Annotated in this window: 49 protein-coding genes and 1 riboswitch (2 of these 50 only partly in view); of the genes, 27 read left to right on the top strand and 22 right to left on the bottom strand. The window is 67.1% G+C overall.

Features of this window, described 5'->3' with window-relative positions:
• The 4 genes in view from cobJ to cobG are tightly spaced (at most 4 nt apart) and all read right to left on the bottom strand, a layout consistent with a single transcriptional unit that may run on beyond the window.
• A protein-coding gene (cobJ, locus tag AAG092_RS18535; protein ID WP_373389618.1) for a precorrin-3B C(17)-methyltransferase crosses the window boundary here: on the bottom strand, positions 1–574 show its 5' portion. Its footprint begins 1,073 nt before the window's first position; 574 of the gene's 1,647 nt are visible here — the first part of the coding sequence; it begins with the start codon at positions 572–574; its stop codon lies beyond the left edge, outside the window.
• 4 nt (positions 575–578) lie between these two features.
• Positions 579–1,322 carry a precorrin-2 C(20)-methyltransferase gene (locus tag AAG092_RS18530; RefSeq protein WP_373387846.1) on the bottom strand — a complete coding sequence of 248 codons (744 nt, stop codon included), beginning with the start codon at positions 1,320–1,322 and terminating at the stop codon, positions 579–581.
• Positions 1,322–1,948: a precorrin-8X methylmutase gene (locus tag AAG092_RS18525; protein WP_373387845.1), complete on the bottom strand. Its 627-nt coding sequence runs from the start codon at positions 1,946–1,948 to the stop codon at positions 1,322–1,324. Before AAG092_RS18525 ends, AAG092_RS18530 begins: the two co-directional genes overlap by 1 nt.
• Entirely contained in the window at positions 1,945–3,243 is a 1,299-nt protein-coding gene (cobG, locus tag AAG092_RS18520) for a precorrin-3B synthase (RefSeq protein ID WP_373387844.1), read from the bottom strand. Before cobG ends, AAG092_RS18525 begins: the two co-directional genes overlap by 4 nt.
• A gap of 95 nt (positions 3,244–3,338) precedes the next feature.
• A riboswitch (cobalamin riboswitch) is annotated at positions 3,339–3,546 on the bottom strand.
• Between the two features lie 53 nt (positions 3,547–3,599).
• Here cobG and cbiE point away from each other — a divergent pair.
• The 3 genes from cbiE to AAG092_RS18505 are packed head-to-tail and all read left to right on the top strand — an operon-like array spanning position 3,600 to position 6,243.
• Positions 3,600–4,802, top strand: a complete 1,203-nt coding sequence (gene cbiE / locus AAG092_RS18515; protein ID WP_373387843.1) for a precorrin-6y C5,15-methyltransferase (decarboxylating) subunit CbiE — start codon at positions 3,600–3,602, stop codon at positions 4,800–4,802.
• The gene (locus AAG092_RS18510; protein WP_373387842.1) at positions 4,799–5,533 is read left to right on the top strand and encodes a cobalt-precorrin-6A reductase; all 735 of its coding nucleotides are present in this window, start codon (positions 4,799–4,801) and stop codon (positions 5,531–5,533) included. Before cbiE ends, AAG092_RS18510 begins: the two co-directional genes overlap by 4 nt.
• Positions 5,530–6,243, top strand: a complete 714-nt coding sequence (locus tag AAG092_RS18505) for a ferredoxin (RefSeq protein ID WP_373387840.1) — start codon at positions 5,530–5,532, stop codon at positions 6,241–6,243. The genes AAG092_RS18510 and AAG092_RS18505 overlap by 4 nt, the downstream gene beginning before the upstream one ends.
• A gap of 125 nt (positions 6,244–6,368) precedes the next feature.
• Here the strand turns inward: AAG092_RS18505 and ttcA are convergent, their stop codons facing one another.
• Positions 6,369–7,196, bottom strand: coding sequence for a tRNA 2-thiocytidine(32) synthetase TtcA (gene ttcA / locus AAG092_RS18500; protein WP_021699158.1), 828 nt, complete (start codon positions 7,194–7,196; stop codon positions 6,369–6,371).
• Positions 7,197–7,282: 86 nt separating this feature from the next.
• Between ttcA and AAG092_RS18495 the strand changes: the two genes are divergently transcribed.
• The 3 genes from AAG092_RS18495 to AAG092_RS18485 all read left to right on the top strand — a co-directional run bounded on the left by AAG092_RS18495 (position 7,283) and on the right by AAG092_RS18485 (position 9,223).
• Complete coding sequence (locus tag AAG092_RS18495) at positions 7,283–7,876, top strand: DNA-J related domain-containing protein (RefSeq protein WP_110682204.1); 594 nt, start codon at positions 7,283–7,285, stop codon at positions 7,874–7,876.
• A gap of 167 nt (positions 7,877–8,043) precedes the next feature.
• Entirely contained in the window at positions 8,044–8,643 is a 600-nt protein-coding gene (locus AAG092_RS18490; protein WP_110682205.1) for a Yip1 family protein, read from the top strand.
• On the top strand, positions 8,615–9,223 hold the full coding sequence (locus AAG092_RS18485) for a SprT family zinc-dependent metalloprotease (RefSeq protein WP_373387837.1): 609 nt from the start codon (positions 8,615–8,617) through the stop codon (positions 9,221–9,223). The genes AAG092_RS18490 and AAG092_RS18485 overlap by 29 nt, the downstream gene beginning before the upstream one ends.
• Positions 9,224–9,239: 16 nt before the next feature.
• Here the strand turns inward: AAG092_RS18485 and metE are convergent, their stop codons facing one another.
• Positions 9,240–11,546 carry a 5-methyltetrahydropteroyltriglutamate--homocysteine S-methyltransferase gene (gene metE / locus AAG092_RS18480; protein ID WP_373387835.1) on the bottom strand — a complete coding sequence of 769 codons (2,307 nt, stop codon included), beginning with the start codon at positions 11,544–11,546 and terminating at the stop codon, positions 9,240–9,242.
• 110 nt (positions 11,547–11,656) lie between these two features.
• Here metE and metR point away from each other — a divergent pair, with 110 nt between their 5' ends.
• From metR to AAG092_RS18465, 3 genes are all read left to right on the top strand, one after another.
• Complete coding sequence (metR, locus tag AAG092_RS18475) at positions 11,657–12,577, top strand: transcriptional regulator MetR (protein WP_110682208.1); 921 nt, start codon at positions 11,657–11,659, stop codon at positions 12,575–12,577.
• A gap of 60 nt (positions 12,578–12,637) precedes the next feature.
• A complete protein-coding gene (locus AAG092_RS18470; RefSeq protein ID WP_373387832.1) occupies positions 12,638–12,946 on the top strand; it encodes a hypothetical protein in 309 nt (102 codons plus the stop codon).
• An 85-nt stretch (positions 12,947–13,031) separates the two neighbouring features.
• On the top strand, positions 13,032–16,148 hold the full coding sequence (locus AAG092_RS18465; RefSeq protein ID WP_373387830.1) for a transglycosylase domain-containing protein: 3,117 nt from the start codon (positions 13,032–13,034) through the stop codon (positions 16,146–16,148).
• A 3-nt stretch (positions 16,149–16,151) separates the two neighbouring features.
• On the opposite strand, the gene AAG092_RS18460 is transcribed toward AAG092_RS18465, so the two are convergent.
• The gene (locus AAG092_RS18460) at positions 16,152–16,640 is read right to left on the bottom strand and encodes a hypothetical protein (protein WP_373387828.1); all 489 of its coding nucleotides are present in this window, start codon (positions 16,638–16,640) and stop codon (positions 16,152–16,154) included.
• Between the two features lie 65 nt (positions 16,641–16,705).
• Entirely contained in the window at positions 16,706–17,035 is a 330-nt protein-coding gene (grxD, locus tag AAG092_RS18455; protein ID WP_110682212.1) for a Grx4 family monothiol glutaredoxin, read from the bottom strand.
• Positions 17,036–17,160: 125 nt separating this feature from the next.
• On the opposite strand from grxD, the gene AAG092_RS18450 reads away from it, so the two are divergent.
• Positions 17,161–17,898, top strand: a complete 738-nt coding sequence (locus tag AAG092_RS18450) for a substrate-binding periplasmic protein (protein WP_373387826.1) — start codon at positions 17,161–17,163, stop codon at positions 17,896–17,898.
• Here the strand turns inward: AAG092_RS18450 and AAG092_RS18445 are convergent.
• Entirely contained in the window at positions 17,895–20,003 is a 2,109-nt protein-coding gene (locus AAG092_RS18445) for a molybdopterin oxidoreductase family protein (protein WP_373387824.1), read from the bottom strand. The genes AAG092_RS18450 and AAG092_RS18445 overlap by 4 nt on opposite strands.
• 168 nt (positions 20,004–20,171) lie before the next feature.
• Positions 20,172–20,603: a hypothetical protein gene (locus AAG092_RS18440; RefSeq protein ID WP_110682215.1), complete on the bottom strand. Its 432-nt coding sequence runs from the start codon at positions 20,601–20,603 to the stop codon at positions 20,172–20,174.
• A gap of 297 nt (positions 20,604–20,900) precedes the next feature.
• Here AAG092_RS18440 and argF point away from each other — a divergent pair, with 297 nt between their 5' ends.
• Entirely contained in the window at positions 20,901–21,821 is a 921-nt protein-coding gene (gene argF / locus AAG092_RS18435) for an ornithine carbamoyltransferase (RefSeq protein ID WP_373387822.1), read from the top strand.
• On the top strand, positions 21,818–22,921 hold the full coding sequence (locus AAG092_RS18430) for an ABC transporter ATP-binding protein (protein WP_110682217.1): 1,104 nt from the start codon (positions 21,818–21,820) through the stop codon (positions 22,919–22,921). Before argF ends, AAG092_RS18430 begins: the two co-directional genes overlap by 4 nt.
• A gap of 15 nt (positions 22,922–22,936) precedes the next feature.
• Here the strand turns inward: AAG092_RS18430 and AAG092_RS18425 are convergent, their stop codons facing one another.
• Positions 22,937–23,716: a PhzF family phenazine biosynthesis protein gene (locus AAG092_RS18425; RefSeq protein WP_373387819.1), complete on the bottom strand. Its 780-nt coding sequence runs from the start codon at positions 23,714–23,716 to the stop codon at positions 22,937–22,939.
• Positions 23,717–24,061: 345 nt separating this feature from the next.
• Between AAG092_RS18425 and AAG092_RS18420 the strand changes: the two genes are divergently transcribed.
• Complete coding sequence (locus AAG092_RS18420; protein WP_373387817.1) at positions 24,062–25,315, top strand: alginate export family protein; 1,254 nt, start codon at positions 24,062–24,064, stop codon at positions 25,313–25,315.
• 49 nt (positions 25,316–25,364) lie between these two features.
• A complete protein-coding gene (locus tag AAG092_RS18415; protein ID WP_373387815.1) occupies positions 25,365–26,144 on the top strand; it encodes a type IV pili methyl-accepting chemotaxis transducer N-terminal domain-containing protein in 780 nt (259 codons plus the stop codon).
• 4 nt (positions 26,145–26,148) lie between these two features.
• Here AAG092_RS18415 and glpK read toward each other — a convergent pair whose 3' ends face one another.
• Both glpK and ybaK read right to left on the bottom strand, forming a co-directional pair.
• Positions 26,149–27,636: a glycerol kinase GlpK gene (glpK, locus tag AAG092_RS18410; protein ID WP_373387813.1), complete on the bottom strand. Its 1,488-nt coding sequence runs from the start codon at positions 27,634–27,636 to the stop codon at positions 26,149–26,151.
• Between the two features lie 45 nt (positions 27,637–27,681).
• Positions 27,682–28,152, bottom strand: a complete 471-nt coding sequence (gene ybaK, locus AAG092_RS18405; RefSeq protein WP_373387811.1) for a Cys-tRNA(Pro) deacylase — start codon at positions 28,150–28,152, stop codon at positions 27,682–27,684.
• Positions 28,153–28,285: 133 nt separating this feature from the next.
• Here ybaK and AAG092_RS18400 point away from each other — a divergent pair, with 133 nt between their 5' ends.
• Positions 28,286–29,044 carry a DeoR/GlpR family DNA-binding transcription regulator gene (locus AAG092_RS18400; RefSeq protein WP_110682223.1) on the top strand — a complete coding sequence of 253 codons (759 nt, stop codon included), beginning with the start codon at positions 28,286–28,288 and terminating at the stop codon, positions 29,042–29,044.
• Between the two features lie 288 nt (positions 29,045–29,332).
• Positions 29,333–30,862 carry a glycerol-3-phosphate dehydrogenase gene (glpD, locus tag AAG092_RS18395; protein ID WP_373387809.1) on the top strand — a complete coding sequence of 510 codons (1,530 nt, stop codon included), beginning with the start codon at positions 29,333–29,335 and terminating at the stop codon, positions 30,860–30,862.
• Between the two features lie 11 nt (positions 30,863–30,873).
• On the opposite strand, the gene AAG092_RS18390 is transcribed toward glpD, so the two are convergent.
• The 3 genes from AAG092_RS18390 to AAG092_RS18380 all read right to left on the bottom strand — a co-directional run bounded on the left by AAG092_RS18390 (position 30,874) and on the right by AAG092_RS18380 (position 34,351).
• Complete coding sequence (locus tag AAG092_RS18390) at positions 30,874–31,896, bottom strand: alpha/beta fold hydrolase (RefSeq protein ID WP_373387807.1); 1,023 nt, start codon at positions 31,894–31,896, stop codon at positions 30,874–30,876.
• A 116-nt stretch (positions 31,897–32,012) separates the two neighbouring features.
• Complete coding sequence (locus AAG092_RS18385) at positions 32,013–33,632, bottom strand: ATP-binding protein (protein ID WP_373387805.1); 1,620 nt, start codon at positions 33,630–33,632, stop codon at positions 32,013–32,015.
• Positions 33,629–34,351, bottom strand: coding sequence for a response regulator (locus AAG092_RS18380; protein WP_373387803.1), 723 nt, complete (start codon positions 34,349–34,351; stop codon positions 33,629–33,631). The genes AAG092_RS18385 and AAG092_RS18380 overlap by 4 nt, the downstream gene beginning before the upstream one ends.
• 749 nt (positions 34,352–35,100) lie before the next feature.
• On the opposite strand from AAG092_RS18380, the gene AAG092_RS18375 reads away from it, so the two are divergent.
• The 5 genes from AAG092_RS18375 (at position 35,101) to AAG092_RS18355 (ending at position 45,212) form a co-directional block, all read left to right on the top strand.
• Complete coding sequence (locus AAG092_RS18375; RefSeq protein ID WP_110682228.1) at positions 35,101–37,983, top strand: ribonucleoside-diphosphate reductase subunit alpha; 2,883 nt, start codon at positions 35,101–35,103, stop codon at positions 37,981–37,983.
• 447 nt (positions 37,984–38,430) lie between these two features.
• A complete protein-coding gene (locus AAG092_RS18370; RefSeq protein ID WP_043216196.1) occupies positions 38,431–39,675 on the top strand; it encodes a ribonucleotide-diphosphate reductase subunit beta in 1,245 nt (414 codons plus the stop codon).
• A 131-nt stretch (positions 39,676–39,806) separates the two neighbouring features.
• A complete protein-coding gene (locus AAG092_RS18365) occupies positions 39,807–40,832 on the top strand; it encodes a hypothetical protein (RefSeq protein ID WP_373387801.1) in 1,026 nt (341 codons plus the stop codon).
• Positions 40,833–41,347: 515 nt separating this feature from the next.
• Positions 41,348–41,881: a transposase gene (locus AAG092_RS18360; protein WP_373387799.1), complete on the top strand. Its 534-nt coding sequence runs from the start codon at positions 41,348–41,350 to the stop codon at positions 41,879–41,881.
• A 760-nt stretch (positions 41,882–42,641) separates the two neighbouring features.
• Positions 42,642–45,212 carry an EAL domain-containing protein gene (locus AAG092_RS18355; RefSeq protein WP_373387797.1) on the top strand — a complete coding sequence of 857 codons (2,571 nt, stop codon included), beginning with the start codon at positions 42,642–42,644 and terminating at the stop codon, positions 45,210–45,212.
• Between the two features lie 75 nt (positions 45,213–45,287).
• Here AAG092_RS18355 and AAG092_RS18350 read toward each other — a convergent pair whose 3' ends face one another.
• Entirely contained in the window at positions 45,288–47,492 is a 2,205-nt protein-coding gene (locus AAG092_RS18350; protein WP_373387795.1) for an OsmC domain/YcaO domain-containing protein, read from the bottom strand.
• A gap of 239 nt (positions 47,493–47,731) precedes the next feature.
• On the opposite strand from AAG092_RS18350, the gene AAG092_RS18345 reads away from it, so the two are divergent.
• From AAG092_RS18345 to eco, 3 genes are all read left to right on the top strand, one after another.
• Positions 47,732–48,424, top strand: a complete 693-nt coding sequence (locus tag AAG092_RS18345) for a GNAT family N-acetyltransferase (protein WP_373387793.1) — start codon at positions 47,732–47,734, stop codon at positions 48,422–48,424.
• 112 nt (positions 48,425–48,536) lie between these two features.
• Positions 48,537–48,839 (top strand): hypothetical protein, encoded by a 303-nt coding sequence (locus AAG092_RS18340; RefSeq protein ID WP_373387791.1) that lies wholly within the window; start codon positions 48,537–48,539, stop codon positions 48,837–48,839.
• Positions 48,840–48,940: 101 nt separating this feature from the next.
• Positions 48,941–49,417: a serine protease inhibitor ecotin gene (eco, locus tag AAG092_RS18335; protein WP_373387790.1), complete on the top strand. Its 477-nt coding sequence runs from the start codon at positions 48,941–48,943 to the stop codon at positions 49,415–49,417.
• Between the two features lie 40 nt (positions 49,418–49,457).
• On the opposite strand, the gene AAG092_RS18330 is transcribed toward eco, so the two are convergent.
• A complete protein-coding gene (locus AAG092_RS18330; protein WP_110682237.1) occupies positions 49,458–50,432 on the bottom strand; it encodes a cyclase family protein in 975 nt (324 codons plus the stop codon).
• A gap of 127 nt (positions 50,433–50,559) precedes the next feature.
• Here AAG092_RS18330 and AAG092_RS18325 point away from each other — a divergent pair, with 127 nt between their 5' ends.
• Positions 50,560–51,447 carry a LysR family transcriptional regulator gene (locus AAG092_RS18325; protein WP_373387788.1) on the top strand — a complete coding sequence of 296 codons (888 nt, stop codon included), beginning with the start codon at positions 50,560–50,562 and terminating at the stop codon, positions 51,445–51,447.
• A 90-nt stretch (positions 51,448–51,537) separates the two neighbouring features.
• Entirely contained in the window at positions 51,538–53,553 is a 2,016-nt protein-coding gene (locus tag AAG092_RS18320) for a U32 family peptidase (protein ID WP_373387787.1), read from the top strand.
• 42 nt (positions 53,554–53,595) lie between these two features.
• On the opposite strand, the gene AAG092_RS18315 is transcribed toward AAG092_RS18320, so the two are convergent.
• Entirely contained in the window at positions 53,596–53,886 is a 291-nt protein-coding gene (locus AAG092_RS18315) for a putative quinol monooxygenase (RefSeq protein ID WP_110682240.1), read from the bottom strand.
• Between the two features lie 152 nt (positions 53,887–54,038).
• On the opposite strand from AAG092_RS18315, the gene AAG092_RS18310 reads away from it, so the two are divergent.
• Positions 54,039–54,626 carry an NAD(P)H-dependent oxidoreductase gene (locus AAG092_RS18310; RefSeq protein WP_373387785.1) on the top strand — a complete coding sequence of 196 codons (588 nt, stop codon included), beginning with the start codon at positions 54,039–54,041 and terminating at the stop codon, positions 54,624–54,626.
• Here AAG092_RS18310 and AAG092_RS18305 read toward each other — a convergent pair whose 3' ends face one another.
• The 3 genes from AAG092_RS18305 to AAG092_RS18295 form a co-directional block, all read right to left on the bottom strand.
• Positions 54,627–55,472 carry a CAP domain-containing protein gene (locus AAG092_RS18305; RefSeq protein ID WP_373387784.1) on the bottom strand — a complete coding sequence of 282 codons (846 nt, stop codon included), beginning with the start codon at positions 55,470–55,472 and terminating at the stop codon, positions 54,627–54,629.
• Between the two features lie 58 nt (positions 55,473–55,530).
• Positions 55,531–55,986, bottom strand: a complete 456-nt coding sequence (locus AAG092_RS18300) for a hypothetical protein (RefSeq protein WP_373387783.1) — start codon at positions 55,984–55,986, stop codon at positions 55,531–55,533.
• Between the two features lie 144 nt (positions 55,987–56,130).
• Positions 56,131–56,586 carry the end of an NnrS family protein gene (locus AAG092_RS18295; protein ID WP_373387782.1) on the bottom strand. The gene runs 729 nt beyond the window's last position, so only the last 456 of its 1,185 coding nucleotides appear in the window; its start codon lies off the right edge, out of view; the stop codon is at positions 56,131–56,133.

The following is a 56,586-nucleotide window of genomic DNA, read 5'->3' as shown; positions in this document are numbered from 1 at the left end:
CCACATCGATGCGCAGGCAACGCTCGCCCTCGGCATGCAGCGGCAGGTTGGCCTGCGCCAGCCAAGGCGCCTCGCCCTCGACACGCAGGCGCGCGCCGCCGAGCAGGTCGCTGACCAGGCGCTTGCCCTGCTCCAGGTCGGCCAGGGCATAACCCTCTGGCGGGTCGAGCAGGCAGGTGCCGAAGCGCAGCTCGCCGCTGGTGGTGATAGCGGGCGCCACGGCCAGCCACTCGCCCAGCTCGCGGGCCAGGCGATTGACCCCGGCCAGGCCACCGAGCAGCGGCACCACGGCGCTGCCGTCCTCGGCCAGGGCCAGCACCGGCGGCTCCATGCCCTTCTCCACCAGGGCAGAAGCCAGGCTGCGGATGACGATGCCGGCGGCGCACAGGGCGATGATCGGCATGCCTGCGCGGTACAGGCCGCGCAGGTGTTCGGCGAATTCGCGGTAGCTCTCATCGACCTCGTCGACCCGCCCGGCCAGGCCGTGGATGCGCGCCTGCGGGTAGCGTTGCTGCACGCGGCGTGCGGTAGCCAGCGCCGAGGCGCCGAGGATGACGATGGCGGCGGGATTCATCGACTCAGCCACGCCACTTCTCCCCCGGCACCAGGATCATGGAAAAGTACGGCGAGGCCAGCGGGTCGACCTCATCCAGCGGCACTATCTGCTGGTTGTCCATGGTCGCGCGCTCCACGTAGTGGGCACGCTCGGCCAGGCCGAGGCGTTGCAGTACGCGGCGCACCTTGTCGAAGTTGCGGCCGAGCTTCATCACCACGGCGGCCTCGGCAGTGCGCAGGCGCTGCTCCAGTTCTTCCTCCGGCAGCACGCCGGAGAGCACGCTCAAGCTCTGGTTGCGATACACCAGCGGCGTGCCCAGCACCGAGGCGCAGCCGAGCATGGAGCACACGCCGGGCACCACCTCGGCCTCATAGCGCTCGGCCAGGCGGTCGTGCAGGTACATGTAGGAGCCGTAGAAGAACGGATCACCCTCGCAGATCACCGCCACGTCGCGGCCGGCATCCAGCTCCAGGGCGATCTGCGCGGCGCAGGTGTCGTAGAAGTCGGCGATCACATCCTCGTAGGACAACGGCGGCGCCAGCTTCTCGGTGGTCACCGGGTAGACCAGCGGCAGGCGGCGCTGCGCAGCGGTGAGATGGGCCTCGATGATGCCGAAGGCGTTGCCGCCCTGCCCCTTGTTGGCCTTGGCCTTGGCCACGAAGTAGCCAACCACCGGCGCCGACTGCAGTAGGCGCAGGGCTTTCAAGGTGATCAGCTCCGGATCGCCGGGGCCGACACCGAGGCCGAGCAGACGTCCCTTGCGCATCACTCCATCTCCGTGGCCAGGGCGTTGACGGCGGCGGCGGCCATGGCGCTGCCGCCACGACGGCCGCGCACGATGACGTAGGGCACGCCACGGCTGTCGGCAGCCAGCATGTCCTTGGATTCAGCCGCGCCAATAAAGCCCACCGGCATGCCGAGGATCAGCGCCGGCCTGGGCGCGCCGGCGTCGAGCATCTCCAGCAGGTAGAACAGCGCGGTCGGCGCATTGCCGATCACCACCACGCTGCCCTCCAGGTACTCGCGCCAGTGCTCCAGCGCCGCCGCCGAGCGGGTGTTGCCGAGATCGCGGGCCAGCTGCGGCACGTCTGCCTCATTCAGGGTGCAGATCACCGGGTTGTTGGCCGGCAGGCGTGCGCGGGTGATGCCCTCGGCCACCATGCGCGCGTCGCAGAGGATCGGCGCGCCCTTGGCCAGGGCGGCGCGGCCGGCAGCGCCGGCACCGGGCGAAAAGCGCAGGTCATGCACCACATCGACCATGCCGCAGGCGTGGATCAGCCGTACGGCGAGCTTTTCCAGGTCGGCCGGGATGGCCGCGAGATCGGCCTCGGCGCGGATGGTGGCGAAGGACTGGCGATAGATCTCCTGACCATCGCGGATGTAATCGATCATTCGGGGCTTCCTGCGGCGAGGCGCTCGCCGGCTTGGTCGATATCGAGGGATTGCGCCAGCAGGCGGCCGAACCCGGCCAGGCCCTGCTCGCGGCGATAGAGGTCATAACGGCCGCCGGGCTGAGCCAGCAGCGTGTAGGGCGCGACATGGGCGGCGGCGCAGCTGCGCGGGCAGCCGCTCAGATGCACCTGGGCCGGTCCATTGGGGCCAAGGCGCTCGGCCAGACGCTGGGCATCGGCCTTGGTGTCCGCGCCGGCCTTGGCGCAGCCGGCGCTGCCGCTACAGGCGAGCATCCGCGCCAGCGGCGCGCGGTCATCCAGCAGCAGGCCGATGTCATTCAAGGCTTGCGCCACGATGGCCTGGCGGGCAACGGGCACATCCGGCAGCAGCACGCCCTGCCAGGGCGTGAGACGCAGCTCGCCACTGCCCTCGGAGTCAGCCAGTGCAGCCAGGGCATGCAACTGCTCCGCGTGCAGGCGCCCGAGCGGCGCGCCGGCCAGCAGCATCACCCAGCCTGACTGCGCCTGCACATGTGCCCCCAACGGCGGGCTGTCGTAGCGCGGACGCAGCGGAGTGGCCCATGGCTGCTGCACTGGTAATGACAGGCGCGCCAGGAACTGCTCGACCGACAGTTCAGCCAGCAGCTGGCGCATCCGGGTATGTGTGCCGGCCGCCTGCAGGAACAGCCGCAGCACCGTCTCCACCAGCATCTCCGCCTGTACCAAGGGAATCGCACCCAGCGCCGGATCACGCGGGCAGCCCGCCAGGCCGAAGGCCAGGCGGGTTCCGTCGGGCAAGGCACTGAGCCACAGGTCGTGGGGATGGTCGAGCATGGCCAGGGACTCGCCGCCGTCCAGCTGGATGGCGAACTTGGCGGACAGGCCGTGAAACTCGGGCGTATTTTCCAGCAGCGCCAGCAGGCGTGCGGCCAGCGGACGGGTATCGAGGTGCGCGCTGCGATCGCGCCCGGCCGCCGGGCTGAGCAGCAGGTTGCGCACATCGTCGGCGGCCGGGTTACGCGGACCGAGGCCGCCGGCCAGCAGGTGCTGCACCAGCGGCGCCTGGCATTCCTCGCGCACACCGCGCAGCTGCAGGTTGCTGCGGTTGGTCAGCTCCAGCACACCACTGCCATAGAGCCGCGCGGCCTCGGCCACGGCGCGGGCCTGGGCGCTGGTCAGCAGCCCGCCGGGCAGTTTGACGCGGCAGATGCCGCCATCACGCGCGGGCACGACACGCCACAGCCCCGGGCAGGCCGAGGGACGCAACAAAGACGCGGCAGGAGCAACTGGCTGCATGCGGTCACCGACAACAAACGACGCGGCGACCGAACCGGAGGCATCACCCGGGCAGGGCGATTCCTTGGCATCGGTACACCCCGCCCGATGTTGGCACTCGCGACTGCGTCGTCGGCAGGTCTCCTGGCTGGCAGGTCGTCATCGCGGCGCGGCCTTCCCGATTGCTCAGTGGCGTATGTGCGGAGCGACTCGCTGCTTACAGTTGCGGGGGCAGCCATGGTTGGAGCCGAGGCTCACCCATGTTCCCTCTTAGGCCCATTGGCTCCCCTGGAGGGGCCGGGCACCGACGAAGGCGCTATTATGCCCGCTTTTTCCGGCGCCGGGCCAAGCCCGCGCGTCACCGCAAGGAGAGCTGCATGACGGCCTGGCTGACAGTGGTAGGCATTGGCGAAGACGGCTACGCCGGCCTGGGCAAGGCGGCGCGGCGCGCGCTGCTGGAGGCCGAATGCATTGTCGGCGCGCCGCGCCAGCTCGACCTGCTGCCGCCGTGCATCCGCGCCCCGCGCCAGACCTGGCCCAGCCCCTTCAGCCTCGAACCCGTGCTGCAGCGACGCGGCACACCGACCTGCGTACTGGCCAGCGGCGACCCCATGCTGTTCGGCATCGGCGCCAGCCTGGCGCGGCAGGTCGATGGAGGCGAGATGCGGGTGCTGCCGGCGCCCTCCTCCTATTCCCTGGCCGCTGCCCGCCTGGGCTGGCCGCTGCAGGACGTGCCCCTGCTGTCGGTGGTGGCGCGCCCGCTGCCCGCCGTCGCCCGCCATCTGCACGACGGCCAGCGTCTGCTGATCCTGTGCAATGACGGCAGCAGCCCGGGTGCCATCGCCGCCCTGCTGCGCGAACGCGGCTTCGGCGCCAGCCGCCTGAGCGTGCTGGAACACCTGGGCGGCCCGCACGAGCGGCGTATCGATGGCCTGGCAGCAAGCTGGAGCCTGGAGGAAGTGGCCGCACTCAATCTACTGGCCGTCGAGTGCAGGGCCGACACCGGCGTGCAGCCGCTACCGTTGACCATCGGCCTGCCTGACGATGCCTATCGCCACGACGGCCAGCTGACCAAGCGCGACGTGCGCGCCATTACCCTCGCCCGCCTGGCGCCGCGCCCCGGCGAGCTGCTGTGGGATGTCGGCGCCGGTTGCGGCTCGATCGGCATCGAGTGGCTGCGCAGCCACCCGCGCTGCCGCGCCATCGCCATCGAAGCCGATGCCGGCCGCCAGCAGCTGATTGCCCATAATCGCGATGCCCTCGGCGTGCCGCAGCTGCAGCTGGTGGCCGGCGAGGCACCGCAGGCCCTGGCCGGCCTGGAGGCGCCCGACGCCATCTTTATCGGTGGCGGCGTCACCGTGCCCGGCGTGCTGGAGCATTGCTGGCAGATGCTGAAACCGGGCGGCCGGCTGGTCGCCAATGCCGTGACCCTGCAGAGCGAGGCGGCTCTGGTGGCCTTCCGCGAGCGGCACGGCGGCGAGCTGACCCGCATCGCCGTGGCCCAGGCCCAGCCGTTGGGCGACTTCGACACCTGGCGCAGCGCCCTGCCGATCACCCTACTGGAAGTGCACAAGCCATGACCCGCGTACTGCTGCTCGGTGGCGTCGGCGATGCCCTGCGCCTGGCCCGGCGCCTGGGCCCCGGGCACCTTTACAGCCTGGCCGGGCTGGGCCAGGTGCCGGACGATCTGAGCTGCCGGGTGCGCGTCGGTGGTTTCGGCGGGGCCGAGGGTCTGGCCGACTTTATTCGCAGCGAAGATTTCGATCTGCTGCTGGACGTCACCCATCCCTATGCCGCGCAAATCAGCGCCAATGCCGCTGCGGCCGCGCGCCTGGCCGGCGTGCCCTGCTGGGCGCTGCGCCGCCCCGGCTGGCAGCAGCAGCCTGGCGACGACTGGCGCGAGGTGGCCGACTGGGCCGCGCTAATCCAGGCGCTGGCACCCTTCGCCAAGCCCTTCTTCACCCTCGGCCGCGAGCCGCTGGCGCACCTCGATGAAATCCCGGCGCACCAGCACTGGAACCTGCGCCTGCTCGATGCCCAGCCCGAACACCCGCGTGCGCGCTGCATCGCCGCGCGCGGCCCCTTCACCCTCGAGGACGAACGCACGCTGTTCGCCACCGAGGGCTTCGATGTGCTGGTGAGCAAGAACAGCGGCGGCCATGCCACCGAGGCCAAGCTGCAGGTCGCCCGCGAGCGCGGCCTGCCGGTGCTGCTGCTGGCACGCCCCGAATTGCCCGAGGTGGAGCGCAGCTTCGCCGATCCCGACACCCTGTGGCAGGCGCTACAGCCGCTGCTCCGAGACCCCCGATGAAGACCGAGACCTACGCCCGCGTGCTGTTCGCCGGCCCCGACCTCAACCATGGCAGCTTCGCCGAGCTGACCCGCCGCCAGTTCGGCGAACAATTCGGCGCTGCCGTGCTAGAGGATCTGTTCGATACCGGCGCTGGCTACGACGAGCTCTGGGCGCGGGTGCGCGAATGCCTGAACGCTAACGAGCTGCCACTATTGCTCGTCGATCTCGACCCGTTAGGCGGCAGCCCGCAGCTGGACTGGCTACGCGGCGAGCTGCAGGCCCTGGCCGGCGAGCGTGCCGATCAGCTGTTCGTCTGCGCCGGCAATAGCGAGGACGTAGCGGCGCTGGCTGAACTGGTCCAGCAGCCGGACAAGCATCTGGGCTGCGTGGAGGTGCCGCAGCTGCCGGCCAGTCACAGCTGGTCGTGCATCCCGCCGCACCGCTATCGCGTGCTGCTGTGCAATGGCCCGCGCTGCACCCGCCGTGGCGCCCTGCCGCTGTGGAAGCTGTTGCGCGAGGAGCTGAAGGCGTCCGGAAAACTGGAGACCGCGGATGGCGTGCATATCACCCGCACCCAGTGCCAGTTCCCCTGCGACCAGGGGCCGACCCTGAGCGTCTACCCGAGCGGCGAGTGGTACCGCATCCGCGATGCGGCCGAGGTGAGGCGCCTGGTGCAGCAGCGCTTCGTCGAGGAGCGCGCCGTGCCCGAACTGATCATGCGCGCATGATCTTGGGTAAAACGTAGGGCGGGTGAAACCGGCGTGTGGGTTACGCGGGTTTCACCCGCCCTACCCATGGGACGACCCACGCGGGGAGACAGCGCCCTCTCCCATAAATGGGAGAGGGAGCGCACTCACAGGTTCATCACATCGAGGAAGCGCGGCGTGGCGCTGTCGTCGATCTTCAGGCTCTGGAAATCGAACAGGTTGCGGTCGGCCAGCTGCGACGGCACCACGTTCTGCAGGGCGCGGAACATGATCTCGGTGCGGCCCGGGCTCTTGCGCTCCCACTCGGTGAGCATTTCCTTGACCACCTGGCGCTGCAGGTTTTCCTGCGAGCCGCACAGGTTGCACGGGATGATCGGGAATTCCTTCATCACCGAGTAGGCCTCGATGTCCTTCTCGCTGCAGTAGGCCAGCGGGCGGATCACCACGTTGCGGCCGTCGTCGGACAGCAGCTTGGGCGGCATGGCCTTGAGGGTGCCGCCGTAGAACATGTTGAGGAAGAAGGTCTCGAGGATGTCGTCGCGGTGGTGACCGAGGGCCATCTTGGTCGCACCGATCTCGTCGGCGTATGTGTACAGGGTGCCGCGGCGCAGGCGCGAGCACAGCGAGCAGGTGGTCTTGCCCTCCGGGATCTTCTCCTTCACCACCGAGTAGGTGTCCTTCTCGATGATGTGGTACGGCACGCCGATGGATTCCAGATAGGCCGGCAGCACGTGCTCGGGGAAGCCGGGCTGCTTCTGGTCCATGTTCACCGCGACGATCTCGAACTGGATCGGCGCCACCTTCTGCAGGTACAGCAGCACGTCGAGCATGGTGTAGCTGTCCTTGCCGCCGGACAGGCAGACCATCACCTTGTCGCCGTCCTCGATCATGTTGAAGTCGGCAATGGCCTCGCCGACCTGGCGGCGCAGGCGCTTCTGCAGTTTGTTCTGGTTGACCGAGAGGGTGCTGGGCATGGTGCTGGAGAATCCGGGGTTAAGGCGAAAAGCTGGCTATTTTACGCACAAAGCCGGCTCGCGGCAGCCCGTGTTAGGCTCAGCCGATGAACAACGACCTCGACCCCGCCCTCGACCTTGCCGAGCAACTGCACGAACTGCTGCGCGCCGCGCCCGCCGGCATCAGCGAGTTCCAGCTGATCCAGCAGCTCAAGGCGCGCCGCTCCACGCATATCCCGCACCTGGAACTGGCCGACAAGCTGGTGCTGTTCCGTACCCACTTCCTGCTGTTCAACGCCCTGTACCGGCTGCGCGAGCACCTCTGGGGCCGCCAGGAGGCCCACCTGCACATCAGCCCGCTGTGCGTGCAACTGCAGCCCTGGCGCCCCGGCAGCGTGGCGCTGGCCGAGCACGATCCGCTGCGCGACTACTACCTCGACCTGCAGCACCTGCGCGACACCACCGAGCGCGACGTGGAAAAGCTGCTGGCCAGCTTCTGGACGCGCATGCAGGGCGGTGACGAGAAACGCGCGGCCCTGGAGCTGTTCGAACTGGACGGCGACCGGCCGCTCGACCTCGCCAGCATCAAGCTGCGCTACCGCCAGCTGGTCAGCCAGCACCACCCGGACCGCGGCGGCAGCACCGAGCGCCTGCAGTCGATCAACCTGGCGATGGAAATACTGCAGCGCTATTACGGCTGACTCTTAGAGAGCGATTCGCTCTAAAGCCACGGCTCACGCGGGCTGCGCCCTTCTCCTATACTGCGGCATACGGTCGCAGTAAGTTCGGCCTGCACCCGGTGACGCTGAGCACGCGTACCGGGCGCTACGCTCGGGGGCGATCGACAATAAAAAGAGGAGGTGTCTGCATGATCCACCATGTTTGGGGGCTCTTCACCCATCCCGACCAAGAGTGGCAGGAAATCCGTGGCGAGGAAGAAACCATCAGCCACATGTACCTGACCCATGTCCTGATTCTCGCGGCCATACCGGCGATCTGCGCCTACTTCGGCACCACCGAGGTGGGCTGGACGGTCGGCGATGGCGACCCGGTCAAGCTCACCGCGGCCAGCGCGCTGCAGATGACCATCATGTCCTACCTGGCGATGCTCGCCGGCGTGGCCGTGATGGGCGCCTTCATCCACTGGATGGCGCGCACCTACGACTCCAACCCGACCCTGACCCAGTGCGTGGTCTTCGCCGCCTACACCGCCACGCCGCTATTCATCGGCGGGGTCGCCGCGCTCTACCCGAGCCTGTGGCTGGGCATGTTCGTCGGCACCGCGGCCATCTGCTACACGGTCTACCTGCTGTATGCCGGCATCCCCACCTTCATGGGCATCCCCGAAGACGAGGGCTTCATGTTCTCCAGCTCGGTGTTGGCCGTGGGCCTGGTGGTGCTGGTCGCGATGATCGCCTGCTCGGTGATCCTCTGGGGCTTTGGCGTGGGGCCTGTCTACACCAGCTGATTGGAAACCCGGCCTGCCGCCACAGGAAGCCGCCTTCGGGCGGCCTCGTGTTTTATGCCGCGCCCCGGCCCGGCATAATCGCGCCATGCCCGAACTTCTCCACGCCCGCGTCGAAGCCTGCTACCAGCTGGCCGAAGACTTCTTCAAGCGCCGCTTCCCCCGCCCCGAGGTCAGCTTCAAGCTGCGTGGGCAGAAGGCCGGCGTCGCCCACCTGCAGGAGAACCTGCTGCGCTTCAACCCCAAGCTCTACGCGGAAAACCGCGAGCACTTCCTCAAGCAGACGGTGGCCCACGAGGTGGCCCACCTGGTCGCGCACCAGCTGTTCGGCCCGCGCATCCAGCCGCATGGCGAGGAATGGCAGCTGATCATGCGCGGGGTCTACGAGCTGCCGCCGGAGCGCTGCCACCACTACGAGGTGGGCCGGCGCAAGAGCACCCGCTACCTCTACCTGTGTCAGTGCCCGGACGGCGAGTTCCCCTTCTCCAGCCAGCGCCACCGCCTGGTGGCCCAGGGGCGCCGCTACTTCTGCCGGCGCTGCCGGGCGACCCTGGTGTTCAGCGGCGAGCAGCGCATCGAGTAGCGCTCGGGCGCAGGCCTCAGGCCAGCTCGGCGCGCAGCTGCCTGGCCGCCGCCACCATGTTGACCAGCGCCGCCTCGGTCTCCGTCCAGCCACGGGTCTTCAGGCCGCAGTCCGGGTTGACCCACAGGCGCTCGGCCGGCACCCGTCGGGCGGCCTTCTTCATCAGGCGCACCATCTCGGCGCTGTCCGGCACCCGCGGCGAGTGGATGTCGTAGACGCCGGGGCCGATCTCGTTGGGGTACTCGAAGCGCTCGAAGGCCTCCAGCAGCTGCATGTCCGAGCGCGAGGTCTCGATGGTGATGACGTCGGCGTCCATCGCCGCGATGGCCTCGATCACGTCGTTGAATTCGCTATAGCACATGTGAGTATGGATCTGCGTCTCGTCGCGCACCCCCGAGGCGCACAGGCGGAAGGCCTCGGTGGCCCAGTCCAGGTAGTGCTGCCAACCGGCCTTGCGCAGCGGCAGGCCCTCGCGGAAGGCCGCCTCGTCGATCTGGATGACCCTGATGCCGGCCGCCTCCAGGTCCACTACCTCGTCGCGGATGGCCAGGGCCAGCTGGCGTGCCTGCTGCTCGCGCGGGATGTCGTCGCGCGCGAAGGACCACATCAGCATGGTCACCGGGCCGGTCAGCATGCCCTTCATCGGCTTGTCGGTGCAGCCCTGCGCGTAGCGAATCCAGTCCACCGTCATCGGTCGCGGGCGCGACAGGTCGCCATAGATCAGCGCCGGCTTCACGCAGCGCGAGCCGTAGCTCTGCACCCAGCCGAAGCGGGTGAAGGCGTAGCCGTCGAGCTGTTCGGCGAAGTACTCGACCATGTCGTTGCGCTCGGCCTCGCCGTGCACCAGCACGTCCAGGCCCAGCTGCTCCTGCACCGTCACTGCATGGCGTATTTCGCTGTGCATGGCCTCGGTGTACGCGGCCACCGACAGCTTGCCGGCCCTGAACGCCTGGCGCGCCAGGCGGATGGCCGGGGTCTGCGGGAAGGAGCCGATGGTGGTGGTGGGAAACAGCGGCAGCCTGAGCCGTGCACGCTGCTGCACGCTGCGCTCGGCGAAGGGCGACGGGCGCCGGCTGTGCTCGGGACGAATCGCCGCCAGGCGCTCCTGCACCGCCGGCTTGTGGATGCGCGACGAGGCGGCGCGGCTGTCCTGTGCCGCGCGACTGGCGAGCAGTGCGGCACGCACCTCGGGATCCTGCGGCTCGCGCAGGGCGCGGGCCAGTACGGCGACTTCCGCGCATTTCTGCACGGCAAAGGCCAGCCAGCTTTTCAGCTCGTCATCCAGCCGGTCCTCGCGGCGCAGATCGACCGGCACGTGCAGCAGCGAGCAGCTGGGCGCCAGCCACAGGCGTGCACCGAGGCGTTCGTGGGCTTCGCGCAGCAGCCCCAGGGCCTGGTCGAGGTCGCTGCGCCAGATGTTGCGGCCGTCGACCACGCCCAGCGACAGCACCTTGTAGGCCGGCAGGCGGTCGAGGATGGCCGGGAACTGCTCCGGGGCGCGCACCAGGTCGATGTGCAGGCCGTCCACCGGCAGTCCGGCGGCCAGACCGAGGTTGTCCTCCAGGCCGGCGAAGTAGGTGGCGATCAGCTTGCGGCACGGCTCGCGCTGCAGCAGGTTGTAGGCGCGCTCGAAGGCGTTCTTCCAGGCCTGCGGCAGGTCCAGCGCCAGGATCGGTTCGTCGATCTGCACCCAGTCGATGCCCAGCCCGGCCAGGCGCTGGAGGATCTCGCCGTAGACCGGCAGCAGGCGCTCGAGCAGCTCGAGCCGGTCGAACTCGCCACCCTTGCACTTGCCCAGCCACAGGTAGGTCAGCGGGCCGATCAGCACCGGCTTGAGGGCGTGCCCCAGGGCCAGGCCCTCCTCCACTTCCTCGAACAGCTGTTGCCAGCTCAGGCTGAACTGCTGATCGGCGGAGAATTCGGGGACCAGGTAGTGGTAGTTGCTGTCGAACCACTTGGTGAGCTCTTGGGCGTGGACACCGCCGCAGCAGCTGTTCTGGCTGCTCTTGTTCCCAGAAACCCCACGGGCCATGCCGAACAGGGTGTCGAGGGTCGGCTGGGCGCCGTGCCGCCGGAAGCGCTCGGGGATCACGCCGAACATCAGCGAGTGGGTCAGCACCTGGTCGTACCAGGCGAAGTCGCCGACCGGCAGCAGCTCGATGCCGGCGTCCTTCTGCAGCTGCCAGTGCGCGGCGCGCAGCTCGCGGCCGACGGCGCGCAGGCCGGCTTCGTCGAGCTCGCCCTGCCAATGGGCTTCCAGGGCCTTCTTCAGTTCGCGGTCGCGGCCGATGCGGGGAAAGCCGAGGTTGTGGGCCAGTGCCATCTGTCTGTCTCCTTGCAGGTCAATGGCGCACATTCTCGACAGCGACCACTCCATGAGACAAACTCAACATATTCGCGATCATCACAAATTTCATTCATTGAGATTCGCTCATGCTGGAATTGCGCCACCTCAAGACCCTGCACGCCCTGCGCGAAGCCGACAGCCTGGTGGAGGCCGCCGAGCGCCTGCACCTGACCCAGTCGGCGCTGTCCCACCAGTTCAAGGAGCTGGAGGAGCGCCTGGGCATGCAGCTGTTCGTGCGCAAGACCAAGCCGGTGCGCTTCACCAGCGCCGGCCTGCGCCTGTTGCAGCTGGCCGACAGCCTGCTGCCGCAGCTGCGCGCCGCCGAGCGCGACCTGGCGCGCCTGGCCGGGGGCACCGCGGGCCGCCTGCACATGGCCATCGAGTGCCACAGCTGCTTCCAGTGGCTGATGCCGACCATCGACCAGTTCCGCGACGCCTGGCCGGAAGTGGAACTGGACCTGGCCTCGGGCTTCTCCTTCGCCCCGCTGCCGGCGCTGGCCCGCGGCGACCTCGACCTGGTGGTGACCTCCGACCCGGTGGAGCTGCCCGGCATCACCTACGTGCCGCTGTTCACCTACGAGGCGCTGCTGGCGGTGGCCAACCAGCACCCGCTGGCGAGCCGCCCCTACATCCAGCCCGAGGACCTGGAGCGCGAGACGCTGATCACCTACCCGGTGGAGCGCGACCGCCTGGACATCTTCACCCGCTTCCTCGAACCGGCCGACATCGAGCCGGCGCAGGTGCGCACCTCCGAGCTGACCGTGATGATGATGCAGCTGGTGGCCAGCGGCCGCGGCGTCTGCGGGCTGCCCAACTGGGCGCTGCACGAGTACAGCTCGCGCGGCTACGTCACCGCCAAGCGCCTGGGCGACAAGGGCCTGTTCGCCACGCTCTACGCCGGCATCCGCGCCGACATGCTGGATGCGCCCTTCATGCGCGACTTCCTGCTCACCGCCAAGGACACCTCCTTCGCCACCCTCGAGGGGGTCAGCGCGGCACGCGGCTGAGCCGGCACCTTTTCCCGGGGCCGGCGTCGAATGCATGACACCCCCACCGGATCCCGCGCCATGAAGCTCTTCCCGCCCCTGCTGTGCACCACCTGCCTGCTGCTGAGCCTGCCCGTCCTCGCCGATCATGCGCGTGGCGGCTGGCCCCAGGGCCAGCGGGACTGGGAGGCCGAGTACCGCGACGGCCCCTGCCGGGTCAAGGAAGAGTTCGAGGACGATGGCTACGAGGTCGAGATCAAGTGCCGACACGGCCACGGCGCGCACTGGCGCGGCGAGTGGAAGGAGGAATTTCGCGTCGGCGCCTGCAAGGTCAAGCGCGAAGCCAAGTTCGACGAGTACAAGGAAGAGGTGGAGTGCGATGACGACTAGTCGACGACAAAAAGCCCGCCTCCCCCTCGGCGCCGACTAAGCTTGGATCAAGAGCACCGATCCTGAGCAGCCAGGCCAGTCGAACATGGGCTCACTGTGGCAGTCAGAAACACCCCAGACCGCGCTCCCCCTGAGCGACCCTGAGCCGCTGTTATCGTCGAAAAAGCCCCGCCGCAAACGCACCTGGAGCCGCCTGACCTGGCCACTGCTGGTGCTCCTGCTGATCGCCCTGGGCATAGTCGCCTACCGCGAACTCACCACCGCGCGTCTGCAGGCCCGCGAGTTCAGCCGCTACGCCGCCAGCCTGAGCTACCGGGTCGAGCCCGGCCCGAGCCCGGCCATCCTGTTTCCCAGCGACGGCCCCTTCGACAAGCGCCTGGGCTACGCGCACCTGCCGCTGCTGCTGGAGCGCCTGCAGCAACGGCAGTTCCTGATTACCGCCCAGGCGCGCCAGTCCGACGCCCTGCGCACCTACGCCGGCCACGGTTTCTTCCCGCCCTTCGCCGAGAAGATGCAGGCCGGCCTGGCCATCAGCGACTGCCGCGGCGATCCGCTGTACCTGTTCCGCTACCCGCAGCAGCTCTACCCGCAGTTCAGCGACATCCCGCCGCTGGTGGTCAGCAGCCTGCTGTTCATCGAGAACCGCCACCTGCTCGCTGCCGACCAGCCACTGGCCAACCCGGCGGTGGACTGGCCGCGCTTCGCCAGGGCGGCGCTGTCGCAGGTCGGCAAGAGCTTCGCCCTGCAGGAACAGTCGGCCGGTGGCAGTACCCTGGCCACCCAGCTGGAGAAGTACCGCCACTCGCCCGACGGCCTGACCCTCTCGGCCATGGAAAAGCTGCGGCAGATGGTGTCCGCCAGCGTGCGCGCCTACCAGCAGGGCCCGGAAACCTTCGCCACGCGCCAGCGCATCGTGCGCGACTACCTCAACAGCGTGCCGCTCTCCGCCGCCCCCGGCCACGGCGAGGTGCACGGCCTGGCCGACGGCCTGCGCGTGTGGTTCGGTGCCGACTTCGCGCGGGTCAACGCCCTCCTCGACCCGGCCCGCACGCCGCTGGCCAGCCGCGCCGAGCGTGGCCTGGCGCTGCGCCAGGTGCTGGCCCTGATGATCGCCCAGCGCCGCCCCTCCTACTACCTGGCCCAGGGCCGCAAGGAGCTGGAGACGCTGACCGACAGTCATATCCGCGTACTCGCCGCCGGCGGCGTGATCGACTGGGCGCTGCGCGACGCGGCGCTGGCGCAGCGCCTGCAGTTCCGCGACCTGGAGCAGTACCCGGCGATCCAGCCGGTGCAGGGCAACAAGGGCATCAGCGTGGCCCGCTCGCGGCTGTCCGGCCTGCTCAACCTGCCGTTGTACGACCTCGACCGCCTCGACCTGGCCGCCACCAGCACCCTCAACGCCGAGCTGCAGCAGCAGGCCAGCGCCTACCTGCGCCAGCTGGCCGACCCGGAGTTCGCCGGGCAGATCGGCCTGTACGGCGAACGCCTGCTGTCGCCGGAGAAGACCGCCGAGGTGCGCTACAGCTTCACCCTGTTCGAACGCAGCCCGGATGGCGCGCGGGTGCGGGTGCAGACCGACAGCACCGACCAGCCCTTCGACCTCAACGAGGGCAGCAAGCTGGAGCTGGGTTCCACCGCCAAGCTGCGGGTGCTGACCACCTACCTGGAGGTGATCGCCGAGCTGCATGCGCGCTATGCCGGGCAGAGCGTGGACGCGCTGCGCAAGGTCGAGGTGGCGGCGCAGGATCACCTGAGCCGCTGGGTGATCGACCAGCTGATCGCCAAGCCCGAGCAGAACCTGCGCGACACCCTGGAGGCGGCGCTGGAGCGCAAGTATTCGGCCAGCCCCTACGAGACCTTCTTCACCGGCGGCGGCGCGCACACCTTCAGCAACTTCAAGCGCGAGGACAACGCGCGCATCCCCACCCTGCGCGTGGCCCTGCAGGAGTCGATCAACCTGCCCTTCATCCGCCTGCTGCGCGACCTGGTGCGCTACAGCACCTACCACGGCGCCAGCAACAGCGCGGCGCTGCTGCAGGACGACAAGCATCCACTGCGCGAGGGCTACCTCAAGCGCTTCGCCGACCGCGAGGGCACCACCTTCCTACTGCGCTTCTGGCGCAAGTACCAGGGGCAGAACGCCCAGCAGCGCCTGGACACCTTCCTCGAAGGCCTGCGCCCCACCGCCGTGCGCCTGGCAGCGGTGCACCGCTACCTGATGCCGGAGGTGGACCAGGCGACCTTCGCCGCCTTCATCCGCGCCCACGCCAACGACAAGACCGAGAAACTCACCGACAAGAAGCTCCAGGCCCTGTACCTGGACTACGGCCCCGGCGCCTGGAGCCTGCCGGACCAGGGCTACATCGCCCGCGTGCACCCGCTGGAGCTGTGGCTGCTCGGCTACCTGATCGAAAATCCGCAGGCCAGCTTCAAGGACGCCGTGGCGGCCAGCGCCGAGGAGCGCCAGGAGGTCTACGGCTGGCTGTTCAAGACCCGCCACAAGAGCGCCCGCGACAGCCGCATCCGCACCCTGCTGGAGGTCGAGGCCTTCCTCGACATCCACCAGCGCTGGAAGCGCCTGGGCTACCCCTTCGAGCACCTGGTGCCGTCGCTGGCCACCGCCATCGGCAGCTCCGGCGACAGGCCGGCGGCGCTGGCCGAGCTGATGGGCATCATTCAGAACGACGGCATCCGCCAGCCCAGCGTGCGCATCGACAGCCTGCACTTCGCCGCCGGGACGCCCTATGAAACGCGACTGCAGCAGGACAGCCAGCGTGGCCAGCGGGTGCTGCCCTCGGAAGTAGCAGCGGCCCTGCGCGGTGCCCTCTCCCAGGTGGTCGAAGCCGGTACCGCGCGGCGCCTGCACGGCAGCTTCCAGTTGGCCGACGGCACGCCGCTGGTGCTCGGCGGCAAGACCGGCACCGGCGACAACCGCATCGAGAGCACCACCCGCGGCGGCCATGTGCTGAGTTCGCGGGCGATGAACCGCACCGCCACCTTCGTCTTCTACCTGGGGCCGCGCCACTTCGGCACCCTCACCGCCTTCGTACCGGGCCAGGCGGCGGAAGGTTTCCGCTTCACCTCGGCGCTACCGGTGCAGGTGCTCAAGGGCATGGCGCCGCTCCTTTCACCCTATCTGGAGCCGACTGCGCAGACCGGTTGCGGCCAGCCTCCCGGCGCGACGCAGGTACGCCTGCTGTAGCCCTCAATCGGGAAGACAGTCGGCATCCAGGGCATGCACCTCGCGCAGGGAGCAATGTTCCAGCCCCGCCTCGCGGCATTGGCGCCCGACGACCAGGCTGTCGCCCTGCAGGGCCCAGCTGGCTTCCGGTAGCTCGAGGCGGGCCAGTTCGGCGCAGCTGGCCGTGTCGAAGATCGTCAGCTCGCCACCCGAGCCGCTGAAACTCTGCACCAGCAGGCGCCGCTCGGCGCGATCCAGATACACGCCGTCACGCCGCCAGATGCCACCGTCGACCTGGCACAGGGCGGCGTCCCGGCGGATGCGCAGCGGCGGCTCGGGAAAGCTGTCCACCTCGCCATCCAGCTTGTAGTTATCGAACTCCACCCGCACCCGCTCGCCGAAGCCGACATAGAGCGCGGCCGTCTCCGGCGCGATGACCAGCGGGCGGTAGCCGCAGTCGGCCTGGGCGCTGGCGCTCAGCAGGGCCAGGCCCAGCAGCAGAAATCTGTTCATCCATGAATCCTCGGACACAAAAAAGCCGATGCACAGGCATCGGCTTTCGGGAACAACGCAGCGCCTTACTCGGCCTTGGCCTTCTCGGCGGCTTCCTTGATCAGGGTCTGCAGCTCACCCTTCTCGAACATCTCGGTCATGATGTCGCTGCCGCCGACCAGCTCACCGGCCACCCACAGCTGGGGGAAGGTCGGCCAGTTGGCGTACTTGGGCAGGTTGGCGCGGATTTCCGGGTTCTGCAGGATGTCCACGTAGGCGAACTTCTCGCCGCAGGCCATCACCACCTGCGCGGCGCGAGCGGAGAAGCCGCACTGCGGCGCGTTCGGCGAGCCTTTCATGTACAGCAGGATGGTGTTGTTGGCGATCTGCTCTTTGATGGTATCGATAATATCCACGACTCACCTCGTCTGAACTTTCCCGGACCTGTGCCGGGCACGGTGGCGCGATTGTACACGAAAGACCCAGCGCCTGGGTCGGGGATGGCTAAGCTGAGGAGAAACCGGAAGGAGGATCGGGCGCCGTGCCGAAGCGGTTGATCGAGGCGCTGACTGCGCTGTGCCTAAGCTGCTACTTGCAGGTTGCGGACGCCGCAACCTTCGAGGTGGGTTTCTACGACTACCCGCCGATGATGATCGAGGATGGCAGGCGCGGCATCTACCAGGACATCTTCGACGAGCTGGCGAGGATCACCGGCGATCGCTTCAACGTGCAGTACTACCCCTATCCGCGCATCGGCCTGCTGTTCAACGAGGGCAAGCTCGATATCGAGCCTGGTGTCTACCCCGGCTGGGTGAAGGATCAGAAGGTCCCGGGAGTCTTCTCGCTACCCTTCGGCAAGGTGGTCGACAGCCTGGTCTTCGCGCCGGGCAAGGCTTTCCCGGTAAGGCATCCCGAGGACCTGCGCGGCAAGTCGGTGGGCATGGTGCGTGGCTACGCCTACCCCGAGCTGGCTCCGCTGATCGCCTCCGGGCAGCTGGACCGGCGCAACGGCCTGAGCGAGCAACAGCTGCTGAGCATGCTGGCCAAGTCACGCTTCGACCAGATCATCGTCAACAAGGCCATTGCCCAGTATCACCAGCTCAAGATCAGCGAATACCGCCAGCTGGAAATAGGCGATGTGATCAGCTCCTACGATGTCAGCATGCGCATCCAGCCCAGGCACGCGGCCTGGGTGGACAAGCTGGACGCCGCGCTCGCGCGGCTCAAGCAGAACGGCACCATCGAGAGGATCTACGCCGCCTACGGAGTGGATCTCTAGGCAGCCTCCACGCGCACCGGCACGCCATTGAGCGCCGCGTTGCCGGACACCGCGTCGAGCTGACGCTCGTCGGTCAGGTCGTTGGCGCTGGCACCCGGCTGGGCGCTGGCAATCGCCATCTGCACGCCGGGCCGGGCATGCCCCCAGCCATGCGGCAGGCTGACCACACCGGGCATCATCTCGTCGCTGGCCAGCGCCTCCACCTCGATCACCCCGACCCGCGACTGCACGCGCACGCGCTGGCCGTCGCTCAGGCCTCTGCCGGCCATATCGTCGGGGTGCATCAGCAGCTGGTGGCGCGGCTTGCCCTTCACCAGGCGCTGGTAGTTGTGCATCCAGGAGTTGTTGCTGCGCACATGGCGCCGGCCGATCAGCAGCAGCTCGCCGGCGGCCGGTTGCGGCTCGGCGGCGAAGCGCGCGAGGTCCGCCACCAGCAACGCCGGAGCGGCCTCGATGGCCTTCGATTCGGTCTTCAGGCGCGCCGCCAGGTTCGGCTTGAGCGGGCCCAGGTCGATGCCGTGGGGCGCGTCGCGCAGCGCCGCCAGGCTCAGCTTGTGCTCGGACTTGTCGCCATAGGGGCCGAAGCGCAGGCCCATGTCGATCATCTGCTGCGGCGGCATCGTCGGCTTCAGCTCGGTGCCGTTCTTCGCGGCGAAGGCCTGGGCCAGGCCGACGAAGATCTCCCAGTCGTCCAGCGCGCCTGCAGGCTTGGCCAGCACCGGCTCGTTGAAGCGGGTGACGTTGCGCACGGCAAACATATTGAAGGTGGTGTCGTAGTGATCGTGCTCCAGCGGCGCGGTGGGCGGCAGGATCAGGTCGGCGTGGCGGGTGGTCTCGTTGATGTAGAGATCCACCGCGACCATGAAGTCCAGCCCCTCCAGGGCCTGCTCCAGCTGGCGGCCGTTGGGCGTGGACAGCACCGGGTTGCCGGCCACCGTGATCAGCGCGCGGATCTGCCCCTCGCCGGGGGTGAGCATCTCCTCGGCCAGGGCCGCCACCGGCAGCTCGCCGCCGTATTCCGGCAGGCCGGAGACGCGGCTCTGCCAGACGTTGAAGTGGCCGCCGGAAGTGCTCGCCACCAGGTCGACGGCCGGGCTGGTGCACAGCGCGCCGCCGACGCTGTCGAGATTGCCGGTGACCAGGTTGATCAGCTGGATCAGCCAGTGACACAGGCTGCCATAGGCCTGGGTGGACACCCCCATGCGCCCGTAGCACACCGCCGACTCGGCCGCGGCGAAGTCGCGGGCCAGCTGGCGAAGGTCCTGCGCCGGCACGCCGCAGCGCGCGCTCATGGCCTCGGCGGTGAACGGCGCGATGGCCTCGCGGACCTGCTCCAGGCCGTTGACCGGCAGGTGGCTGGCGCGGGTCAGGCCCTCGTCGAACAGGGTATTGAGCAGGCCGAGCAGCAGCGCGGCGTCGTTGCCCGGGCGCACGAACAGATGCTGGTCGGCCATGGCCGCCGTCTCGCTGCGCCGCGGGTCGACCACCACCAGCCTGCCGCCACGGGCCTTGAGCGCCTTGAGGCGCTTCTCCACGTCCGGCACGGTCATGATGCTGCCGTTGGAGGCCAGCGGGTTGCCACCGAGGATCAGCATGAACTGGGTATGGTCGATGTCCGGGATCGGCAGCAGCAGGCCGTGGCCGTACATCAGGTAGCTGGTCAGGTGGTGCGGCAGCTGGTCCACCGAGGTGGCGGAGAAGCGGTTGCGCGTCTTCAGCTGGCCGAGGAAGTAGTTGCTGTGGGTCATCAGCCCGTAGTTGTGCACGCTGGGGTTGCCCTGGTACACGGCCACGGCGTTCCTGCCGTGCTCGGCCTGGATCGCCGACAGACGCTCGGCGACCAGCGCGAAGGCCTCATCCCAGGCGATCGGCTGCCATTGCCCGGCGACCTTGCGCAGCGGCTGGCGCACGCGGTCCGGGTCGTTCTGGATGTCCTGCAGGGCCACGGCTTTCGGGCAGATATGGCCACGGCTGAAGCTGTCCTGGGCATCGCCCTTGATCGAGAGGATCTGGCGGCTGCCGTCTGCCTGGTCTGCGGTTTCGATGGTCAGGCCGCAGATGGCCTCGCACAGGTGACAGGCACGGTGATGGAGGGTCTTGGTCATGGCCTAGCCTCATTGTTCTGTTCGAGACGACCGGTCGGGTCGTGGAAACAAGACTATGGAGGCTGGAAGGAGGGTTGGCCAGAGGCCTTCATTTCGTGAATCGGCGGGCATCATGCCCGCCGATTCGGGCTGCAATCATGCTCGACAGGGGGCCGGGCCCCGCATCGATCAGCGGATTGCGGTGATGGTGCCCTTGTTGCCGGTCACCTTGACGTTGACCGACTTGTACACCATGTAATCCTGCACGCTGACTTCATAGCGCGGCGCGACGATCAGGTCGGCACCGGAGCTTTTCACTGCTTTGAAGGCTGCGGCGGATTTGGCGGTGGCCACCGGGTCCAGGCCCAGGGCAAAACCACCTTCGCCACCACCGTAGGTCACGCCATCGGCGTACTGGGAGTCGCCACCCAGCTTGAACATGCCGAACAGGATGTTCACCGAAGACTCGCCACTGATGGACTCGCCGACTTTCACGTCCGCTTTCAGGTTGGTTTCCACTTCACCGTTGAGCGGGGCGCTCGGCTGGCTGTAGTTCTGGCTGGCACAGCCAGTCAGCAGGGCCAGAGCGGAAAGGGCGGCGGCATAGGCTACGTGTTTCATGCAAGACTCCTTTGCATTGCTATCCATGAAGCCCCGTTGCGGGGCGGGTGCCATTCCAGGCGGGGCGCATGGTAGGAGCGGGGATTTGGCACGGGCAAGCCGATGTGTCACTTTTGTGACGGCAGCCGCAGGCCGAGGAGAAATCGTCCGCCCGGGGCTCATTTGCTCCGGTGCGTCTTTTCCTTATAAGATCGCGCCTCCCCCATCCGTCGCCCCGCGCGGCTCCAGCCGTTGAGCGGACTGCTTTTCCCCGGAAAAACCGGGCCGCGACCGTTGTCGAAATAAGGTAGTAAGAAGATGAGCGCCAGGCACTTTCTCTCGTTGATGGATTACAGCCCCCAGGAACTGGCCGGGCTGATCCGTCGAGCCATCGAGCTGAAGGATCTGCGCCAGCGCGGCGTGCTGTTCGAGCCGCTGAAGGGGCGCGTGCTGGGCATGATCTTCGAGAAGGCCTCGACCCGCACCCGCCTGTCCTTCGAGGCCGGCATGATCCAGCTCGGCGGCCAGGCCATCTTCCTCTCCCCGCGCGACACCCAGCTGGGCCGTGGCGAGCCGATCGGCGACACCGCCATCGTCATGTCCAGCATGCTCGACGCGGTGATGATCCGCACCTTCGCCCACGGCAACCTCACCGAGTTCGCCGCGCACAGCACGGTGCCGGTGATCAACGGCCTGTCCGACGACCTGCACCCCTGCCAGCTGCTGGCCGACATGCAGACCTTCACCGAGGCGCGCGGCAGCATCCAGGGCAAGACCGTGGCCTGGATCGGCGACGGCAACAACATGTGCAACAGCTACCTGGAAGCGGCCGTGCAGTTCGATTTCCAGCTGCGCATCGCCTGCCCCGAGGGCTACGAGCCCAAGGCCGAGTTCATCCAGGCCGCCGGCGACCGCGTGCGGATCGTCCGCGATCCGCGCGAGGCGGTGGCCGGCGCCCACCTGGTGAGCACCGACGTGTGGACCTCCATGGGCCAGGAAGAGGAAAGCGCCAGGCGCCTCAAGCTGTTCGCGCCCTACCAGGTCACCCGCGCCCTGCTGGATGCGGCCGACCCCGACGTGATCTTCCTGCACTGCCTGCCGGCCCACCGCGGCGAGGAAATCAGCACGGACCTGCTCGACGATCCGCGCTCGCTGGCCTGGCAGCAGGCCGAGAACCGTCTGCACGCGCAGAAGGCGCTGCTGGAAATGCTGGTCGCCCCGGGTTACCGCAACGCATGAGCCAGCTGCTGCTGTCCCTGCGCCAACTGGCCTGCGGCTACCAGGGCCATCGCATCGTGCAGGCGCTCGACCTGCACCTCAACGCCGGCGACATCGGCTGCCTGCTCGGCCCCTCCGGCTGCGGCAAGACCACCACCCTGCGCGCCATCGCCGGCTTCGAGCCGGTGCAGGAAGGCGAGATCGAGCTGGCCGGTGAGGTGATCTCGCGCGCCGGCTTCACCCTGGCACCAGAGAAGCGCCGCATCGGCATGGTGTTCCAGGACTACGCGCTGTTCCCCCACCTCAACGTGGCGGACAACGTGGCCTTCGGCATCCGCAAGCACCCCGAGCGCGAACGCATCACCGCCGAGCTGCTGGAGCTGGTCAAGCTCGGCCACCTGGGCAAGCGCTTCCCCCACGAGCTGTCCGGCGGCCAGCAGCAGCGCGTGGCCCTGGCCCGCGCACTGGCACCGGAGCCGCAGCTGCTGCTGCTCGACGAGCCCTTCTCCAACCTCGACGGCGAGCTGCGCCGGCGCCTCAGCTTCGAGGTGCGCGACATCCTCAAGGCGCGCGGCACCAGCGCCATCCTGGTCACCCACGACCAGGAGGAAGCCTTCGCCGTCAGCGATCACGTCGGCGTGTTCAAGGACGGGCGCCTGGAGCAGTGGGATACCCCCTTCAACCTGTACCACGAGCCGCTGACGCCCTTCGTCGCCAGCTTCGTCGGCCAGGGCTACTTCATCCGCGGCCAGCTGCTGAGTCCCGACACGGTGCAGACCGAACTGGGCGTGATCCGCGGTAACCGCGCCTACACCCTGGCCCCGGGCAGCGCGGTGGACGTACTGCTGCGCCCCGACGACATAGTGCCGGACGACCAGAGCCCGCTGCGTGCCCAGATCGTCGGCAAGACCTTCCTTGGCGCCGCCACCCTGTACCGCCTGCAGCTGCCGACCGGCAGCCAGCTGGAAGCGATCTTCCCCAGCCACGCCGACCACCTGCCGGGCCAGCAGGTCGGCATCCGCGTCGCCGCCGACCACCTGGTGGTGTTCGCCGCCCCCGGCAGCGTGGCCGCCCATGTCAGCCTGGGCGAGTCCGGCGTGCGCCGCTACAGTAGCAGCTGAACGGCGCGCTGCGCCTTACACGAACAGCCTGCCGCTGGCCACCAGCACCGCCTGGCCGGCGATCTGCACCCGCTCGCCCAGCACCCGGCAGTGCAGCTCGCCGCCACGCGCCGAACACTGGTAGGCGCTCAGCTCGTGCCTGCCCAGGCGCCCGGCCCAGTAGGGCGCCAGTATGCAATGGGCCGAGCCGGTGACCGGGTCCTCGTCGATGCCGATGCCCGGGGCGAAGTAGCGCGAGACGAAATCGTGGTTGCGCCCCGGCGCCGTGACTATCACGCCGAGCCCGGGCAATCCGGCCAGCGCGGCCAGGTCCGGCGTGCAGGCGCGCACCGCCTGCTCGGACTCCAGCTCCGCCAGCAGCTCCTTGCCCAGCTGCACGGCCAGTACCTTCTGTCCCAGCACCCGCTCGACCTCGGCCTGCATGTCCGCCGGCGCCAGGCCGATCGCCGGAAAATCCAGCACCAGCCGGCCAGGCTCGCGGCTGACCGCCAGCGCGCCGGACAGGCAGACGAACTCCAGGCGCTCGCCCGCCTCGCCATAGATATCGAAAAGCACATGGGCCGCGGCCAGGGTGCCGTGGCCACACAGCGGCACCTCGCAACTGGGGGTGAACCAGCGGATGCGCCAGACCGCACCCTCCTTCACCACGAAGGCGGTCTCCGCCAGGTTGTGCTCGGCGGCGATGCGCTGCATCAGCTCCTCGCTCGGCCAGGCGTCCAGGCGATAGACCATGGCCGGGTTGCCGGTGAAGGGACGGTCGGCGAAAGCATCTATCTGGTGGAATTCGAACGGCATGCAGCGGTGCTCCCGGAGAATCGCAAGGGCCGCCAGCATGCCGCGCCAGCTAGCCGCAGGCGCGATACAGTCGCCTGCTTTTGCGGCCATACAGCTGCACTGTCTCAATGCGCGGCGGTCGAGCGCGGTGCAGCCCGAAATCGCGAAAAGTTCTGAAAGAACCGCTAAATCTCGGTAAATCAGCCACTTGCCGATCCTGGCACGCCGCCTGCTATGGCCGACTCCGGTCAGCACAACGGCGTGTCTGCCACTCAACCGACAACGACGTCACAGAAGCCCTGCCCCCTCGGGAGCCCGGCGCTGTGGCGTTTTTTTTTGCGTTATTTGGCCAACAGGAAGACCGCTATGAGCATGATCAAACCCACCCTGCTGTCACTCGCCATCGCCGCTGCCAGCTGCAGCCACGCCGCCTTCGCCGCCGAGGACTTCAGCAACCTGTTCACCCAGGGCAAGCCGATCCTCGACGCCCGCTACCGCTTCGAGAACGTCGACCAGGACAACGCCCTGCGCGACGCCAACGCCCAGACCCTGCGCACCCGCGCCGGCTTCCAGAGCGGCAAGTGGTACGGCCTGTCCGGCCTGGTCGAGGTGGACAACGTCAGCCGCCTGGGCGATGCCGCCTACAACGACACCCGCAACGGCCAGGGCGAGTACGCGGTGGTCGCCGACCCGGACGGCACCGAGGTCAACCAGGCCCTGCTGCGCTACGACCACCAGTACGGCAGCGCCGTGCTCGGCCGCCAGCGCATCAACCTGGACAACCAGCGCTTCATCGGCGGCGTGGCCTGGCGGCAGAACGAGCAGACCTACGACGGCGCCCTGGCCCAGCTCAAGCCGCTCGACGGCCTGACCCTGAGCTACGCCTACATCGATCAGGTCAACACCATCTTCGGCCCGGACAACGGCCGCTACGACAGCGCCGCCAACCCGGCCAACATCGACGGCCACAGCCACCTGATCAACGCCCAGTACGTGTTCATGCCGGAGCTGACCGCCACCGCCTACAGCTACCTGCTGGACCTCGACAACCTGGCCCTGACGCCCACCAGTGCCGAGGGCACGCTGTCCAGCCAGACCAGCGGCCTGCGCCTGAACGGCGCCATCGCCGGGGTCAGCTATGTGCTCGAGTACGCGCGCCAGAGCGACTACGACAGCAACCCGCAGGACCTCGACAGCGAGTACTACCTGGCGGAACTCGGCTACACCCTCAAGGGCGTGCAGCTGAAGGCCGGCTACGAAGTGCTGGGCGGCGACAGCGACCCGGGCAACCGCGCCTTCCAGACCCCGCTGGCGACCAAGCACGCCTTCCAGGGCTGGGCCGACGTGTTCCTCACCACCCCGGCCGACGGTGTCGAGGACCTCTACTTCGGCGCCACCGCACCGCTGTTCGGCGGCACGCTGCAGGCCTGGTACCACGACTTCTCCACCGAGCAGGGCAGCGACGACTACGGCAGCGAGATCGACCTGTCCTACGCCCATCCGATTCCCGGGGTGAAGGGCCTGGTCGGCCTGGTCAAGTACGCCACCTACGACTCGGACGACGAGGCGCGCAGCGTCGATACCGACAAGGTCTGGCTGCAGCTGCAGTACACCTACTGAAACCGGCAAGCGGCGCGCGGCCTCGCCGCGCGCCCGTGGAGGCAAGCCCATGAGTCGTCTTACCCTGGTTTTCGCGCTCGCCCTCGCCCTGCTCTGCCCGGCCGCCAGCGCCGCCATCGGTGATGCCGAGGCGATGAACCTGTCCGGCATGCAGCGCATGCTCAGCCAGCGCATCGCCAAGAGCTACCTGATGATCGGCGCCGAGGTGCGCAGCGAGCTGGCCATCGCCCAGCTGGACCAGAGCGTGGCGCGCTTCGAGAGCAACTTCCTCGCCCTCGAGCAATACGCACCCAACGCGGCCATCGCCACAGCCCTGCAAGAGGTCGGGCAGACCTGGCAGCAGTACCGTGAACTGGCCCTGTCGCGCCCCAGCCGCGAACAGGCCGTGCCGCTGCTGCAGCTCAGCGACCAGCTGCTGGCGCAGAGCGAGGCGCTGGTGAAGCTGATCGAGGCGCACACCGGCAACGCCGGCGCCCGCCTGGTCAACCACAGCGGCCGCCAGCGCATGCTCAGCCAGCGCATCGCCAAGCTGTACCTGGCGCTGAGCTGGAACCTGCCGCTGCCGGGCCTGGCCGAGGAGCTGCACAAGGCCAGCGCGGAATTCGAGGCCGCCCAGCAGGAACTGCTGGCCGCCGAGCAGAACACCCCGCAGATCAGCGCGGCGCTGCGCAAGGTGGAGGCGCAGTGGCGCTTCGCCCGCGCCGGCTTCCAGCTGTCGGCCGACTCGCACTACGTGCCGACGGTGATCGCCACCACCACCGAGACCCTGCTGTGGCAGATGAACGAGCTGACCAGCGCCTACGAGCAGGTGATGCGCGGCGAGGGCTGAGGGCTCAGCCCTCGCTGCGCACCCGCTTCACCGCATCCAGCCAGCCGGCGTACAGCTTGTCGCGGTGTTCCGCGGCCATGCGCGGGGTGAAGCGCTGCTGGCGGTGCCAGTGGCTGGCGATCTCGCCCAGATCGCGGTACAGCCCGGCCTGCAGGCCGGCCAGGTAGGCCACGCCGAGGGCGGTGGTCTCGGTCACCTCCGGGCGCTCCACCGGCACGCCGAGGATGTCGGCGAGGAACTGCATGACCCAGTTGTTCACCACCATGCCGCCGTCGACCCGCAACGCGCTGGGCGCGGCGGCGCCGTCGCGATGCATGGCTTCGAGCAGGTCGCGGGTCTGGTAGCACACCGACTGCAGGCCGGCGGTGACGATCTCCTTGATTCCGGTGTCGCGGCTCAGGCCGAAGATGGCGCCGCGCGCCTTTGGGTCCCAGTAGGGGGCGCCGAGGCCGGTGAAGGCCGGCACCAGGTACACCCCGCAGGCGTCGCCGGTCTGCTCGGCCAGGGCCTCGGTATCGCGCGCATGGCCGATCAGCTTGATGCCGTCGCGCAGCCACTGCACGGCGGCGCCGGCGACGAAGATGCTGCCCTCCACCGCGTAGCTGACCTGGCCGTTCAGGCGGTAGCCAACCGTGGTGAGCAGGCGGTTCTGCGAGGCCACCGGTGTGGCGCCGGTGTTCTGGATCATGAAGCAGCCGGTGCCGTAGGTGCTCTTGACCATGCCGGGCTGGAAGCAGGCCTGGCCGATCAGCGCCGCCTGCTGGTCGCCGGCCATGCCCAGCACCGGGATGGCGGCACCGAGCAGCTCGGGAGCAGTGATGCCGAAGTCGGCGGCGCAGTCCAGCACCTCCGGCAGCAGGCTGCGCGGGATGTCGAACAGCTCGAGCAGCTCCTCGTCCCACTGCTGGCTGTGGATGTTGAACAGCAGGGTGCGCGAGGCATTGCTGGCGTCGGTGCGGTGCGCCCGGCCAGCGCTGAGGCGCCACAGCAGGAAGCAGTCGACGGTACCGAAGCGCAGCTCGCCACGCTCGGCGCGCTCGCGGGCGCCGGGCACGCTGTCGAGGATCCAGCGCAGCTTGGTGGCGGAGAAATAGGGGTCGATCAGCAGGCCGGTCTTCTGCGCCACGGCGGCCTCGTGGCCGGCGGCCTTGAGCCCGGCGCAGTAGTCGGCGGTGCGGCGGTCCTGCCAGACGATGGCCGGGTGGATCGGCGTGCCCGTGGCGGCGTCCCAGACGATGGTGGTCTCGCGCTGGTTGGTGATGCCGATGGCGCGCACCTCCTCGGCCTTCAGGCCCTTGCTGGCCAGGGCCTGGCGACACACCTCGAGGGTGCTCAGCCAGATCTCCTCGGCGTCGTGCTCGACCCAGCCGTCCTTGGGGAAGTACTGCTTGAACTCGCGCTGGGCGCTGGCCAGCGGTAGGCCCTGGGCACTGAAGACGATGGCGCGGGAGCTGGTGGTGCCCTGGTCGATGGCGAGCAGATACTGGGACATGCGCGTTTCCTTGTTGTTATGGGTGGGCCCCGCTCGGGGGCTGGATCATTCCCGGCCGATGGCGGCGAAGCTGCCGCGGGTGTGCTCGGCCAGCACCGCGGCGCTCAGCTCCACCTCCAGGCCACGCCGCCCGGCGCTGACGTGGATGGTCGGATGCTGCCTGGCACTCTCGTCGATGAAGGTGCGCAGGCGCTTCTTCTGCCCCAGCGGGCTGATGCCGCCGACCAGGTAGCCGGTGCTGCGCTGGGCCAGCTGCGGGTCGGCCATGTCGGCCTTCTTGGCCCCGGCGGCGTGGGCCAGGGCCTTGAGATCGAGGCTGCCGGCCACCGGCACTACCGCCACCAGCAGCTCGCCCTTGTCGGTGCTGGCGAGCAGGGTCTTGAACACCCGCGCCGGGTCCAGGCCGAGCTTTTCGGCGGCCTCCAGGCCATAGGAGGCGGTCTTCGGGTCGTGCTGGTAACTGTGCACCTTGTGCTCGGCCTTGGCCTTTTTCAGCAGATCGATGGCAGGAGTCATGTTCGAATATGAAAATTCTCTGACAGAATTCGCGTACCTTAACGGAAAAAACCGCCGACGGCAGCGTCCGCCTCGCCCGTCGCGCAATACCGGCAGCTCGCTATAATCCGCCGGCCGATGAAAAGGACCGCCCATGAGCCTCCCACCCCGCCAGCAGAGCATCCTCGAACGCGCCCGCGAGCGCGGCTACGTGAGCATCGACGAGCTGGCCCAGGCCTTCGCCGTCACCCCGCAGACCATCCGCCGCGACATCAACCAGCTGGCCGAGCAGGGCCTGCTGCGGCGCACCCACGGCGGCGCGGCGAGCGAGGCCTCGAGCATCCAGAACACCGCCTACGCCATGCGCGCCGGGCAGATGCGCGAGGAGAAGCAGCGCATCGCCGAGGCCATCGCCGCCAGCATCCCCGACCACGCCTCACTGTTCATCAGCATCGGCACCACCACCGAGGCCATCGCCCGCGCCCTGCTCGGCCACAAGCACCTCAAGGTGATCACCAACAACCTGCACGTGGCCGCCACCCTGGCCGACAAGGCCGACTTCGAGGTGCTGGTGGCCGGCGGCAGCGTGCGCAGCGACGGCGGCGTGGTGGGCCAGGCGGCGGCCGACTTCATCCAGCAGTTCAAGGTCGACTTCGCCATCGTCGGCATCAGCGGCATCGACGAGGACGGCAGCCTGCTGGACTTCGACTACCAGGAGGTGCGGGTGTCGCAGGCCATCATCGACAACGCCCGCCAGGTGCTGCTGGCCGCCGACTCCAGCAAGTTCGGGCGCAACGCCGTGGTGCGCCTGGGCTCGATCGCCCTGATCGACCACCTGTACACCGACGCGCCGCCCGCGCCGGGCATCGCCCGCCTGCTGCACGAGCAGAAGATCCAGCTGCATATCGTCTGATCCGGCATCTCCGCCCGGTAGCCCGGATGCCATCCGGGAAGCTGGCGGCTCCGATCGCGGATTGCACCGGGGCTATAGGCCAACCTCCTCTCTCCCATTTGGAGGGCTGTATCGGCGCGATCCCTCTCCCCCAGCCCTCTCCCGCAAGCGGGAGAGGGGAGCACCCGCTCAGCCTCCCTTTTCCAGCACCCAGGCGCTTTTCGGGCTGGCGAAAGCGCACATCCTCGGCTAGCATATTTTCGAAATCGAACATTTCTGCGTTCACATTACAACTCAGGGTGCCTTGCCATGCCGCTCAGCCAGCCTCCCCGCCTCGCCGAAATCTACGACCTGGCCGTGGTCGGTGGCGGCATCAACGGCGCCGGCATCGCCGCCGACGCGGCCGGGCGCGGCCTCTCGGTGTTCCTCTGCGAGCGCGACGACCTGGCCCAGCACACCTCCTCGGCCAGCAGCAAACTGATCCACGGCGGCCTGCGCTACCTCGAACACCATGAATTCCGCCTGGTGCGCGAGGCCCTGGCCGAGCGCGAGGTGCTGCTGGCCAAGGCGCCGCACATCGTCAGCCCCATGCGCTTCATCCTGCCGCACCGCCCGCACCTGCGCCCGGCCTGGATGATCCGCGCCGGCCTGTTCCTCTACGACCACCTGGGCAAGCGCGAGAAACTGCCCGGCTCGACTGGCCTGCGCTTCGGCGCCGGCAGCCCGCTCAAGGCCGAGATCGGCCGCGGCTTCGAATACTCCGACTGCTGGGTGGACGACGCCCGCCTGGTGGTGCTCAACGCCATGGCCGCGCGCGAGCGCCATGCCCACATCCACCCGCGCACCCGCTGCGTCAGCGCGCGGCGCAGCAAGGGCCTGTGGCATCTGCACCTGGAGCGCGCCGACGGCAGCCTGTTCTCCATCCGCGCCCGCGCCCTGGTCAACGCTGCCGGCCCCTGGGTGGCGCAGTTCCTCCAGAACGACCTCAAGCAGAAGTCGCCCTACGGCATCCGCCTGATCCAGGGCAGCCACATCGTGGTGCCGCGCATTCACGACCAGGAGCAGGCCTATATCCTGCAGAACGAGGACCAGCGCATCGTCTTCGTCATCCCCTGGCTGGAGCGCTTCAGCCTGATCGGCACCACCGACCGCGAGTACCAGGGCGACCCGGCCAAGGTGCGCATCAGCGACGAGGAAACCGACTACCTGCTCCAGGTGGTCAACGCCCACTTCAAGCAGCAGCTGCAGCGCAGCGACATCCTGCACAGCTATTCCGGCGTGCGCCCGCTGTGCGACGACGAGTCCGACCAGCCCTCGGCCATCACCCGCGACTACACCCTGTCGCTGTCCGGCGCGCCGGGCGAGGCGCCGCTGCTGTCGGTGTTCGGCGGCAAACTGACCACCTACCGCAAGCTCGCCGAATCGGCCCTGGCGCTGCTGGCGCCGAACTTCCCGCACCTGTGCCCGGCCTGGACGGCCAAGGCGCCGCTGCCCGGCGGCGAGAACCTGGACAGCCGCGAGGCGCTGGTGGACAAGCTGATCGCCCGCTTCGGCTGGCTCGACCGCGAGCTGGCGCGGCGCTGGGTCAGCACCTACGGCAGCCGCACCTGGCGCCTGCTCGACGGCGTGCAGCGGCAGAGCGAGCTGGGCGAGCACCTGGGCGCCGGCCTGTACAGCCGCGAGGTGGACTACCTGTGCCGCGAGGAATGGGCGATGGAGGCCGAGGACATCCTCTGGCGCCGCACCAAGCTCGGCCTGTTCATGACGCCCGGCCAGCAGGCGCGACTCCGCGACTACCTGCAGGGCAGCCAGGTCGCACCCCAGGCCCAGGCGCTCTAGGCGACGCCGGCCTAGAGCCGCGAACGCCCGCCCTCTTCCCCGGCGCTCTGCGCCAGCTGCGTGTCACGCATGCGCTGCTGGCGCAGGTGTGGCAGCACCGCCGCCAGCAGCGGCTCCTTGAACGCCGCCTGGAAACGATGGGCCAGCCCCGGAATCAGCTTCAGCTGGCTGCCCTCGATATGGGCGGCCACGTGCACGCCATGCATGGCCGGCAGCAGCGGGTCGGCGGTGCCGTGCACCACCAGGGTCGGCAGGCGCAGGCGGTTGAGCAGCTCGACCCGGCTCGGCTCGGCGAGGATCGCCAGGATCTGCCGCTCCACGCCCTGAGGGTTGAAGGCGCGGTCGTAGCTACGCTCGGCCTCGCGCAGCAGCTGCGCGCGCTCGGCCGCCAGGCCCGGACTGCCGAGGGCCGCCAGCAGATCGGCCTGCTGCGCGATGGCCGCCTCACGGCCCAGCGCCTCGCGCCGCGCCAGCTGCTGCAGCAGGCGCGCATCCGGCGCCGGCAGGCCCGGCGCGCTGGAGCTGGTCATCAGCAGGGTCAGGCTCTCCACCCGCTGCGGCGCCAGGTCGGCCATGTGCTGGGCGATCATCCCGCCCATGCTGGCCCCCAGCACGTGGAAACGCCGGATGCCCAGGCCATCCATCAGGCCCAGGGCATCGCCGGCCATGTCGCGCAGGCTGTACGGCGCCTGCGCCCCCAGGCCCAGGCGGTAGCTGAACAGCTGGTAGGCCAGGTTGGCCTCGGGCACCGGCCCCACCCAGGACGACAGGCCGACATCGCGGTTGTCGAAACGGATCACCCGGAAACCCTGCTGGCACAGGCGCGCCACCACCTCGTCCGGCCAGTGGATCAGCTGGCCGCCCAGGCCCATCACCAGCAGCAGCGCCGGGTCGCTGGTGCGCCCGATGCTCTGGTAAGCCAGGCGCACCTCACCCACCTGCGCCATGGCAGTCGGCACCTGTACCTCGCAACGGTTCGCCGCCAGGGACGGCAGGCCGCACCACAGCGCGGCGAGAAGCAACAGAACTCGCATCGGCAACATCCGGAACGCAGAACCCCAGTGGAGCGCGAGTCTGCGGATGTTCATGCGGGCGCGCTGCCACAGAACGATGACAATTTGATGAAGGCTGCCGAACGGTAGTGACGCGCTCAGCCCGACTCATTCGCCTGCGCCTGGCGGCGCGGCCAGACCAGGCTGAACTGCGCGCCGCCGAGGCTGGCGCTGCGCCCGACATGGGCGCGACCGGCGTGCCAGTAGATGATCCGACGCACGATGGACAGGCCCAGGCCGTGGCCGCCGGAGGCGCGGGTACGGCTGTCGTCCAGGCGCAGGAAGGGGGTGAACACCCGCTCCCAGGCCTCCTCCGGCACACCGGGGCCGTCGTCCTCGACGTCGATACGACAGCGCTTGTGGCCGATGCGGTAGGTCAGGCGCACGCGCGACTCGGCGTGGCGCATGGCGTTGCTCAGCAGGTTCTGCAGGGCCCGGTGCAGGTAGCGCGGCTCGGCCTCGACCAGCGCGCCGCCGTCCGGGGCATCGTGGCCCTGGCCGCGCTCGACGCGGATATGGGCGCGCAGCGGCGCCAGCTCCTCGATCACCTGGTCGAGCAGGCAGCGCAGGTCCACGACCTGGTAATTGAGCTCCGGCGAACCCTGCTCCAGGCGGGCGTAGACCAGCATCTCGTCGACCAGCTTGTCCAGCTCCTGGATGTCGCCGTCCATGCCTTCCATGTACTTGCGCCGCGCCTCGTCGCTGTGCGCGTCGGCGATCATCTCCAGGCCGAAGCGCAGGCGCGCCACCGGCGTGCGCAGCTCGTGGGACACCGCGCGGACCATCTCGCGCTGCACGTTGAGCAGGCGCTGCAGCTGCTCGGCCATGGCATTGAAGGTACTCGCCAGGCGCCCCACCGAGTCGGCGCCCTGGGTCGGCGCACGCGCCTCCAGGCGGCCGTTGGCGATCAGCGCCGCGGCATCCTCCAGCGCCTGCAGGCGGCGCTCCAGGCGGCGCACCAGCAGATAGAGGATCAGCCCGGTAAGGCTCAGGCCGAGCGCGCCGATCAGCACCAGCAGCTCGGTGGGATAGGGATTCATCTGCTGGATCGGGCCGACCTCCAGCACCCAGGGCGTGCCGACCATGCCGGCGATCACGCGGATCGAGTCACCGCCCTTGCCCAGCGCCAGCACCGTGTCGCCCTCGTCCACCCGGCGCTGCTGGTCCTCGTCCAGGTCGAGCCTCTCCAGCACCACCAGACGCAGGTCGAAGCCGAACTGCTTGGCCTCCTTCAACTCGGCCAGGCGCCGCGGCTGCTCGGCGATCGGGTAGCGCACCAGCTCGTCCATCAGCAGGTACACAGTGGCGCGCGCCAGCTGCTCGCTGATCTGTTCCACCTCGGTGGTCAGCACCAGCTGCTGCTCGGCGCTGACCAGTACGTAGACCCGTGCCGCGTGCGGCCCGGTCTGCTCCACCAGCACCTGGCCACGCAGCAGGCGGCCACGGGCGCGGCCGTCCAGCGGCTCGGTGGACAGCGGCTGCAGCTGCAGCGTCACGCCGAGCAGGCGGCTCCAGGTCACCAGCGCGCGGCGCCGGTCGACATCGCCCATCGGCTGCAGGTTGTCCGCCATCAGGCGGAAGGTACCGCGCGCCAGCTGCTCGCGGTACTGGTCGCTGCGCACCTCGTTGGTCAGCTGCAGGGCACCGACGCCGAGCAGCGCGACCAGGAACAGGGCGGCGATGATGCCTCCGTAGATGCGCAGGAAGATGGTGTTCATTGCAGGGCGCTGGCGGCCTCGGCGACGAACAGGTAGCCCTTGCTGCGCACCGTCTTGATCAGGCGCGGATGCATCGGGTCGTCGCCGATCTTCGGGCGGATGCGCGAGATGCGCACGTCGATGGAGCGGTCCTGGCCGTCGTACTCGATGCCGCGCAGGGCGGTGAAGATCTCCTCGCGGGACAGGATGCGCCCGGCATTGGCCACCAGCAGCCAGAGCAGGTCGAACTCGGCGCTGGTCAGCTCGATGCTCGCGCCACGCAGCCAGGCCTCGCGCATGGCGCTGTCGATCACCAGCGGGCCGAATTCCAGGCGCCGCTGGTTCTCCGCCGCCGGCGCCTCCGCCCCGGCCTCGCTGCGTCGTAACAGGGCACGGATGCGCGCCAGTAGCACACGCGGGCGCACAGGCTTGCACACGTAGTCGTCGGCGCCCATCTCCAGGCCGAGCACCTCGTCCATGTCGTCGGTGCGCGCGGTGAGCATCAGGATCGGCCCGGCGTACTGGCCGCGCACCTTGCGGCAGATGGACAGGCCGTCCTCGCCCGGCAGCATCAGGTCGAGTACCACCAGGTCCGGCTGCTCCTTGAGGATGCGCGCCGCCGCCGCCGCACCGTCGGCCTCGATGGCCACGCTCAGGCCGTTGCCCTGCAGGTATTCCCGGGTCAGCTCGGCCAGGCGCTGGTCGTCCTCGACGATCAGGATGTGCGCTTCTTGTTCCACCGTCCGCTCCTCACTAAGGCCCGCACGCCACTGCTGCGCGGGCCGGGCATTCTAGCAACCGCGACGGCGCAGCACAGCCCGTGCCGCTGGACAGGCCAACCACTATATGTTGTGGTTACCCCCACAGCCTGCGCGGCCTTTTCGCCACCGTGAAAGCGCACACAAACGGCGACGAACGGTATGAGTCAGCAATCACGCGGCCTGCGCCGGATCGACCGATTTCACACACAAACCACCCACACTTTATCCACAGGATATCCCAGGCAAGTCACCTTGCATTGCCCCGGACAGCGCATTATCTTGTATCCCCACAGCGCCAGCCCACTACATGTTGGGTTTTGGCCAGACCACCGGACACTAGAAGAATGAATGTCGAGAAGGCCCTTTCGTTGGCCGCACCCGGTGAGTTGCAACGCGTTTTCCGCCGGCCCGGCCTTGTCCGCCAGGCCACGGCAGAGGGTCGCGAAGGTCGTCGCCCCCTGTCGTATAGCGGTATGCAGCCCTCGGGCGCATACCACTAGGTATTGTGGTCACGGTTTTGCATGACCGTGATGTTTGACTTGGGCCAGGGAGGCGCTTGAGTCCGCGCCCCCTGCCTTGCAGTAGCAGTACGTAGTTCCCGCATGCCCGGCTCTCCTGGTGGTTCCGGCGCGGCGGACGATTTGGCCATAAAGCTGTGGCCGCTGGTCGCGCAGGCTCCACCTGCCAGACCGACGGCCTACTAATAAATGAGAGAACGGGAGATCCCCATGCACACCGACACAACTCGCGAGAACCCGCAGGCCGTGGCGCCGCAGGCCGCCGAATCCAGCCAGGATCTGGCCGCCACCGCGCCCGGCCAGCTGCGCGTGATCAAGCGCAACGGCACCGTCGTCCCCTACACCGACGACAAGATCACCGTGGCCATCACCAAGGCGTTCCTCGCAGTTGAGGGCGGCACCGCCGCCGCCTCGTCGCGTATCCATGAGACCGTCGCGCGCCTGACCGAGCAGGTCACCGCCACCTTCAAGCGCCGCATGCCCTCCGGCGGCACCATCCACATCGAGGAAATCCAGGATCAGGTCGAACTGGCCCTGATGCGCGCCGGCGAGCAGAAGGTCGCCCGCGACTACGTGATCTACCGCGAATCCCGCGCCCAGGCGCGCAAGAGCAGCGGCGCCGCCGACGTGGCCCAGCCGCACCCGAGCATCCGCGTGACCCGCGCCGACGGCAGTGTGCAGCCGCTGGACATGGGCCGCCTGCAGACCATCATCCGCGAAGCCTGCGAAGGCCTGGCCGAGGTCGACGGCGCGCTGATCGAGTCCGAGACCCTGAAGAACCTGTACGACGGCGTGGCCGAGAAGGACGTCAACACCGCCCTGGTGATGACCGCCCGCACCCTGGTCGAGCGCGAGCCGAACTACTCCTACGTCACCGCCCGCCTGCTGATGGACAACGTGCGTGCCGAAGCCCTGGGCTTCCTCGGCATCGCCGACAGCGCCACCCACCACGAGATGGCCGACCTGTACGCCAAGGCCCTGCCGGCCTACGTGGACAAGGGCGTGGAATTCGAGCTGCTCGATCCCAAGCTGAAGGACTACGACCTGGCCAAGCTGGGTGCGGCGCTGAACCACGAGCGCGACCAGCAGTTCACCTACCTGGGCCTGCAGACCCTGTACGACCGCTACTTCATCCACAAGGACGGCATCCGCTTCGAACTGCCGCAGGTGTTCTTCATGCGCGTGGCCATGGGCCTGGCCATCGAAGAGCCGCAGAAGGAAGAGCGCGCCATCGAGTTCTACAACCTGCTGTCCTCGTTCGACTACATGGCGTCGACCCCGACCCTGTTCAACGCCGGCACCCTGCGTCCGCAGCTGTCCTCGTGCTACCTGACCACCGTGCCGGACGACCTGTCGGGCATCTACCAGGCCATCCACGACAACGCCATGCTGTCGAAATTCGCCGGCGGCCTGGGCAACGACTGGACCCCGGTGCGCGCGCTGGGCTCCTACATCAAGGGCACCAACGGCAAATCCCAGGGCGTGGTTCCGTTCCTGAAAGTGGTCAACGACACCGCCGTGGCCGTCAACCAGGGCGGCAAGCGCAAGGGCGCCGTGTGCGCCTACCTGGAAACCTGGCACCTGGACATCGAGGAATTCCTCGAGCTGCGCAAGAACACCGGTGACGACCGTCGCCGTACCCACGACATGAACACCGCGAACTGGATTCCGGACCTGTTCATGAAGCGCGTGTTCGACGACGGCCAGTGGACCCTGTTCAGCCCGTCCGAAGTACCGGACCTGCACGACCTCACCGGCAAGGCCTTCGAGGAGCGCTACGAGTACTACGAAGCCCTGGCTGGCTACGGCAAGATCAAGGTGTTCAAGACCATCGCCGCCAAGGACCTGTGGCGCAAGATGCTGTCCATGCTGTTCGAGACCGGCCACCCGTGGCTGACCTTCAAGGACCCGTGCAACCTGCGCAGCCCGCAGCAGCACGTGGGCGTGGTACACAGCTCCAACCTGTGCACCGAGATCACCCTGAACACCAACAAGGACGAGATCGCCGTCTGCAACCTGGGCTCGATCAACCTGGTCAACCACATCGTCGACGGCAAGCTGGACACCGAGAAGCTCGGCCGCACCGTGAAGACCGCCGTGCGCATGCTCGATAACGTCATCGACATCAACTACTACTCGGTGCCGCAGGCGCGCAACTCCAACCTCAAGCACCGTCCGGTCGGCCTCGGCCTGATGGGCTTCCAGGACGCCCTGTACCTGCAGCACATCGCCTACGGCTCCGACGCGGCCATCGAGTTCGCCGACAAGTCCATGGAAGCGATCAGCTACTACGCCATCCAGGCCTCCTGTGACCTGGCCGACGAGCGCGGCAGCTACAGCACCTTCGAAGGCTCGCTGTGGTCCAAGGGCATCCTGCCGCTGGACTCCCAGCAGATCCTGATCGAGGCCCGTGGCCAGAAGTACATCGACGTGGACCTGTCCGAGTCGCTGGACTGGGCCCCGCTGCGCGAGCGCGTCAAGAAAGGCATCCGCAACTCCAACATCATGGCCATCGCGCCGACCGCGACCATCTCCAACATCATCGGCGTGTCGCAGTCGATCGAGCCGACCTACCAGAACCTGTACGTGAAATCGAACCTCTCCGGCGAATTCACCGTGATCAACCCCTACCTGGTGCGCGACCTGAAGAACCGCGGCCTGTGGGACAGCGTCATGGTCAACGACCTGAAGTACTACGACGGCTCCGTGCAGCAGATCGAGCGCATCCCGCAGGACCTCAAGGACCTGTACGCCACCGCGTTCGAAGTGGAAACCAAGTGGATCGTCGACGCCGCCAGCCGCCGCCAGAAGTGGATCGACCAGGCCCAGTCGCTGAACCTGTACATCGCCGGCGCCTCGGGCAAGAAGCTGGACGTGACCTACCGCATGGCCTGGTACCGTGGCCTGAAAACCACCTACTACCTCCGTGCCCTGGCCGCCACCAGCACCGAGAAGTCCACCATCAACACCGGCAAGCTCAACGCCGTGTCCAGTGGTGCGATCGACGAGGGCAGCTTCGCCGCCCCGGCCGGCCCGGCTCCGGTTCCAAAGGCATGCTCCATCGACAACCCCGACTGCGAAGCGTGTCAGTAAGTCGCGGCCCGCAGAGCGGACTTCGCGTTGTTGCCCGGCAGGGCGGCCCCCATCACGTGCTACAGCACGCTCAGGGGCTCCACCCTACCGGGCGCCTAGCGCTGCCTCGCTCTGCAAACCGCTTGCACCGAGTGGCAGAGGCTAAAAGCCAAAGCTACACGCCACTCGGACCGCTGTTTCCCTCTCCCCTCGGGGAGACGACTGCAAGGATGCAGGAGGTAGGGCGACGCAGGATGCCAAAGCCGAGGGCCAGGGAGAGGGGGCCAGGCCACGCGCCAGCCCTCCCCCACGCACACTCCCCTCGCCCGCCAACACGGGCCTGGGCGCCACCAGTCGGGTGGCACGGTTTGACCCTTGCGCGCGTACCGCAACGGAACATAATTAGAATTACTGGACAAACATACAGGTCGCCGATTTGCGGCCGTCAGCACCAAGCAGGAGACCACCATGCTCAGCTGGGACGAATTCGATAAGGAAGATGCCACCGAAGCGGCCGCCAAGCCTGCCGCTGCCGTCGTTGGCGCCGCGCTCGATCAACTGGACAGCGACGCCGCCGGCTCCGTCGAGGAAGCCCGCGCCGTGTCGGCCGACGACTCCGACGCCGTCGCCCGCGCCAAGAAGGCCCTGAACGACCTGGACATCCAGGAAGGCCTGGACGACCTGGAAGGCGCCAGCGCCCGCGTGCACGTCGGCGACAAGCAGATGATCAACGCCCGCGCCGACCTCAACCAGCTCGTACCCTTCAAGTACGACTGGGCCTGGCAGAAGTATCTGGATGGTTGCGCCAACCACTGGATGCCGCAGGAAGTGAACATGAACGCCGACATTGCTCTGTGGAAGAGCAAGGACGGCCTCTCCGAAGACGAGCGCCGCATCGTCAAGCGTTCGCTGGGCTTCTTCTCCACCGCCGACTCCCTGGTTGCCAACAACCTGGTACTGGCCGTGTACCGCCTGATCACCAACCCCGAGTGCCGCCAGTACATCCTGCGCCAGGCCTTCGAGGAAGCGATCCACACCCACGCCTACCAGTACTGCATCGAGTCGCTGGGCATGGATGAGGGCGAGATCTTCAACATGTACCACGAGATTCCTTCGGTCGCGAAGAAAGCCTCCTGGGGCCTGAAGTACACCCGCTCGATCTCCGACCCGGAATTCAAGACCGGCACCCCGGAGACCGACCGCCAGTTCCTGCGCAACCTGATCGCCTACTACTGCGTGCTGGAAGGCATCTTCTTCTACTGCGGCTTCACCCAGATCCTCTCCATGGGCCGCCGCAACAAGATGACCGGCACCGCCGAGCAGTTCCAGTACATCCTGCGCGACGAGTCCATGCACCTGAACTTCGGCATCGACGTGATCAACCAGATCAAGATCGAGAACCCGCACCTGTGGGATGCCGCGATGAAGGACGAGGCGACCCAGATGATCCTGCAGGGCACCCAGCTGGAGATCGAATACGCGCGTGACACCATGCCGCGCGGCGTGCTGGGCATGAACGCGGCGATGATGGAGGACTACCTGAAGTTCATCGCCAACCGTCGTCTGACCCAGATCGGCCTGAAAGAAGAGTATCCGGGTGCAACCAACCCGTTCCCGTGGATGAGCGAGATCATGGACCTGAAGAAGGAGAAGAACTTCTTCGAGACTCGTGTGATTGAGTATCAGACTGGTGGTGCTCTGAGCTGGGATTGATGCCTGGGTCTAGACCGTTAGGACAGATTAAAAACGCTTTGCCTGAGAATGGATGTTCGGGGTAGCGAGAGAAACTAAAAGCCCCGCCTAGTGCGGGGCTTTTTTTGAGTTTTAAACAAAGGAGTTCACAGATGATAGTAGGCTCAGAAGAACTTTACGAGGAAACAAAAGAGTCGCTCGAACGGATTCAATCATTTGACGAGCAAACCTTACCTCGAGAAGTCGAATTAGGTGGAAAGCTGAACTTCAAGGACGCGGTAGCTCCTGCAAAAATTCTTATTGACCTATACAAGCGACTCTCTCCTACCGCCCTACAAGACTTCCCAGACAACATACTGACCGTCATAAGGGATAACGCAAACAACCACTACAACATATTTTCTCAGATGCTGAGCTTTGATGCCGACCAGCAAAGTCCCGGTGCAACACGATCCGGCTTAATAAGCAGCCTAGAGAAAGCTTACCAACCAGCATTCCAATCTTTGCATCCTTATATCGCATATTCACTACATCGCTCCGCAGACTTCCAACGACTGGACGCCGATGCAAGATCGACCCTCCAATCAATTGAGGATAAATCAGCAAAAATTTCGGAACGGCTAGCCAAATATGAAGATGACGCCAAGCAAGCACTAGATGAAATACGAAAAGTTGCAGCAGAAGAGGGAATAACCCAGCAAGCAGCCCACTTTAATGCTGAATACCAACACCATTCAGAGGAAGCTGAAAACTGGAAAACCCTAGCAATAAAAATTGCCTTCGCCCTAGGCGGATTCTCCGTCCTGAGCTTATTCATCCACAAAATACCGTTCCTAAAACCCGAAAACACATACGACGCAATTCAACTATCAATCAGCAAATTTCTCATATTTTTTGTCATCGCGTACATGCTTTTCCTATCAGCCAAGAACTTCTTGAACCACAAACACAATGCCATTGTTAACAAACATCGTCAGAACGCCCTAATGACGCACAGAGCCCTTGTAGAAGCATCTGGCGATGCCGGTGTACGGGATGCAGTTCTACTTCAAGCGTCAAGTTGCATTTTTTCACCTCAACCAACTGGATATACATCTAGCTCTGATAGCGAAATATCGAGCCAGAAATCCATGGTTGAAATTCTTTCCAAACCAATCGCTCAATCTCTGAGCAAATAATAAAAAGAGGGGCAGACTTACTTTCTGAGCCTCTATGCAGATCGCGCCCTTCTCCTTTCGCCCTTACGGCGAGTCACTTTCTCTTGTTTGCCCAAGAGAAAGTAACCAAAGAGAAGGGCACCCCGGCATCCGGGTCTGGCCTGCGGCCAGACTTCCCTCCCTCCGGTGCCGCTCCGGGGGCCGTCACGATGGGACGTCCCTGTCCCATCGTTCCTCGCTCGGCGTCCTGCCTCGCGTCCCCCTGCGCAACACCTCCACTCGGCCTCCTGACGGGGACTCGGGCTCCGAGTTGCCGGGTGGTTTTTCTTTGCGCTACGCGCATCTGATCGTTCCCACGCTCCGCGTGGGAATGCCGCCCTCGACGCTCTGCGTCCACCTGAGCTACTTCGCATACTCAACCCCGTAGCGACGCAGAGCGTCACCGGCTAGGCTCCCACGCAGAGCGTGGGAGCCATCAGTTCAGAAAGGAGAGAGGCTGGCACGCATATCAACCAACCGATTCACGGATGAATCCCATGGGCCGCAGTCGCTACGTCATCACCGATACCACTATGCCGCACTTCCTCACCTGCACGGTGATGGAGTGGCTACCGCTGTTCACCCGCCCGACCCTGGTCAACATCCTGTTCGACTGCTGGCGTTACCAGCAGGCCAACCAAGGGCTGAAGCTTTACGGCTACGTGGTGCTGGAAAACCACCTGCATTACCTGGCCCAGGCTCCCGACCTGGCTAAATGCGTCAGCAGTTTCAAGTCCTACACGGCCCGCCAGATGCTCGACCATCTGGAACAACGCGGCGCGGATTTCACACTGCAACGTCTGAGCTTCGCCAAAAGGGCGCACAAGCAGGACCGGGAATACCAGCTCTGGCAGGAAGGCAGCCACGCCGAACTGGTCTGCACTGCTGAGGTGATGAGACAGAAGCTTGATTACATCCACCTGAACCCCGTGCGGCGCGGTTATGTGGATTTGCCTGAGCACTGGCGCTACTCCAGTGCCCGCAACTACCAAGGGCAGCCGGGATTGATCGAAATTGACCACTGGCTGTGAGTGGACGCGGAGCGTCGAGGGCGGCATTCCCACGCGGAGCGTGGGAACGATCAACTGGGGGGAGGCAACTCTGGATTCTTTGTGGGAGCGGCTTTAGCCGCGATGAAACCCACTCCTCAGTTGCCTGCTATCGCGGCTGAAGCGGAGTGCCGCCCAGCCGATCCCACAAATACAAAAAACATGAGTCGGCACTCGAACTTTCAGGCAACGCCAAACGCCCCTTCAGGAGGGTGAGCGGAATCGTTGCGTAGAGGGGTGAGCCGCATGGATGCGGCGAAAGGCGTAAAGGGGCATGGACGCCCCTTGTACGCCGACCCTCGGAGCGGCGATGGAGCGAACGAACCCGAAGCGAAGCGGAGGGCCGGATGGCGGGGCAAGCCCTTTTGGTTCCTTTTGGGGCGACTGCCAAAAGGAACCCGCCCAGCAGGGCGGAACCAATGCCCCAGCCAACCTGGAAACCAGCAGCAGCACGAAAAAATCAAAACCCACAACGGACAGTGCGTAGCCCGGATGCAATCCGGGAAAGGCCCAACCCCCGACTCCCGGATTACATCCGGGCTACCCAAACGGTTTGGCACCTGCCCCCCTCCCGCCAACGGGAGCCCCTTGATGCGGTTGCGGGGCATTCGGCATATCCTACGGCCCTGGGGCGCCGATGCGGCTGAGCGGGCTACCCCTGCATGCCGCAGCCACTCTGTGGCTACACTGGCAGTGATAAGAATAAAAGGCCGTCAACGGCCACCAACGGAGGCACCATTACGTGCACCAGGTAGTCCGCATTCTGGTGGGAGTTCTGCTGGCCTGTCTGAGCCTCAATGCCTGGTCAAAACCGGGGCCGATCGAGATTACCCAGGCGTCGACGATCCAGGCCCACTTCGAGTTCTGGGAAGACGTCACGGGCGAGGCCTCGCTTGAGCACGTGGCAAGCCTGCCGGACGAGCGCTGGTCACTGGTACCCGAGGGCCGCGCCACATTCGGCCTGACCCAGTCGGCCTACTGGCTGCGCTTTTCGGTCATGAATCCAACCCCGATACACCAGAACCTGATTGCCGAACTGGCCTACTCACAGCTGGACGATGTGGTTTTCCACGTGCTGGATGACGGCGTTGCAGTCAAAACGCTGAGGACGGGTGACAGCCAGGCGTTCTACCCACGCGATGTGGATTACCCGAGCATGCTGTTGCGCGTGCCGCTGGCCCCCGGTGAGGTGAAGGCCGTGTTTGTCCGCATAGCGACGAGCGGGAGCATGGTCGTCCCCCTGATGATCTGGCGCGAGCAGGCGTTTTTCGAATCCGCGGCCAACGAACTCAAGCTGCACTTTTTCTACTACGGCTGCATCTTCGTCATCATCCTGATCAACCTCGCCGTATTCCTGAGCCTGCGCGAAAGGCTCTACCTCTACTACGCGCTCGCCCTGGTCGGCTACCTGCTGTTCTTTGCCTCGATCAAAGGCTTCAGTTTTCAACACCTCTACCCCGGCCTGCCGCAGCTGCACGCCAGGATGCTACTGATCTCGATACCGGCCCTGGCCCTGTTCTCGCTGCTGTTCTGCCGGGAATTCCTGAACACCCGTGTCAGCACGCCGAGGCTGGATAAGCTGCTGATCGGGATGATGGTCTTCGAATTTCTGTACCTCTTCTGCGCGCCCTTCCTGGACTATTACCGGGGCATTCAGCTGGCTTCATTCTCGGCCCTGGTCTTCTTCTCGCTGCTGCTGGCTGCCGGCCCGATCGCCTGGGCAGCCGGGGTGCGCGCCGGGGTGTTTTTCACCCTGGCCTGGACGCCCCTGACGATTGGCGTCATGGCCACCGCAGGCAGAGCGCTCGGAGTCTTCCCGGAAAACTTCTTCACGGAAAACGCGATGCAGCTGGGCTCGGGCATCGAAGCCTTCATCCTGACCCTGGCCCTGGCAGACCGCCTGTATCGGGAACGGGAAGACAAGATCATCGCCCAGGCGGCCAGCCTGCAGGAGGCACAATCGCGAAATGTCGCCCAGAAGCAGCTCACCGAGGCGCTGACCCATGACCCGGTGACCGGCCTGCCCAACCGCAACCGTTTCGAGCTGATGGTGGATCAACAGCTGCAACAACACCCCCAGCGCCATTACATGGTGGGCCTGGCGCGCATTACCCGCCTGGATGAAATCAACCGCACCCTGGGTCTGGCCAGAAGCGAATGGGTCATGAAATGCGTGGCACGGCAGATGGCCGAGCTGGCCGCCGGCTTGCCCTTCATCCACGTCAGCCTCGACGACCAGAGCCGCGAAGAACGTGTGTACCACCTCTCAGGCGACTGTTTCTGCCTGCTGGTGGACATGGATAGCGCCGACAACGACTTTGCCGCCCTCAACCGCGCGCTCAGGCGCTTGGCCGAACCCTTGCAACTGGATCACCTGGCCATCGAGCTACGTCCGCGCTTCGGCGCTGCCGCCTACCCCCAGCACGGCCAATCGGCTGCCGAGCTGATCCGCAACGCCCATGTCGGCATGGAAATCGCGCCCCGCAGCGGCAATGAAACCGGCATCTATTCGAGCAAATACGACATTTACAGCGAGAGCCGCCTCACGCTGATGACCGACCTGCGCAATGCCCTGCAGCAGGGTCAGCTGATGCTGCATTACCAACCCAAACAGAACATCGCATCCGCACAGATCGAGGGCATAGAAGCCCTGGTGCGCTGGCACCATGCTGAGCGTGGCTGGGTAAACCCGGCCGACTTCATCCCGCTGGCCGAAGAAACGGGCATGATCAGCCAGCTCACCCACTGGGTGATCCAGCAGGCCACCCGGGACCTGGCAGACCTGCGCCAGACATACCCGGCGTTGACGGTCGCGATCAACCTGTCGGCGCGCGACCTGGAGTCTGCCAACCTCAGGACCGTGCTGGAAATGGCGCGCCAGCACCATCGGCTGCCGGCCGACGCCATCACCCTGGAAATCACCGAGACAGCGGCCATGCGCGACCCCGAAAGCAGCCTGCAGGCGCTCAATGGTCTGGCCGCGCTAGGCTACAAGATCTCCATCGACGACTTTGGCAGCGGCTACTCCTCGCTCTCCTACCTCAAGCAACTGCCCGCCTCGGAACTCAAGCTGGATCGCTCACTGATTCATGACATCTGCACCAGCGAGAACGCCGATGTCATCGTCTCGACCACCATCCAGATGGCACACAGCCTCGGCTATCGCGTGGTCGGTGAAGGGATCGAGAACCGCGAAACAGCCAACCGCCTGAAAACCGGGCACTGCGACTCGCTACAGGGCTTCTGGCTGTGCCGCCCCGCACCGATCGCGGAACTTCGACAGTGGCTGGCCGAGTTCGACAGCGCTCAGTAGTCCGCAGCCCGCGCTCCAGCCGGGCCTGAGGCGAGCGCCAGGCTCTATGCGGCCAGCGCTCGCGCAAGCCCGGGTTCAGCTCGCCAGCCCCGCCGCCCTGGCCCGCGCCGCATGCAGCTTCTTGTAGCTGTCGACCAGGCGCAGGTGCTTGTCCAGCCCCTCCAGCTGCAGGCTGGTGGGCGTCAGGCCATGGAAGCGCACACTGCCGTTGACCGAACCGATGGCCGCGTCCATCCGCTCGTTGCCGAACATGCGGCGGAAGTTGGCCTCGTAGTCGGCCAGTTCCAGGTCGTCGTCCAGCTGCACTTCCAGCACCACATTGAGCGCCTGGTAGAACAGGCCGCGCTCGACGGTGTTGTCGTTGTACTGCAGGAAGGCCTCGGTCAGCGCCTTGGCCTCGTCGTACTTTTTCAGGGCGAGGTAGATCAGCAGCTTCAGCTCAAGGATGGTCAGCTGGCCCCACACGGTGTTGTCGTCGAACTCGATGCCGATCAGCGTGGTGATGTCGGTGTAGTCGTCGACCTCGCAGTTCTCCAGGCTCTTGAGCAGGGACTTGAGACGCAGGTCGCTCAAGCTGTGCAGGTTGAGGATGTCGGAGCGGAAGATCAGCGCCTTGTTGGTGTTGTCCCAGATCAGGTCCTCGACCGGGTAGATCTCCGAGTAGCCCGGCACCAGGATGCGGCAGGCGTTGGCGCCGAGGTCGTCGTACACGGCCATGTACACCTCCTTGCCCAGGTCCTCGAGGATGCCGAACAGGGTCGCGGCTTCCTGGGCATTGGACTCCTCGCCGTGGCCGGAGAAGTCCCACTCGACGAACTCGTAGTCGGCCTTGGCGCTGAAGAAGCGCCAGGACACCACGCCGCTGGAGTCGATGAAGTGCTCGACGAAGTTGTTCGGCTCGGTCAGCGCCTGGCTCTCGAAGGTCGGCGGCGGCAGGTCGTTGAGGCCCTCGAAGCTGCGGCCCTGGAGCAGCTCGGTGAGGCTGCGCTCCAGCGCCACCTCGAAGCTCGGGTGGGCGCCGAAGGAGGCGAACACGCCGCCGGTGCGCGGGTTCATCAGGGTCACGCACATCAACGGGAATTCACCACCCAGCGAGGCGTCCTTGACCAGCACCGGGAAGCCCTGCTCCTCCAGGCCCTTGATGCCGGCGAGGATGCCGGGGTACTTGGCCAGCACCTCCTGCGGCACGTCCGGCAGGGCCAGTTCGTTCTCCAGGATTTCGCGTTTCACCGCGCGCTCGAAGATTTCCGACAGGCACTGCACCTGCGCCTCGGCCAATGTGTTGCCGGCGCTCATGCCGTTGGACAGATACAGGTTCTCGATCAGGTTGGAGGGGAAGTACACCACCTCGCCGTCCGACTGGCGCACGAAGGGCAACGAGCAGATGCCACGGGCCTTGTTGCCCGAGTTGGTGTCGTACAGGTGCGAGCCGCGCAGCTCGCCGTCCGGGTTGTAGATGGCCAGGCAGTAGTCGTCGAGGATCTCTGCCGGCAGCGCGTCCTTCGGCCCCGGCTTGAACCAGCGCTCGTTGGGGTAGTGGACGAAATCGGCGTTGGCGATTTCCTCACCCCAGAACTGGTCGTTGTAGAAGAAGTTGCAGTTCAGCCGCTCGATGAACTCGCCCAGCGCCGAGGCCAGCGCGCTTTCCTTGGTGGCGCCCTTGCCGTTGGTGAAGCACAGCGGCGACTGCGCGTCGCGGATATGCAGCGACCAGACGTTGGGCACGATGTTGCGCCAGGAGGCGATCTCGATCTTCATCCCCAGGCCGGCGAGAATGGCCGACATGTTGGCGATGGTCTGTTCCAGCGGCAGGTCCTTGCCGAGGATGCGCGTGCCCTCGCCCGCGGTCAGCGCCGGCATCAGCAGGGCCTGGGCGTCGGCGTCGAGGTTGGCGACTTCCTCGATGACGAAGTCGGGGCCGGTCTGCACCACCTTCTTCACCGTGCAGCGGTCGATGGAGCGCAGGATGCCCTGGCGGTCCTTGTCGGAGATGTCCGCCGGCAGCTCGACCTGGATCTTGAAGATCTGCTTGTAGCGGTCTTCCGGGTCGACGATGTTGTTCTGCGCCAGGCGGATATTGTCGGTGGGGATGCCCCGCGTCTGGCAGTACAGCTTGACGAAGTAGGCCGCACAGAGCGCCGAGGACGCCAGGAAGTAGTCGAACGGCCCCGGCGCCGAGCCGTCGCCCTTGTAGCGGATGGGCTGGTCGGCGATCACCGTGAAGTCATCGAACTTGGCTTCGAGACGCAGGTTGTCGAGAAAATTGACCTTGATTTCCATGGGAGTACCGGACGCAGGCAAGACAAAATGGCCGCCATTATCCGGCTTTTGCGTGGGAAGTCTTGTTTGGCCGACGCGCAGGCTTTTCTGCCCCCTACATCGAGCCGGTGCTGCGAACCTTGTGGGAGCGGGCCCCGCACCAGAGCCCATCACGGCTAGAGCCGCTCCCACGCAAAGCGCCGCACGCATCGCGATACAATGACGCCCCACAGCCGCCCTGCCCCGGAACCCGCTACCCGATGTTCACCCTCAGCCACCTGACCACCCCGCCGCCCGAGTCCCTGAAAAGCCAGGTGCTGCAGATGGTGGTCGACTACTTCAGCGACCTCAGCCCGGCGCCGCTGACGCCGAGCAACCCGCTGTACCAGCTGTACCAGTACGTGATCGGCTACGAGGTGCACCTGTACCTGCAAGCCATGGGCGGCGACCCGGCCAGCAGCGCCCGGCTGATCCTCGCCCTCGACGACGAAGACCCGTCGCGCGTGCTGGGCTTCGCCCTCTACCTGCCCAGCGCGGGTGACCCCGAGGCCTGCACCCTGCTCTACACCGCCGTGCAGGCCAGCCAGCGCCGCCACGGCATCGCCCGCGCCATGCTGCGGCAGATGCAGCTGCTGCACCCGCATGCCGCGCTGGCCTGCGTGGCCAGCCGGGTGCCGACCTTCGAGGCCTTGGGCTTTCGCGTGCTGGCCGCGCGCGGCCCGCAGGTGCTGATGAACAGCCGCGCGCAGGCCTCGGACGGCTGGGTGGCGGTGCAGGACCTGGCGCCGATCTTCCAGTCCAAGGAGGTGCGGCAGATCCATGCCTACCTGCTCAAGCAGCACGGCGAGCGGGCCATGCGCGATGCGGAGAAGCAGCGCGACCGCCTGCTCGACCAGCTGGCCCGCCAGGCCGAGGCGCTGCTGGCCGAGCAGCGGGCCCGGCGCCTGCAGTGAGGCGCGCCTGCAGACACCATCACAGTTGCGCAAACTCGCCGCCCCGGCATTGAACCTTCGCGCCCGCGGCGGCCCTAAGGCTTCTCTGCATTCCGCCATCGGGAGCCCGACCATGCACCTTCTCGCCCGCCTCTGCCTGCTCAGCGCCGCCACCCTGCCCCTGACCGCCTGCTTCGACCAGGAGCCGGACCCGCTGCAGAGCCAGATCTGCATCTACAACACCGATCCCCAGGCGCAACGCTGCAAGGCCGGGCAGATGGCCTGGTTCCGCCCGGAGGGCGGCCAGCAGATCAGCGAACAGATGGCCCTGAGCGTGGCGGCCGCCTACTGCGACTTCAGCCAGCAGATCATGCACAACCGCGCCGGGGTGGTCTGCGTGTTCACCGACCAGCGCCTGAGCAGCGTGCAGCAATAGCGCAGGACTGGCCAACGGCCGGAACTTGATCTATCCACAGGGGTCTCTGCTAGCCCGCCCACCGGGCGCGGCCCACCAGGCCCCTTGTGCAAGGACACCCCATGACCATTCGCCAGCTCCCGCTCTTCGCCCTCGCCTGCGCCCTGCCCCTGGCCGCCTGCGCCGCCACGCCCGAGGCGCTGAAGCCCTACCCGGCGGCGGCCGCGGGCCAGCAGCGCCATGTGATCGAGCTGCCGGCCCAGGCCGACGAGGATGACTACCGGGTGGAGCTGATCGCCGGCAAGACCCTGGAAGTGGACTGCAACCGCCACAGCCTGGGTGGCCAGTGGCAGCGCAAGAGCGTGCCAGGCTGGGGCTACGACTACTACGAACTGGAGCGGGTCGGCCCGCCGCGCAGCACCCTGATGGCCTGCCCGGACGGCAGCCGCCAGCAGGCCTTCGTCGCGGTCGGCGGCGAGCCCCTGCTGGTGCGCTACAACAGCAGGCTGCCACTGGTGGTCTACACCCCGGCCGATGTGCAGGTGCGCTACCGCATCTGGTCGGCGGCGCCGGACAGCAGCCCGGCGAAGGCGCAGTAAGCGCCGGGGCCGGCGACGCCAAGCGCCGCCGGCCCGTGGCTCAGTCGATCGGCAGGGCGACCGGGCGCATGGGGGCGCCGTCGGCACCCTTCAGGCGCAGCGGCGCGCCGAACCAGGCGAACTGGTGCACCTTGTCCGCCGCCAGGCCCTCCAGGTTGACGTTCTGCATGATCGGCACGCCCTTGATCGAGAGCATGGAGCTGTGCACCGGAATCCAGTTGTCCTGCTCCTTGGACGGCCAGACATCGGTGCTGATGTTGTCCACACCGATCACCACGGCGCCACCATCGGCGAGGAAGTCGGCGGCCTCGCGGGTCAGGCCCGGGGTGTTGTGCATGTAACGCTCGGCGTCGCGGAACCACTGCATGCGCCCGGTGCGCACCATCACCACGTCGCCGCTCTCCAGCTTCACGCCCTGCTGGCGCGCAGTGTTCTTCAGGTCGTCGACGCTGATGCCGTAGGACTCGGGCAGCACGTCCACGCCCTTGTAGGCGGCCACGTCGAGCAGCACGCCACGCGCGATGATCGGCGGGTACTTCTCCACCCCGGCCTTGTGCCAGCCGCGGTCGCCCAGGTTGTCCTCGGTGCTGAAGCCGTTGTAGATCTTGCCCTTGAGGCCGAAGTGCGACAGCGCGTCGATGTGTGTGCCGGTGTGGGCGTACATGGAGATGGCCGAGCCGGAGTAGCTGATCAGGCTGTTCTTCTCCTTGCCCAGGCCATTGGGGTCGTCAACGATCGTGCCCTGCGGCGTGTGCACGTTCCAGATCTGGTAACGCGGCTGGCCGAGGAAGTAGTAGCTGGGCATGCCGACGTAGTACTCGACGCTGAGGTCGTAGACCTTGCCGCTGTTGATGCGCTGCACCACTTTGAGGATCGACTCGGGGGTGATGCGGTTCAGCGCGCCGATCTCGTCGGCGGGGCCCCAGGGACTCTGGCCCACGGTATCGGTCGGGGCGGCCTGCGCCAGGCCGGCCAGGCCGAGGGAAAGGGCGGCGCCAATCATCAGGTGTTTCATGGGTGCAACTCCAGGCAGTGGATTCGCAGTCCAAGTTACGGCTGGGACTGATATGGAAAAACGGCTATAAAGCGAAAGTACTTTTCGCGTTTCGCGAAAAATCCCGCCACACACCGAGGGGACACCGATGGACAGGCTGCAGGCCATGCACTGTTTCGTGCGGGTGGTGAAGCTCGGCAGCTTCTCCGCCGCCGCCCGCGAACTGGGCTACTCCAATGCCAGCGTGAGCAAGTACATCCGCCAGCTGGAAGCCTGGACACAGAACCTGCTGCTGCAGCGCAGCACGCGCAGCCTGCAGCTCACCGAGGCCGGGCAGAGCTTCTATGACTACTGCCTGCGCGTGGAACAGGAGACCCTGGCCCTGGAGGACCAGCTGCAGCTCGACCGCGAGCAGGTCGGCGGGCGCCTGGTGGTGTCCGCCCCGGTGTCCCTGACCCTGCGCCTGCTCGGCCCGGCCCTGCTCGACTTCCAGCACCAGCACCCGAACCTGCAGCTGGAGCTGCGCATGAGCGACCAGGCCGTGGACCTGGTGCGCGACGGCATCGACCTGGCGCTGCGCGCCAGTGCCGAGCTGGGCGATTCGAGCCTGATCGCTGCACCGCTGCTGCCGCTGCCGCGCCTGGTCGTCGCCAGCCCGAGCTACCTGCAGCGCCACGGCGAGCCCCGGCAGCTGGCCGACCTGGCCCACCACAACTGCCTGGTGTACAGCCGCGGCAGCGATGCCTTGGCCTGGGCCTTCCGCCAGGGCGATGGCCTGGAGACCGTGCAGGTACGCGGCAACCTGGCGGCGGACAACAGCCTGATGCTGATCCAGGCCCTGCTCGCCCACCAGGGCCTGGGCCTGATGCCGCGCGCGCTGATCGAGGCGGAACTGGCCAGCGGCGCGCTGGTGCCGGTGCTGCACGACTGGCAACCGCTGGCGCGCACCCTGCACGTGCTCTACCCCAACCGCCAGTACCTGCCGCGCCGGGTGAGCGCCCTGATCGCCTTCCTCAAGGCGCGCTTGCGCGGCTGAGGGCGCCAGCGATCGGTCGCGGGGTGCCCTGCCCGGCGCGCCCCGCTACAATGCGCGCCTTGCCGTGCCACGCCCGAAGAAGAAAGCGCCATGTCCCTGCCGAAGAACCATCTGGAACTGCTCAGCCCCGCCCGCGACGTCAGCATCGCGCGGGAGGCCATCCTGCATGGGGCCGACGCCGTGTACATCGGCGGGCCGAGCTTCGGCGCGCGGCACAACGCCTGCAACGAGGTCAGCGAGATCGCCGAACTGGTGAAGTTCGCCCGCCGCTACCACGCGCGGGTGTTCACCACCCTCAACACCATCTTCCACGACGACGAGCTGGAGCAGGTGCGCAGGCTGATCCACCAGCTGTACGACGCCGGCGTCGATGCGCTGATCGTGCAGGACATGGGGGTGATGGAGCTGGATATCCCGCCGATCGAGCTGCACGCCAGTACCCAGACCGACATCCGCACTCTGGACCGGGCCAAGTTCCTCGACCAGGCCGGCTTCTCCCAGCTGGTGCTGGCGCGCGAGCTGAACCTGCAGGAAATCCGCGCCATCGCCGACGCCACCGAGGCCTCCATCGAGTTCTTCATCCACGGCGCGCTGTGCGTGGCCTTCTCCGGCCAGTGCAACATCTCCCATGCGCAGACCGGGCGTAGCGCCAACCGCGGCGACTGCTCGCAGGCCTGCCGCCTGCCCTACACCCTGAAGGACGACCAGGGCCGCGTGGTGGCCTTCGAGAAACACCTGCTGTCGATGAAGGACAACAACCAGAGCGCCAACCTGCGCGCCCTGGTCGAAGCCGGCGTGCGCTCGTTCAAGATCGAGGGACGCTACAAGGACATGGGCTACGTGAAGAACATCACCGCCCACTACCGCCAGCTGCTCGACGCCATCCTCGAAGACCGCCCGGACCTCGCCCGCGCCTCCAGCGGCCGCACCGCGCATTTCTTCCAGCCCGATCCAGACAAGACCTTCCACCGCGGCAGCACCGACTACTTCGTCACCGAGCGCAAGGTCGACATCGGCGCCTTCGACTCGCCGACCTTCACCGGCCTGCCGGTGGGCCATGTCGAGAAGGTGGGCAAGCGCGACCTGATCGCCGTCACCGACACCCCGCTGTCCAACGGCGACGGCCTCAACGTGCTGGTCAAGCGCGAGGTGGTGGGCTTCCGCGCCAACATCGCCGAGCTGAAAGGCGAATTCGAGGAAGATGGCGAGAAGCGCTACCGCTACCGCGTAGAGCCCAACGAGATGCCCGAGGGGCTGTTCCGCCTGCGCCCCAACCACCCGCTATCGCGCAACCTTGATCACAACTGGCAGCAGGCGCTGCAGAAGACCTCGGCCGAGCGCCGCATCGGCGTGAGCTGGAAGGTTGCGCTACGCGAGGAGCAGCTCAGGCTGACCGCCACCAGCGAGGAAGGCATCAGCGTCGACGTGCAGCTGTCCGGCCCCTTCGGCGTGGCCAACAAGCCGGAGCAGGCACTCGACGGCCTGCGCGACCTGCTGACCCAGCTCGGCACCACCGACTACCACGCCCTGGACGTGACGCTGGACGCCCCGCAGGCCTTCTTCGTGCCCAACTCGCAGCTCAAGGCCCTGCGCCGCGAGGCCATCGAGCAACTCACCGAGGCGCGCATCGCCGCCCACCCGCGCGGCAGCCGCAAGGCCGAGACCAGCCCGCCACCGGTGTACCCGGAGTCGCACCTGTCGTTCCTCTACAACGTCTACAACCAGAAGGCCCGCGACTTCTACCACCGCCACGGCGTGCAGCTGATCGATGCGGCCTACGAGGCCCACGAGGAGGAAGGCGAGGTGCCGGTGATGATCACCAAGCATTGCCTGCGCTTCTCCTTCAACCTCTGCCCCAAGCAGGCCAAGGGCGTCACCGGCGTGCGCACCAAGGTCGCGCCGATGCAGCTGATCCACGGCGACGAGGTGCTGACCCTGAAGTTCGACTGCAAGCCCTGCGAGATGCACGTGGTGGGCAAGATGAAGGGCCATATCCTCGACCTGCCGCAGCCGGGCAGCGCCGCGGCGAGCAAGATGGTCGCCAGCATCAGCCCGGAAGACCTGCTCAAGACCATCCGCAACAAGCCGACCGGCTACAGCCACTGACGGCCGTAGCCCGGATGCAATCCGGGAACGCCGCCCGAGACGTCAGGCACTGAGCATCTCGATCTCGCGGATCTCGAAGTCGCGGCGCAGGTAGTCCATGCGCCGCTCGCTGAACTCGCGCATGTGCGGCAGGGCCGTGTGCTCGGCAAAGGCCTCGCGCGACGCCCACACCTCGAAGAAGATGAACAGGCTCGGATCGGCCGCATCGCGCAGCATGTGGTACTGCACGCAGCCCGGCTCGGCGCGGCTGGGCTCGACATAGGCGCGGAACAGCCGCTCGAAGGCCTCGGCCTGCTCGGGTTTGGTGTGGGCGTGAAGGATGAAGCCGTACATGGTGGACTCCGCAGGGATGATGCTCACACCCTAGCGCAACAGCAGCGCAAGCATTCATGACATATCGGCAATAATCATTTGCCCGCGGGCGGCTGTTTCAGGGGCGCCCGCCTGCGTAACCTGCCGGCCATTCGAGATGCCCGGAGGCTCCCATGAAAAAGATCCTGCTCCTCAACGGCGGCAAGCAGTTCGCCCATTCCGATGGCCGCTACAACGCCACCCTGCACGACGCCGCCGTCGCCTACCTCGACCGCGCCGGCTGCGACATCAAGACCACCTTCATCGACGGCGGCTACGACATCGAGGAGGAAGTGCAGAAGATCCTCTGGGCCGACGTGGTGATCTACCAGATGCCCGGCTGGTGGATGGGCGCGCCCTGGACGGTGAAGAAGTACCTGGACGAGGTGTTCACCGCCGGCCACGGCAGCCTCTACGCCAACGACGGCCGTACCCGCGCGGACGCCTCGCAGAAGTACGGCAGCGGCGGCCTGATCCAGGGCAAGCAGTACCTGCTGTCGCTGACCTGGAACGCCCCGCAGCAGGCCTTCGACGACCCCAGCGACTTCTTCGAGGCCAAGGGCGTGGACGCGGTGTACTTGCCCTTCCACAAGGCCAACCAGTTCCTCGGCATGCGCGCCCTGCCGACCTTCCTCTGCACCGACGTGATGAAGGTGCCGGACATCGAGCGCGACGTGGCGCGCTACCAGCAGCACCTGGCCGAGGTGTTCAACCTCGCTTGATCAGGGCGCGCCGAACAGCGCCGTCCAGTAGATGCCGGCGTCGCTCTTCGGGTCCACGGCGTAGCCGGCGCCCAGCTCGCTGAACGCCGGGTTCATCAGGTTGGCGCAGTGGCCGGGGCTGGCCAGCCAGCCGGCCACCACCTTGTCCGCCGCATCCAGGCCGGCGGCGATATTCTCGCCGATCTGCATGCCGCTGTAGCCGGCCAGCTCGGCGCGGTCGCCGGGGGTGCGGCCGTCGCGGTCGCGGTGGTCGAAGTAGTTGCCGTTGGCCATGGCGCGGCTGTGGCTCTCGGCGGTACTGGCCAGGGTGGCGTTCCAGGCCAGCGGCGCGCTGGCGGCGAAGGGCTGGCCGCCGCACTGGCGGGCCTGCGCGCGGGCGGCGTTGATCCGCTCCAGCAGCTTCTGCCCTTCCGCCTGCGAATCACCCAGGCGCCCGCCGAGCAGCGGCCGCGCCAGGACGATGCGCCAGTCGCGGTCCACCCGGCTGACGCCGACATCGACGAACTGCGGGTCGAGCACCACGCGGCAGAAACTCTCGCGCAGCGCCTGCATGGCGCTCTGCGCATCGCGCGGGCCGGACAGGGTGATCGCCTGCACGTTGACCATCGGATAACCGTTGCGTGCCAGGCTGTCCTGCAGGTCGCCGCCCACCACCGGCAGCATCAGGCGCGGGTCGCTGGCCAAGGGCGGCAGCTCCGGCGAAGCCTGGTCGGCGCAGCGCTGCACCTGGCCACGGTAGGCGTTGATCGCCTCGACCAGCCGCGCCTCCTCCGCCGCCTGGGCGGCCATGGCATACAGCCCGAACGACAACGCGGCGAAACGAAGGACGAAAGACCTGACGCGCATGCACACCTCCCGGATTTGGCAGGTGCCATGATGCGCGATTTCACCCCCCGCCGGTCAATCAGACGTAGATGCTGACCCCGCCCTTGGCCTGCAGCCAGTCGCGGTAGGTGGTCAGCGACTCGGTCTGCTGGCCGTCGTTGAAGCCGACGAAGCTGCCGCTGTCGCCGAGACCGGCATCGATCAGCTTTTCCACCTGCGCCAGCAGCTTGGCCGCGTCATCGCGATCCATGGCGGCCACGTCGGGCAGCTCGATCTTCGTCCCGGAGCCGGGGCTGGCAACCTCGGCCAGGCGCTGGCTGGCGCCAATCTGCAAGCCGTTGCCGCTGTTGAGCGCACGCAACAACCCACCCTCGCTGCGTGCCACCATCTGCCGGGCCAGGCTGCGCAGTTCGGCGATGGGATCCTTGCTGCTCTCGGCCGGCTTTTCCTGGCCGGCGCCGGCAGTGGCGGGGGTGGTCTTGGCGGCGCTGGCGAGATAAGTGGCCAGCGGCGAGTTGCTGTTGATGGTGGTCATGGCAATGTCCCGCGAAGTTCCATTGCCCAGCCCACAGCAGGATACGGGCCAATCCACGGAAAGGCCCGCGGCTGCGGGCTTTCGCAGGTTTTCTGCACACCCAGGCAGGAAAAGCCTTGCCACCCCGGGCAAGGCCTTGCCGCCCTAGCCCGGATGCCCGTCCACCCGCGCCGCCCAGAGCATCGGCGCGTAATGGCGCAGGAACAGGGCGAAGGCCAGGCACCAGAGCGCCGCCGCCAGCCACAGGCCCTGGACGGAGAAGGCGGCCAGCAGCACGCGGACCAGCGCCGCGCCCTGCAGCAGGGCGAAGGCCCAGGCCATGGCGCGTGGCGGCAGCAGTGCCCTGCCGGTATGGCCGAGACTGACCCGCGCCAGCATGGCCAGGATCAGCCCGCCCATGGCGCCCACGGCCAGCGCATGGCTGGCCAGGCTCGGTTGCGCCAGCCAGCCCAGGTGCCAGGTGGCCATGCCGAGCGCGGCGACGACCAGCCAGGCATAGGCCAGGTGCAGCGACCAGAGCAGCGGCACACGCCAGATGCCGGCGTCATGCCAGTGCCACAGGCGCATGCCGTGCAGCACTGCCAGCAGCAGGAACGGCGC

The sequence above is a fragment of the Pseudomonas alcaligenes genome (assembly GCF_041729615.1).
GTDB classification, from domain to species: Bacteria; Pseudomonadota; Gammaproteobacteria; order Pseudomonadales; family Pseudomonadaceae; genus Aquipseudomonas; species Aquipseudomonas alcaligenes_B.
Note: the sequence above shows the minus strand (reverse complement) of the source record. Positions and strands in the feature narration are given on the sequence as shown.

What these genes read in the sequence shown, in the direction of transcription:
- AAG092_RS18330 (WP_110682237.1), bottom strand. Translation starts at nt 50,432, where the DNA reads ATGAAACACCTGATGATTGGCGCCGCCCTTTCCCTCGGCCTGGCCGGC.
- eco (WP_373387790.1), top strand. Translation starts at nt 48,941, where the DNA reads ATGACCATTCGCCAGCTCCCGCTCTTCGCCCTCGCCTGCGCCCTGCCC.
- glpK (WP_373387813.1), bottom strand. Translation starts at nt 27,636, where the DNA reads ATGTCCCAGTATCTGCTCGCCATCGACCAGGGCACCACCAGCTCCCGC.
- AAG092_RS18460 (WP_373387828.1), bottom strand. Translation starts at nt 16,640, where the DNA reads ATGAACAGATTTCTGCTGCTGGGCCTGGCCCTGCTGAGCGCCAGCGCC.
- AAG092_RS18305 (WP_373387784.1), bottom strand. Translation starts at nt 55,472, where the DNA reads ATGCGCGTCAGGTCTTTCGTCCTTCGTTTCGCCGCGTTGTCGTTCGGG.
- AAG092_RS18310 (WP_373387785.1), top strand. Translation starts at nt 54,039, where the DNA reads ATGAAAAAGATCCTGCTCCTCAACGGCGGCAAGCAGTTCGCCCATTCC.
- AAG092_RS18385 (WP_373387805.1), bottom strand. Translation starts at nt 33,632, where the DNA reads ATGAACACCATCTTCCTGCGCATCTACGGAGGCATCATCGCCGCCCTG.
- AAG092_RS18325 (WP_373387788.1), top strand. Translation starts at nt 50,560, where the DNA reads ATGGACAGGCTGCAGGCCATGCACTGTTTCGTGCGGGTGGTGAAGCTC.
- AAG092_RS18425 (WP_373387819.1), bottom strand. Translation starts at nt 23,716, where the DNA reads ATGCCGTTCGAATTCCACCAGATAGATGCTTTCGCCGACCGTCCCTTC.
- AAG092_RS18320 (WP_373387787.1), top strand. Translation starts at nt 51,538, where the DNA reads ATGTCCCTGCCGAAGAACCATCTGGAACTGCTCAGCCCCGCCCGCGAC.
- metE (WP_373387835.1), bottom strand. Translation starts at nt 11,546, where the DNA reads ATGGCACTGGCCCACAACCTCGGCTTTCCCCGCATCGGCCGCGACCGC.
- AAG092_RS18400 (WP_110682223.1), top strand. Translation starts at nt 28,286, where the DNA reads ATGAGCCTCCCACCCCGCCAGCAGAGCATCCTCGAACGCGCCCGCGAG.
- AAG092_RS18345 (WP_373387793.1), top strand. Translation starts at nt 47,732, where the DNA reads ATGTTCACCCTCAGCCACCTGACCACCCCGCCGCCCGAGTCCCTGAAA.
- AAG092_RS18300 (WP_373387783.1), bottom strand. Translation starts at nt 55,986, where the DNA reads ATGACCACCATCAACAGCAACTCGCCGCTGGCCACTTATCTCGCCAGC.
- AAG092_RS18490 (WP_110682205.1), top strand. Translation starts at nt 8,044, where the DNA reads ATGATCCACCATGTTTGGGGGCTCTTCACCCATCCCGACCAAGAGTGG.
- AAG092_RS18530 (WP_373387846.1), bottom strand. Translation starts at nt 1,322, where the DNA reads ATGCGCAAGGGACGTCTGCTCGGCCTCGGTGTCGGCCCCGGCGATCCG.
- AAG092_RS18430 (WP_110682217.1), top strand. Translation starts at nt 21,818, where the DNA reads ATGAGCCAGCTGCTGCTGTCCCTGCGCCAACTGGCCTGCGGCTACCAG.
- AAG092_RS18315 (WP_110682240.1), bottom strand. Translation starts at nt 53,886, where the DNA reads ATGTACGGCTTCATCCTTCACGCCCACACCAAACCCGAGCAGGCCGAG.
- cobG (WP_373387844.1), bottom strand. Translation starts at nt 3,243, where the DNA reads ATGCAGCCAGTTGCTCCTGCCGCGTCTTTGTTGCGTCCCTCGGCCTGC.
- cbiE (WP_373387843.1), top strand. Translation starts at nt 3,600, where the DNA reads ATGACGGCCTGGCTGACAGTGGTAGGCATTGGCGAAGACGGCTACGCC.
- AAG092_RS18415 (WP_373387815.1), top strand. Translation starts at nt 25,365, where the DNA reads ATGAGTCGTCTTACCCTGGTTTTCGCGCTCGCCCTCGCCCTGCTCTGC.
- AAG092_RS18420 (WP_373387817.1), top strand. Translation starts at nt 24,062, where the DNA reads ATGAGCATGATCAAACCCACCCTGCTGTCACTCGCCATCGCCGCTGCC.
- ybaK (WP_373387811.1), bottom strand. Translation starts at nt 28,152, where the DNA reads ATGACTCCTGCCATCGATCTGCTGAAAAAGGCCAAGGCCGAGCACAAG.
- AAG092_RS18360 (WP_373387799.1), top strand. Translation starts at nt 41,348, where the DNA reads ATGGGCCGCAGTCGCTACGTCATCACCGATACCACTATGCCGCACTTC.
- AAG092_RS18440 (WP_110682215.1), bottom strand. Translation starts at nt 20,603, where the DNA reads ATGAAACACGTAGCCTATGCCGCCGCCCTTTCCGCTCTGGCCCTGCTG.
- AAG092_RS18505 (WP_373387840.1), top strand. Translation starts at nt 5,530, where the DNA reads ATGAAGACCGAGACCTACGCCCGCGTGCTGTTCGCCGGCCCCGACCTC.
- AAG092_RS18445 (WP_373387824.1), bottom strand. Translation starts at nt 20,003, where the DNA reads ATGACCAAGACCCTCCATCACCGTGCCTGTCACCTGTGCGAGGCCATC.
- AAG092_RS18470 (WP_373387832.1), top strand. Translation starts at nt 12,638, where the DNA reads ATGAAGCTCTTCCCGCCCCTGCTGTGCACCACCTGCCTGCTGCTGAGC.
- AAG092_RS18510 (WP_373387842.1), top strand. Translation starts at nt 4,799, where the DNA reads ATGACCCGCGTACTGCTGCTCGGTGGCGTCGGCGATGCCCTGCGCCTG.
- AAG092_RS18340 (WP_373387791.1), top strand. Translation starts at nt 48,537, where the DNA reads ATGCACCTTCTCGCCCGCCTCTGCCTGCTCAGCGCCGCCACCCTGCCC.
- AAG092_RS18525 (WP_373387845.1), bottom strand. Translation starts at nt 1,948, where the DNA reads ATGATCGATTACATCCGCGATGGTCAGGAGATCTATCGCCAGTCCTTC.
- metR (WP_110682208.1), top strand. Translation starts at nt 11,657, where the DNA reads ATGCTGGAATTGCGCCACCTCAAGACCCTGCACGCCCTGCGCGAAGCC.
- AAG092_RS18365 (WP_373387801.1), top strand. Translation starts at nt 39,807, where the DNA reads ATGATAGTAGGCTCAGAAGAACTTTACGAGGAAACAAAAGAGTCGCTC.
- AAG092_RS18390 (WP_373387807.1), bottom strand. Translation starts at nt 31,896, where the DNA reads ATGCGAGTTCTGTTGCTTCTCGCCGCGCTGTGGTGCGGCCTGCCGTCC.
- AAG092_RS18375 (WP_110682228.1), top strand. Translation starts at nt 35,101, where the DNA reads ATGCACACCGACACAACTCGCGAGAACCCGCAGGCCGTGGCGCCGCAG.
- AAG092_RS18370 (WP_043216196.1), top strand. Translation starts at nt 38,431, where the DNA reads ATGCTCAGCTGGGACGAATTCGATAAGGAAGATGCCACCGAAGCGGCC.
- AAG092_RS18350 (WP_373387795.1), bottom strand. Translation starts at nt 47,492, where the DNA reads ATGGAAATCAAGGTCAATTTTCTCGACAACCTGCGTCTCGAAGCCAAG.
- AAG092_RS18495 (WP_110682204.1), top strand. Translation starts at nt 7,283, where the DNA reads ATGAACAACGACCTCGACCCCGCCCTCGACCTTGCCGAGCAACTGCAC.
- glpD (WP_373387809.1), top strand. Translation starts at nt 29,333, where the DNA reads ATGCCGCTCAGCCAGCCTCCCCGCCTCGCCGAAATCTACGACCTGGCC.
- ttcA (WP_021699158.1), bottom strand. Translation starts at nt 7,196, where the DNA reads ATGCCCAGCACCCTCTCGGTCAACCAGAACAAACTGCAGAAGCGCCTG.
- argF (WP_373387822.1), top strand. Translation starts at nt 20,901, where the DNA reads ATGAGCGCCAGGCACTTTCTCTCGTTGATGGATTACAGCCCCCAGGAA.
- AAG092_RS18465 (WP_373387830.1), top strand. Translation starts at nt 13,032, where the DNA reads ATGGGCTCACTGTGGCAGTCAGAAACACCCCAGACCGCGCTCCCCCTG.